Source organism: Tenacibaculum sp. 190524A05c (assembly GCF_964036595.1).
GTDB classification, from domain to species: Bacteria; Bacteroidota; Bacteroidia; order Flavobacteriales; family Flavobacteriaceae; genus Polaribacter; species Polaribacter platacis.
The window spans coordinates 1,651,956-1,709,626 of sequence record NZ_OZ038523.1; the positions used below are offsets into that span (position 1 = coordinate 1,651,956).

Annotated in this window: 60 protein-coding genes and 2 tRNA genes (2 of these 62 cut by a window edge); 36 read left to right on the plus strand and 26 right to left on the minus strand. The window is 30.5% G+C overall.

The genetic code is table 11. The features are described from left to right. From ABNT61_RS07040 to ABNT61_RS07165, 26 genes are all read right to left on the minus strand, one after another. Positions 1-935, minus strand: the 5' portion of a protein-coding gene (locus tag ABNT61_RS07040) for a glycosyltransferase (RefSeq protein WP_348745376.1). It extends 229 nt beyond the left edge of the window; 935 of the gene's 1,164 nt are visible here — the first part of the coding sequence; its start codon is at positions 933-935; its stop codon lies off the left edge, out of view. 4 nt (positions 936-939) lie between these two features. Then, complete coding sequence (locus ABNT61_RS07045; protein ID WP_348745377.1) at positions 940-2,697, minus strand: asparagine synthase-related protein; 1,758 nt, start codon at positions 2,695-2,697, stop codon at positions 940-942. An 8-nt stretch (positions 2,698-2,705) separates the two neighbouring features. Beyond that, entirely contained in the window at positions 2,706-3,878 is a 1,173-nt protein-coding gene (locus ABNT61_RS07050) for a glycosyltransferase family 2 protein (RefSeq protein WP_348745378.1), read from the minus strand. Position 3,879: 1 nt separating this feature from the next. Further along, positions 3,880-5,391, minus strand: a complete 1,512-nt coding sequence (locus tag ABNT61_RS07055) for a lipopolysaccharide biosynthesis protein (RefSeq protein ID WP_348745379.1) — start codon at positions 5,389-5,391, stop codon at positions 3,880-3,882. Positions 5,392-5,415: 24 nt separating this feature from the next. Then, entirely contained in the window at positions 5,416-6,105 is a 690-nt protein-coding gene (locus ABNT61_RS07060; RefSeq protein ID WP_348745380.1) for a formyltransferase family protein, read from the minus strand. 3 nt (positions 6,106-6,108) lie between these two features. Further along, complete coding sequence (locus ABNT61_RS07065; RefSeq protein ID WP_348745381.1) at positions 6,109-6,783, minus strand: hypothetical protein; 675 nt, start codon at positions 6,781-6,783, stop codon at positions 6,109-6,111. An 8-nt stretch (positions 6,784-6,791) separates the two neighbouring features. Beyond that, positions 6,792-7,859, minus strand: a complete 1,068-nt coding sequence (locus ABNT61_RS07070; RefSeq protein WP_348745382.1) for a DegT/DnrJ/EryC1/StrS aminotransferase family protein — start codon at positions 7,857-7,859, stop codon at positions 6,792-6,794. Next, positions 7,856-8,947 (minus strand): DegT/DnrJ/EryC1/StrS family aminotransferase, encoded by a 1,092-nt coding sequence (locus ABNT61_RS07075; RefSeq protein WP_348745383.1) that lies wholly within the window; start codon positions 8,945-8,947, stop codon positions 7,856-7,858. Before ABNT61_RS07075 ends, ABNT61_RS07070 begins: the two co-directional genes overlap by 4 nt. Positions 8,948-8,952: 5 nt before the next feature. After that, complete coding sequence (locus tag ABNT61_RS07080) at positions 8,953-9,969, minus strand: polysaccharide biosynthesis protein (protein WP_348745384.1); 1,017 nt, start codon at positions 9,967-9,969, stop codon at positions 8,953-8,955. A 3-nt stretch (positions 9,970-9,972) separates the two neighbouring features. Beyond that, positions 9,973-11,184, minus strand: coding sequence for a UDP-N-acetyl-D-mannosamine dehydrogenase (gene wecC / locus ABNT61_RS07085; RefSeq protein ID WP_348745385.1), 1,212 nt, complete (start codon positions 11,182-11,184; stop codon positions 9,973-9,975). Positions 11,185-11,188: 4 nt separating this feature from the next. Continuing rightward, positions 11,189-12,316 (minus strand): non-hydrolyzing UDP-N-acetylglucosamine 2-epimerase, encoded by a 1,128-nt coding sequence (gene wecB, locus ABNT61_RS07090; protein WP_348745386.1) that lies wholly within the window; start codon positions 12,314-12,316, stop codon positions 11,189-11,191. 22 nt (positions 12,317-12,338) lie between these two features. Continuing rightward, positions 12,339-13,616, minus strand: coding sequence for a nucleotide sugar dehydrogenase (locus tag ABNT61_RS07095; RefSeq protein ID WP_348745387.1), 1,278 nt, complete (start codon positions 13,614-13,616; stop codon positions 12,339-12,341). A 3-nt stretch (positions 13,617-13,619) separates the two neighbouring features. Beyond that, complete coding sequence (locus ABNT61_RS07100) at positions 13,620-14,609, minus strand: SDR family oxidoreductase (protein WP_348745388.1); 990 nt, start codon at positions 14,607-14,609, stop codon at positions 13,620-13,622. Between the two features lie 18 nt (positions 14,610-14,627). After that, on the minus strand, positions 14,628-15,950 hold the full coding sequence (locus ABNT61_RS07105) for a UDP-glucose/GDP-mannose dehydrogenase family protein (RefSeq protein WP_348745389.1): 1,323 nt from the start codon (positions 15,948-15,950) through the stop codon (positions 14,628-14,630). Positions 15,951-15,953: 3 nt separating this feature from the next. Continuing rightward, entirely contained in the window at positions 15,954-16,385 is a 432-nt protein-coding gene (locus ABNT61_RS07110) for an adenylyltransferase/cytidyltransferase family protein (RefSeq protein ID WP_348745390.1), read from the minus strand. 96 nt (positions 16,386-16,481) lie between these two features. Further along, on the minus strand, positions 16,482-17,519 hold the full coding sequence (gene wecB, locus ABNT61_RS07115) for a non-hydrolyzing UDP-N-acetylglucosamine 2-epimerase (RefSeq protein WP_348745391.1): 1,038 nt from the start codon (positions 17,517-17,519) through the stop codon (positions 16,482-16,484). 5 nt (positions 17,520-17,524) lie between these two features. Continuing rightward, on the minus strand, positions 17,525-18,493 hold the full coding sequence (locus tag ABNT61_RS07120) for a Gfo/Idh/MocA family oxidoreductase (protein WP_348745392.1): 969 nt from the start codon (positions 18,491-18,493) through the stop codon (positions 17,525-17,527). A 132-nt stretch (positions 18,494-18,625) separates the two neighbouring features. After that, positions 18,626-18,703 (minus strand) — tRNA-Val (locus ABNT61_RS07125). A gap of 55 nt (positions 18,704-18,758) precedes the next feature. Then, a tRNA-Val gene (locus ABNT61_RS07130) sits at positions 18,759-18,833 on the minus strand. A 70-nt stretch (positions 18,834-18,903) separates the two neighbouring features. Then, the gene (locus tag ABNT61_RS07135) at positions 18,904-20,115 is read right to left on the minus strand and encodes a folylpolyglutamate synthase/dihydrofolate synthase family protein (RefSeq protein ID WP_348745393.1); all 1,212 of its coding nucleotides are present in this window, start codon (positions 20,113-20,115) and stop codon (positions 18,904-18,906) included. Between the two features lie 4 nt (positions 20,116-20,119). Further along, positions 20,120-20,953 (minus strand): energy transducer TonB, encoded by an 834-nt coding sequence (locus ABNT61_RS07140; protein ID WP_348745394.1) that lies wholly within the window; start codon positions 20,951-20,953, stop codon positions 20,120-20,122. A gap of 9 nt (positions 20,954-20,962) precedes the next feature. Then, positions 20,963-21,355 carry a biopolymer transporter ExbD gene (locus ABNT61_RS07145; protein WP_348724129.1) on the minus strand — a complete coding sequence of 131 codons (393 nt, stop codon included), beginning with the start codon at positions 21,353-21,355 and terminating at the stop codon, positions 20,963-20,965. Next, a complete protein-coding gene (locus tag ABNT61_RS07150) occupies positions 21,355-22,044 on the minus strand; it encodes a MotA/TolQ/ExbB proton channel family protein (RefSeq protein ID WP_348745395.1) in 690 nt (229 codons plus the stop codon). The genes ABNT61_RS07145 and ABNT61_RS07150 overlap by 1 nt, the downstream gene beginning before the upstream one ends. 112 nt (positions 22,045-22,156) lie before the next feature. After that, complete coding sequence (gene nhaB / locus ABNT61_RS07155) at positions 22,157-23,629, minus strand: sodium/proton antiporter NhaB (protein WP_348745396.1); 1,473 nt, start codon at positions 23,627-23,629, stop codon at positions 22,157-22,159. A 16-nt stretch (positions 23,630-23,645) separates the two neighbouring features. After that, a complete protein-coding gene (locus ABNT61_RS07160; RefSeq protein ID WP_348724125.1) occupies positions 23,646-24,872 on the minus strand; it encodes a Glu/Leu/Phe/Val dehydrogenase dimerization domain-containing protein in 1,227 nt (408 codons plus the stop codon). Between the two features lie 294 nt (positions 24,873-25,166). After that, complete coding sequence (locus ABNT61_RS07165; protein ID WP_348745397.1) at positions 25,167-26,231, minus strand: anhydro-N-acetylmuramic acid kinase; 1,065 nt, start codon at positions 26,229-26,231, stop codon at positions 25,167-25,169. A 94-nt stretch (positions 26,232-26,325) separates the two neighbouring features. Between ABNT61_RS07165 and ABNT61_RS07170 the strand changes: the two genes are divergently transcribed. The 36 genes from ABNT61_RS07170 to ABNT61_RS07345 all read left to right on the plus strand — a co-directional run. Further along, positions 26,326-27,468 carry an acyl-CoA dehydrogenase gene (locus ABNT61_RS07170; RefSeq protein WP_348712988.1) on the plus strand — a complete coding sequence of 381 codons (1,143 nt, stop codon included), beginning with the start codon at positions 26,326-26,328 and terminating at the stop codon, positions 27,466-27,468. Between the two features lie 228 nt (positions 27,469-27,696). Next, complete coding sequence (locus ABNT61_RS07175) at positions 27,697-28,218, plus strand: hypothetical protein (RefSeq protein ID WP_348745398.1); 522 nt, start codon at positions 27,697-27,699, stop codon at positions 28,216-28,218. Beyond that, positions 28,215-28,646 carry a T6SS immunity protein Tdi1 domain-containing protein gene (locus tag ABNT61_RS07180; protein ID WP_348745399.1) on the plus strand — a complete coding sequence of 144 codons (432 nt, stop codon included), beginning with the start codon at positions 28,215-28,217 and terminating at the stop codon, positions 28,644-28,646. Before ABNT61_RS07175 ends, ABNT61_RS07180 begins: the two co-directional genes overlap by 4 nt. A gap of 376 nt (positions 28,647-29,022) precedes the next feature. Next, complete coding sequence (locus ABNT61_RS07185; RefSeq protein WP_348745400.1) at positions 29,023-29,661, plus strand: hypothetical protein; 639 nt, start codon at positions 29,023-29,025, stop codon at positions 29,659-29,661. A 154-nt stretch (positions 29,662-29,815) separates the two neighbouring features. Continuing rightward, positions 29,816-30,475 (plus strand): hypothetical protein, encoded by a 660-nt coding sequence (locus tag ABNT61_RS07190; protein ID WP_348745401.1) that lies wholly within the window; start codon positions 29,816-29,818, stop codon positions 30,473-30,475. A gap of 142 nt (positions 30,476-30,617) precedes the next feature. Further along, on the plus strand, positions 30,618-31,094 hold the full coding sequence (locus tag ABNT61_RS07195) for a hypothetical protein (RefSeq protein WP_348724113.1): 477 nt from the start codon (positions 30,618-30,620) through the stop codon (positions 31,092-31,094). Positions 31,095-31,222: 128 nt separating this feature from the next. Next, positions 31,223-31,666: a GNAT family N-acetyltransferase gene (locus tag ABNT61_RS07200; protein ID WP_348745402.1), complete on the plus strand. Its 444-nt coding sequence runs from the start codon at positions 31,223-31,225 to the stop codon at positions 31,664-31,666. A gap of 94 nt (positions 31,667-31,760) precedes the next feature. After that, the gene (locus ABNT61_RS07205) at positions 31,761-32,507 is read left to right on the plus strand and encodes a hypothetical protein (RefSeq protein ID WP_348745403.1); all 747 of its coding nucleotides are present in this window, start codon (positions 31,761-31,763) and stop codon (positions 32,505-32,507) included. Positions 32,508-32,613: 106 nt separating this feature from the next. Next, positions 32,614-33,105: a hypothetical protein gene (locus tag ABNT61_RS07210; protein ID WP_348745404.1), complete on the plus strand. Its 492-nt coding sequence runs from the start codon at positions 32,614-32,616 to the stop codon at positions 33,103-33,105. A 370-nt stretch (positions 33,106-33,475) separates the two neighbouring features. Further along, positions 33,476-34,111 (plus strand): hypothetical protein, encoded by a 636-nt coding sequence (locus ABNT61_RS07215; RefSeq protein ID WP_348745405.1) that lies wholly within the window; start codon positions 33,476-33,478, stop codon positions 34,109-34,111. Positions 34,112-34,265: 154 nt separating this feature from the next. Continuing rightward, complete coding sequence (locus ABNT61_RS07220; RefSeq protein ID WP_348745406.1) at positions 34,266-34,715, plus strand: hypothetical protein; 450 nt, start codon at positions 34,266-34,268, stop codon at positions 34,713-34,715. A 150-nt stretch (positions 34,716-34,865) separates the two neighbouring features. Further along, positions 34,866-35,411 carry a hypothetical protein gene (locus ABNT61_RS07225; protein ID WP_348745407.1) on the plus strand — a complete coding sequence of 182 codons (546 nt, stop codon included), beginning with the start codon at positions 34,866-34,868 and terminating at the stop codon, positions 35,409-35,411. A 428-nt stretch (positions 35,412-35,839) separates the two neighbouring features. Further along, a complete protein-coding gene (locus tag ABNT61_RS07230) occupies positions 35,840-36,085 on the plus strand; it encodes a hypothetical protein (protein ID WP_348745408.1) in 246 nt (81 codons plus the stop codon). Positions 36,086-36,164: 79 nt separating this feature from the next. Further along, complete coding sequence (locus tag ABNT61_RS07235) at positions 36,165-36,803, plus strand: hypothetical protein (RefSeq protein ID WP_348745409.1); 639 nt, start codon at positions 36,165-36,167, stop codon at positions 36,801-36,803. A 45-nt stretch (positions 36,804-36,848) separates the two neighbouring features. Further along, complete coding sequence (locus tag ABNT61_RS07240) at positions 36,849-37,967, plus strand: serine hydrolase domain-containing protein (RefSeq protein WP_348745410.1); 1,119 nt, start codon at positions 36,849-36,851, stop codon at positions 37,965-37,967. A 10-nt stretch (positions 37,968-37,977) separates the two neighbouring features. Further along, positions 37,978-38,469 carry a hypothetical protein gene (locus tag ABNT61_RS07245; protein ID WP_348745411.1) on the plus strand — a complete coding sequence of 164 codons (492 nt, stop codon included), beginning with the start codon at positions 37,978-37,980 and terminating at the stop codon, positions 38,467-38,469. Positions 38,470-38,476: 7 nt separating this feature from the next. Then, complete coding sequence (locus tag ABNT61_RS07250) at positions 38,477-38,860, plus strand: hypothetical protein (protein ID WP_348745412.1); 384 nt, start codon at positions 38,477-38,479, stop codon at positions 38,858-38,860. A gap of 74 nt (positions 38,861-38,934) precedes the next feature. After that, on the plus strand, positions 38,935-39,501 hold the full coding sequence (locus ABNT61_RS07255; protein WP_348745413.1) for a Crp/Fnr family transcriptional regulator: 567 nt from the start codon (positions 38,935-38,937) through the stop codon (positions 39,499-39,501). Between the two features lie 63 nt (positions 39,502-39,564). After that, entirely contained in the window at positions 39,565-40,017 is a 453-nt protein-coding gene (locus ABNT61_RS07260) for a DoxX family protein (protein WP_348745414.1), read from the plus strand. 208 nt (positions 40,018-40,225) lie between these two features. Beyond that, positions 40,226-43,495, plus strand: coding sequence for a VPS10 domain-containing protein (locus tag ABNT61_RS07265; RefSeq protein ID WP_348745415.1), 3,270 nt, complete (start codon positions 40,226-40,228; stop codon positions 43,493-43,495). A gap of 67 nt (positions 43,496-43,562) precedes the next feature. Beyond that, positions 43,563-43,895 (plus strand): hypothetical protein, encoded by a 333-nt coding sequence (locus ABNT61_RS07270; RefSeq protein WP_348745416.1) that lies wholly within the window; start codon positions 43,563-43,565, stop codon positions 43,893-43,895. Positions 43,896-43,921: 26 nt separating this feature from the next. Further along, complete coding sequence (locus tag ABNT61_RS07275; RefSeq protein WP_348745417.1) at positions 43,922-44,635, plus strand: hypothetical protein; 714 nt, start codon at positions 43,922-43,924, stop codon at positions 44,633-44,635. A gap of 32 nt (positions 44,636-44,667) precedes the next feature. Further along, a complete protein-coding gene (locus ABNT61_RS07280; protein ID WP_348745418.1) occupies positions 44,668-45,120 on the plus strand; it encodes an ExbD/TolR family protein in 453 nt (150 codons plus the stop codon). A gap of 64 nt (positions 45,121-45,184) precedes the next feature. After that, the gene (locus tag ABNT61_RS07285; protein ID WP_348745419.1) at positions 45,185-45,475 is read left to right on the plus strand and encodes a hypothetical protein; all 291 of its coding nucleotides are present in this window, start codon (positions 45,185-45,187) and stop codon (positions 45,473-45,475) included. A 655-nt stretch (positions 45,476-46,130) separates the two neighbouring features. After that, complete coding sequence (locus tag ABNT61_RS07290) at positions 46,131-47,075, plus strand: SDR family oxidoreductase (RefSeq protein WP_348745420.1); 945 nt, start codon at positions 46,131-46,133, stop codon at positions 47,073-47,075. A gap of 9 nt (positions 47,076-47,084) precedes the next feature. Further along, positions 47,085-47,996: a helix-turn-helix transcriptional regulator gene (locus ABNT61_RS07295; RefSeq protein WP_348745421.1), complete on the plus strand. Its 912-nt coding sequence runs from the start codon at positions 47,085-47,087 to the stop codon at positions 47,994-47,996. Positions 47,997-47,998: 2 nt separating this feature from the next. After that, a complete protein-coding gene (locus ABNT61_RS07300) occupies positions 47,999-48,508 on the plus strand; it encodes a hypothetical protein (RefSeq protein WP_348745422.1) in 510 nt (169 codons plus the stop codon). A gap of 163 nt (positions 48,509-48,671) precedes the next feature. Continuing rightward, positions 48,672-49,547, plus strand: a complete 876-nt coding sequence (locus tag ABNT61_RS07305) for a type II CAAX endopeptidase family protein (protein ID WP_348745423.1) — start codon at positions 48,672-48,674, stop codon at positions 49,545-49,547. 46 nt (positions 49,548-49,593) lie between these two features. Beyond that, complete coding sequence (locus ABNT61_RS07310; RefSeq protein ID WP_348745424.1) at positions 49,594-50,628, plus strand: carboxylesterase family protein; 1,035 nt, start codon at positions 49,594-49,596, stop codon at positions 50,626-50,628. A gap of 95 nt (positions 50,629-50,723) precedes the next feature. Beyond that, entirely contained in the window at positions 50,724-51,299 is a 576-nt protein-coding gene (locus ABNT61_RS07315) for a Crp/Fnr family transcriptional regulator (RefSeq protein WP_348745425.1), read from the plus strand. A 556-nt stretch (positions 51,300-51,855) separates the two neighbouring features. Next, on the plus strand, positions 51,856-52,281 hold the full coding sequence (locus ABNT61_RS07320; RefSeq protein WP_348745426.1) for a DUF2147 domain-containing protein: 426 nt from the start codon (positions 51,856-51,858) through the stop codon (positions 52,279-52,281). A gap of 59 nt (positions 52,282-52,340) precedes the next feature. Further along, on the plus strand, positions 52,341-55,532 hold the full coding sequence (locus ABNT61_RS07325) for a VPS10 domain-containing protein (RefSeq protein WP_348745427.1): 3,192 nt from the start codon (positions 52,341-52,343) through the stop codon (positions 55,530-55,532). Positions 55,533-55,548: 16 nt separating this feature from the next. Beyond that, a complete protein-coding gene (locus tag ABNT61_RS07330) occupies positions 55,549-56,121 on the plus strand; it encodes a hypothetical protein (RefSeq protein WP_348745428.1) in 573 nt (190 codons plus the stop codon). A gap of 76 nt (positions 56,122-56,197) precedes the next feature. Continuing rightward, the gene (locus tag ABNT61_RS07335) at positions 56,198-56,650 is read left to right on the plus strand and encodes a hypothetical protein (protein WP_348745429.1); all 453 of its coding nucleotides are present in this window, start codon (positions 56,198-56,200) and stop codon (positions 56,648-56,650) included. Positions 56,651-56,707: 57 nt separating this feature from the next. Beyond that, positions 56,708-57,553, plus strand: coding sequence for an AraC family transcriptional regulator (locus ABNT61_RS07340; protein ID WP_348745430.1), 846 nt, complete (start codon positions 56,708-56,710; stop codon positions 57,551-57,553). A gap of 100 nt (positions 57,554-57,653) precedes the next feature. Continuing rightward, positions 57,654-57,671, plus strand: partial view of a nuclear transport factor 2 family protein gene (locus tag ABNT61_RS07345; RefSeq protein ID WP_348745431.1) — the 5' end (the start) only. Its footprint extends 318 nt past the window's final position; 18 of the gene's 336 nt are visible here — the first part of the coding sequence; its start codon is at positions 57,654-57,656; its stop codon lies off the right edge, out of view.

Sequence of the window (57,671 nt, forward strand, 5' to 3'; positions counted from 1 at the left end):
CATGAAGACGCTACAGCTTCTAAAAAAGCCAGTCCTAATGTCTCCGGGTTACTCGGCATAACAAATACATCACTACTCTCTAAATAGGATTCTATATACTCTCTATCCTTAAACCCATGAAAAACGACTTCTCTTTTCAGATTAAAATCGTCTACTAATGCAACTAAATTATCAAATTCGGGTCCGTCACCAATAACATCAAAAGTAAATCTTAATCCTTCCTGTTTCGCCTTAAGTAAAGTTTTAATAACCCAATCGATATTTTTCAATGATAATAATCTACAAACCGTAACCAACTTAATTGGTGTTGGCTTTTTTGTTTCTGATTTTTTAAAAAAATTATCATTAACAGGATGTGGTAGAAATTTGACATCCAAATCAGATTTAAATCTTTTATAGTTTGTTGGACTATGTGTTATTATTTTACTGGCATTCTTAAATATATTCTTTAAAAACCAAAGTTTATGAATATTATCAGGAAATACACCTCTTAGATTTATAATATAAGGCTTTCCTGTTTTTTTACTAATAATGCTAGCTACTATTAAATCAGGGAAAATATTCTGGGCTAATATTAAATCTGAATTCTTTAGATTCTCTATTCTTTCTTTATTGAGATAAAATCTGATTTTTAATAAGTTTAAGGGCAAAATGAAATAATTAACCCAAAAATTACTTGTTGGTAAAAAGAACCAAGAATAAATGATAGTTTTAAACCCATCTAAATCAATCTCTCCTTTTACTGCATATTCTTTATATTTTTTCCATTTATCACTTATTCTTGAAGTAAGTATACCAGAAAATGGAACAGATTTATAAATTAAAAAATCAACATCGTAATTACTTTTCAAATATTTCTGAATTCGTAGAATGATATCATTTTCTCTCTTTAATCCTTTCAATGGTAATATGGAAGCAACATTTAGTATTTTCATATAATTACTTTTTTGAAAAGAAATACCCTAATTGAATTAATAATCGTTTTTGTCTAGTAGAAAAATTAGGATTATTAATAATTTCTATCTTTTCATCGTAAACAAATAGTTCTCCTATATTCTCTAGAAGCTTATTTGAATACTTCTGTTCTAAATCTTTTGTATAATCTAAACTAATTAGATTATTCCAATTACTCCAAGATCCTTTGTTTCTTTCTTTTCTGAGAAGCATTCTTATTATTTTAAAATATGCTTTTCGAAAAAACGATATGGGTTTATTTATAACATAAGGTAAAGAAGGAAGGTAATCGTCGTTATGAAATATCCACTTTGTTGGCTTATATAAATCCTTCATAGCAGCATAAAATAGTTTTTTATTTAGTTTATATTGCTGAGGGCATTTTGCTGCAATTTTGACAATTTTAGAATCTGTAAATGGTTCAAAACTTCTAAATAATCTTCTATTACCCCATATATTTGGAACATCATTATGCATAGTAATTGGATAAATATTAAACCATTCAACGAATGATTCTTTTCTGATACTTGCAACCTCGTCTGCTCGCTTTTTTCTTCTTTGGTTGGCTATCTCAATGTACTTGGGTTTTATGGAAGATAAAATCCCAGCACTTTCTTTCTTTATAGTTGTGTCCGCCTTTTTATCTTTTAAGGGAAGAAAACTTAACAGCTGATTTCGTTTCTTCTTCTTTATATGGTGACCTTTTAGCAAAGTGTCTGATAAAAACCCTCCTAAAATAACATCATAATTTTCAAAATTACATGTCTTATGAAAACCATAAGTATGTACATGCGCAAAATCTCCATTAGCACCAATTAAATCTACACAATTCGGCATCATTTCCCAGTAATGAGTCTTTTCTCTTAAATGAATTTTCAAATTAGCATTTACACTCTTGGCTACCTTTGCAGCTATTTCTGTTTCAATGTTATGACTATCAGTAAACAAATATGAATCTATTGGATATTCCTTTGGTATTGAGGATGCAATTACTCTAGAATCTTCCCCTCCACTTAAAAACGAGGCTAACTTAGGCTTGGCTTCTAAAATTTTACTTATGTACCTTTGAAAGCTATTTTTTAATTCTTTTGACAACTGTCCTAAATCGTCTTCTTTATTTTCTTTTGGAATCCAATAAGTGTCCTTCTCATTAAAATTAGAATTTAGTACATATAGAGTTGCTGAATTAAGCTGATAAACATCCTTCAAAACTGTGAACGGAAAAGTAACTACTTCATGTGTTATGAATTCTGCCATTGATGAAAGATCTAAAGGAAATTCTCCAACACTATCAAACATTTCTATATGAGTAGAAACAACTGTAGTATCATTTTTATCAAAATGGTATACAGGTATAAAAGAAAGCATATCTGTTACTACCCTTAATTCACTCGTTTTTTTGTTAAAAAGGATGATAACGAACGGTCCACTTAGATCTTCATCCCATTCCATTTGTTTTTCTTTAATCCATCTTTTGTAGATTAGTTTGGATCCTTCATTATTGTTTTTAATAGTAATAAAGGAATTAACAGAATAATTCAATATAGGACCTCCAATCACTCCTAAAACATGATCTTCATTCTCATAAACATCAAAACCATTATAATGATTTTTGACCATACATAAAGTAGCTTTTTCAGAACTGAATGTATATACCTCTTTATAATCAGAGTTAATTTTTAGTAAAACTCTCTCTACATTATCTTTTTGAATCTTTTTGTTTATAAAAAGAAAGTCACTCATATAATTTTTTACTTTAAGAACTTTGGTTTTCTCTTTTCTAAATAATTCTCTAAATAATCAACAGCTAATTCAATATTTTCTAAATCAAAAACTCTTATTGTTTTTTGAGCAAAAATTAATTTCATAAATCTATTCTTAACTTTAGATAAAAAGTCATTAATCTTCATCGCATAGATTTTCCAACTAACTTTTACTTTTAGACTAGAGTATTCTTTATCAAGGGATTTTCTTTCGGCATAATTATAAACCTCTTCGAATTGATGCGGGTTTGCCTTTAGAATCGTGGCTAGTAAATTTATTTTATTCAGGTTAGCTTTTATTATTCCAGAGCAGCCCATTTCTTCCAAAGCTTTTATGCTGGATTCTGCCCAAATAGTTTCTCCAGAATATACATCAGGAATTATTTCAGACCAGGTATATTCACCTCTTCCTCTAAAATGAGGAGCGTCTTTCAGTTTAGTATTTCTTGCTTTATCTGTTCTATGGGTTTGATCCGACTCACTACTACTTCCAGCTACAGTCAAAGGATAATCAATTTTCATAACATTTTGAGCAACACAACTAACTGATATAGAAGCAAAAATATCTGGTGTTAACCCTCCAAAATAATATCCCAATTTGTCTTTTACTTTATCAAAACATTGCTTTCTTACAATTCCATGATATACTCTAGGTAAATCATGTTTAAGATAATATACTCCTCCTTTTTGTAAAAAATCTGTCAACTCTGATTTTACATTAACTTTTTTAATTTTACTATTAAAAGGGTAAATTGTAAAAGAACTCGATTTATCTTTTTTAGGCCAATTATAGTTAACTAGATACGTACCAATTAAAGCATCTAAATTTTGTTTTAACGCCCACTCTGATATTTTTACTATATCTTTTGTAACACAATCATCATCCCCGATATAACAAATATATTCACCAGTTGCATAATCCATACCGTAATCAAAATTATGAACTGTTGACATTTCCGAATCGTTGTAATAATACTTAACCCTAGAGTCTCTTAATTCTTGGATACTATATTCTAAACTATTGTCTAAACTATTGTCATGCAAAACTATCTCTAATCTATCATCTGGAATACTCAAAATACTTTTAACACAAGATAAAGCATATTTTTGCCTATTCCTTGTAGGTATTACAATAGATATTATTGGTTTTTGATCGATCATGTTATTTTTTATTCTTTAGGCCTTTAAAAATATATTTAATTCTTGTGATGTCTCTAATTTGGGCTGGTGTTAGCACTAATATTGAGGTAACAAATACAATACAAAAAACAAATCCTATCCAAATAAGAAATAGGAATCTATTTTCACTTGTAAACGGTATTTTATGTAGAAAAAATGTTAATGCTACAATTAAAACAATAGGATTTAAATACATTCGAAAATAGTACTTAACACTGTTATGAATTACCAAATACATTTTTGATAATATTAATATATAAAAAATGGAAATAACTATTTGAACACCAGAAAACAAATAAGCCGCTCCATTCATTCCAAACGTTTGAGTTGTTAAAATATAGCCTGGAATTGTAATTATTAGACTTATAATTCCTATGATGTTATTTAACTTGGTATAACCATTGGCTAATGCTAAATTATAGGGAAGTATCTGTAAAGCTAACGAAGAATATCCTATAACTAAAACAGCAACTACAAAGCTTGATTTTCCCGCCAATTCCATATCTCCTGTCCAAATCCAAATTAACTCTTTCCCAAAAAGCATAACTACAGACATTATACAAATAATTATAATCGTAGTGATGAGGTTAATTTTATTAAATAACTGAGTTGCTTCTTTATTTTTTTTTGTTGAATATAAACTCGTCAATCTAGGCAATATCGCAACAGATATGGGATTAACTAAAACTCCAATTACTCGAGCAAGGGAATATGCAATTGTATAATATCCTAAATATTCTAAGCTTAAAAACTTACTTATCGCAAACTTATCCATTTGTGTATTTACACTAGCAACAATTGCTATTAATAATACACCTGATGCAAACTTCCATATTTCCTTTAAAATATCTTTCTCTACTTTAGGCTTAAAGAAAAAACCTTCTTTATTGGAGATCATTTTAATCAAAGCTCTTCTGATTATTGCAACAAAAATAATGGACGAAAGTAATTGCCATACGAAAAACACTTTTACTTGTGGATAAAAATATATCGGTAAAACAACTAATGCATTTCTTACTACTCCCCACAAAACTTGGTAAACATTCGCTTTTACCTGTCTTTCTAACCCTAAAACGCCTCCTTTATAGAATCTAAAAAGTAATTGTAGTCCTATTTCAGCGATTGCCACTCGAATTGAAAATAACAATACTTCCCTACTAATTCCTTCTGAGTTAATCCAGTAGTCAATAATATAATCTGACAAAAAAAAACCAACAACAGAACAGCATATAAAAATTGTCAAATAAAGACTTTCTAAAGTTTTAAATACTCTTAATTTATAATCATCTGTTCTATCTTTTCTTGCAAATTCTCTGGATAAAGTACTCGTTAACCCTGCGTCAACAACCCCCATTATACCTGCAATTATTAAAGTAAAACTAATTAAAGAATAATTTTCAAATCCTAAATATTGTATATATAATGGAATGAAAATAAAATTAGAAAAAACTCCCCAAAAACGACCTAAAAAGTTAGCTATTATGTTTTTTTTCATCTTCGTCAACACTAAGCTTTCCGACTAGCTTTGATTATCTTTTTTGGCTTTCTCGAAACTAACCTCCTTAAAAAATAACTTATTCCCTTTTGCATCTACCAGACATGCATTAGGATAAGGATCTGTAAGGCTTCTAATAAAATTATAAAGCTCTTCAAGTTCCATTGATTTTATTTGCTCAAACGATAATACACTTTCTTCTGGTTTTCTTCTTTTAAAATAAGTTCCTTCTTCTAACTTAGGGAGTACTGGTTCAATCTCATCATAGTTCTCAATAAAGTTATTCAACAATTTTATGGAGCTATTCTCTAGATTTTCAAAGACATTTGCCATAGAATCTCCCTCTAGACTTAAATCTTCTTTGCACCAAATATGTCCTCCATCTAATTTATCGCTAGAAAGAGTCATTAATGTAACTTTACTTTCTTTTATTCCCTGAATTATCTGATGCTGTAAAGGCGATCCTCCTCTAAACAGAGGTAAATCCGAAGGATGAATCCCTACACATAAATATTTTTCAGTAACCTCTCTTGGAATTATCCAACTCCATCCAATAAAAAGGATAAAATCTATATCTTCTTTAAAAGAATGTTTTTCATTATCATATTCCTCTTTAGAATGAATTATTTTGTAAGAATCTATTTTTGGATGTTTCGATACAGTATTTATTATATTGATTGCCCAATTTCTGTAACCACAAAAAATAACATTCATAGCTTACTTCTTTACATATTTAACTCTTTCAATATAAAGCCTCCCTTTTTCATCTTCAATATATCCATTCGGATATGGTGCTTCTAAACATCGGAAAAAATTATATAATTCCTCTGTATTCATACTCTGAAGGTCATTTTTTGTTAATCGACTATCTAAAGGCTTCCTTTTCTCTCTAACTATATCTTCAGAAGGCCATTTTTTCCACTCAATATTATTAGGGTAATCATTAACAAACATATTAAACAAGACTATACTCGTTGAAGTCATTTGATATAATATATCGTCCATATTCCCCGACAAATCTAGCACTACTTCATGGGAGTACAAACAATTATGTGTATGTGCTCTTTCTGATTCATTATCAAAAGTAAAACTAAAAACTCTATGTTTAGAAAATGTTAAACCATCAATTATTTGATTTTGTATTGGCGTTCCATAAGAATATCTATCTAATTCAGCGCAATGCACACCTATCGATTCAATTTTCGATGTTACTTCATCTCCTAACTCATCACTCCAACCACAAGAAATTAATAAGTCATAATCCTCTATATTTAGACTTAATAATTCTTCATGTGTTTTACATAGAACTAATTCTTCTAATTTTGGATTTTTCTTTAATGGGTTGTACACATCTAATGCCCATTCTCTATAGGCTAGAAATATTGCTTTCATATTTGTAGTTATAATTCTATGTTTGTCCACCAACCTGAAGGTATAGCAATGAATTTATTCATAAATTCATTAACTCCCTTTAAGTTAGATTTATTTTTAAAAACTGAATAAATGTTATTATTGATATGCACACTTGTTGCATAGAATCCTTTGTTTCTAAAGGATTTAATTTGTTCTCTTTTATTATTAGCCAAAACACCATATACCCAATAATTAGGGTTTGTGTCTTTATTAACTTTTAAAGGAACACAATTCTCTATATCGTTAACTATGGAGTCCCATTTAGATGCATTTTCTCTTTGTTTCGCAATTAATTTATCAACATCATCCATCTGCTTGTAACCAATAAATGAATTCACTTCATTCATTAATGCTCCGTATCCCTCCAAACTAATATCGCATTCAGGATTTATCTCATTTAATTCGTCTCTGAATTTTGTTCTGTCGATCCCATAATCTCTAATTCTTTTTGCTTTTTCGTATAACTTTGGATCATTAAAAGTTAATGCAGCACCATCGATGGTATTAGGTAGTCGTACTGTTTGAAAAGAGAAAACCGTAATATCTGTTCCTAAATTACCGACTTTTTTTCCATTAAAAACGGAACCAAAGGCTTCTATACTATCGTCAACAACCGGGATTCCATATTCTTTTCCTAGATCATTTAAATCATTAATATTTCCTAAGTACCCGCAATAATGATTATGGAATATAGCTTTAGTTCGAGTGGTTATTTTTTTCCTCACGTCTTCAACAGACATACTTCCTGTAGTAGGATCAATATCAGCCCAGATAACTTTCGCCCCTTTAGAAACAAATGGTTGATTCGAAGCTAAACAACTAACAGGTGAAGCAATAACTTCGTCTTCAGGTTTTATATCTAACGCTGAAAGAGCAACCAACAAAGCTTGATTATATGTACTGATTGACAGCACATATTCATTCCCTGTAAATTTTTTTAATTCGTCTTCGAACTTCCTACCGTATTTTCCATAAGAAAGTTTCCCTGAATAAAGTATACTCTGTATTTCTTCAGAAATATTTTCAGGCATGTATGGTTTAAATATTGGTATCATAACCAACCCTTCTTTATAATGTCAACTATATGTTTTCTATCTTTTTCTTCGACCCACCATCCACATGGAATATGAACCCATTCTTCTTCAAATTTATCTACATTTGGAAGTTTTACTTTAGATTCAGAAAATATAGAATGTGTGTCATTTCTTTTATGAAGTTCTGAAGCCATAATACCATTATCTGATAAATGCTTTATAAATTTTTCTCTTTCTTGAACTTTCATCGTATATAACCAATAAGATGGCTGCGAACCAGGATAATACTCCATTAACTCGATACCTTCAATATTTTTCAATTCTTGATCAAAATATTTTCCATTAGCTATATATTTATCAATAACACCTTCTATCTGCTCCAATTGGCATAAGCCAACTGCCGCATTTACATTATTCATGTGATATTTATATCCTTGAACTTTTATATCGTTCTCTAATCTACTAATACCTTTTTTTATTCCAAACCATCTTATAAGTTTAGCTCTTTCGAACTCCTCATCGTTTTTAATACATATCATTCCTCCATCAACTGTAGTCATATGCTTAATAGCCTGAAATGAGAAAGTAGTATACTTAAAATGATTTCCTAATTTTTGCCCATTATATGTGGCTCCAAGTGCATGAGCCGAATCCTGAATTACAGAGACGTTATACTTTTTTTCAATCTCTAAAAATCTTTCTACATTCACTGGTGTTCCTGCATAGTCAACCACCATTATTGCCTTGGTTTTATTCGTAATTTTTGCTTCAACACTATCAGGACATAAATTACCTGTTTTTAAATCTATATCAGCCCAGACAATTTTCGCTCCTGTTTGAGAAATTACCGTGTTCGTTGGCTCAGCTGTAATGGCTGTTGAAATCACTTCATCTCCAGGCTCCACACCTGCTAGTATTAGCGCAATATGTAAAGCTGAACTTCCACTATTTACAGATAAATTATTTTTACTACCGTTAAATTTTCCAAATTCTTTCTCAAATTCATCTACATAGGATCCCTGAGCAATGTAACCAGAATATAATACTTCACCTAGCTTTTCTAACAGTTGTTCTTTAGGCGGTAAGATAGTTTTAATTAAAGGTATCATGTCTTCTATATATCTTTAAGCTCATTTTTCACATAATCTAGAGTCAATAATAATTCTTTCATTTGCTCTACATTTAATCTTTCTGTATTATCTGAATTATATTCAACATCCTTTAATTTAGGACCATCTGTTGTGCGATATTTAGTATAGTTCAAATCTCTAAGGTCAGCAGGAACTCTATAAAAATCTCCCATATCATCAGCTTTCGACATTTCTTCCTTCGCACAAAGTGTTTCATACATTTTTTCACCATGTCGAGCTCCAATAATTTTGATTTCATTTTCACTTTCAAACAATTCTTTTAATGCTTTTGCCAATACTTCAATTGTTGCAGCAGGAGATTTTTGAACGAAAATATCACCAGGATTTGCATTTTTAAATGCAAACAATACTAAATCTACTGAATCCTCTAAAGACATCATAAATCTAGTCATATCGGGGTTTGTAATTGTTAGAGGCTTACCTTCTTTTATTTGCTTAATAAATAACGGAATTATAGATCCTCTTGAGCACATAACATTACCATATCTTGTAGCACATATAATTCCTCCATTGCCTTTAACTCTAGAATCTCTAGATTTAGAAATGGCTAATTTTTCCATAAGAGCTTTAGACATCCCCATAGTATTAATAGGGTAAACTGCTTTGTCTGTACTTAAAACCACCACCTTCTTAACATTATTAGCTGCAGCGGCTTCTAAAACATTTTCTGCTCCTAAAATATTTGTTTTTACGGCTTCTAATGGATAAAACTCACAAGAAGGGACCTGTTTAAGAGCTGCTGCATGGAATACATAATCTACTCCAATCATTGCTCTATTAATAGTATCAAAGTCTCTTATATCACCAATTATAAAATTCAATCTATCATTCTTATAATTAATCCTTAGTTCTTCTTGCTTCTTTTCGTCTCTACTAAATATTCTAATTTCTTTTAAATCAGATTTTAAGAACTTATTTAAAACTGCATTTCCAAAAGAACCTGTTCCTCCTGTTATTAATAATACCTTATCTTTAAACATAATTTATTTTATTACACCACAAAAATCTAAAACTAATTTATCTGAAGACAACTCAATCTTCTTGAACTCTTCATGAGCCACTAAAAACACAATAATATCGGCATTTTCAGCTGCCTCATTAACTCCTGTTAATTTAAAAACATTATGCTTTTCAATATTTGGCTCAACAATAAAATAATCTCCATTACTATCATTTTGTAAAACCTTATTTACTATATATTTCGCTGGAGACTCTCTTAAATCATCAATATTTGGTTTAAAAGCTAGTCCCATTAAAGCCACTTTAGGCTTGCGTCTATTTTCTAATTCAAACTTTAACTTTGCATTTTGAATTTTTTCTGCACACCAAAAGGATTTGTAGTTATTCACATTTCTTGCTGTTCCAATAATTTGTGATTCCATAGGATAATCAGAAACTATAAAATAAGGATCGACTGCAATACAATGTCCTCCTACCCCAGAACCTGGCTGTAATATATTAACTCTTGGATGTTTGTTAGCGAGATTAATAAGCTCCCAAACATTTATATCTGCCTTATCACAAATCAGGGATAATTCATTTGCAAATGCTATTTGTACATCACGAGATGAATTCTCTACAAGTTTACACATTTCAGCAGTTCGTGAATTCGTTCTATGTAATTCTCCGTTGACAAACCTTTTATAAAAAGCAAGTGCTTTATTTGTTGATTCATCATCTATTCCTCCTATGACTCTATCATTATGAACAAGCTCATACATTACATTACCTGGAAGAACGCGTTCTGGACAATATGCCATATAAATCTTATCTTTCAACTCAGGGCGAGCTTCATATATAAGATCTCGCATTTTCTCAGTTGTTCCGATTGGAGAAGTCGATTCTATGATATATAAATCTCCTTCTTTTAACAACGGTAATATTCCTCTTGTTGCTGATTCAACAAAAGAAATATCTGGTTCATTTTTACCTTTGAAAGGTGTTGGAACAACAATAATGTAAGTATCTGAAGCTACTGGATTTGTTCCAGCTCTTAAAAATCCATTCTCAACTGCTTTAGCAACTGCTTGATCTAATTCTGGTTCAACTATATGAATTTCACCTTTATTAACTGTTTCTACTACTTTCGGGTTGATATCAACACCAAAAACCTCAACTTTATTTTGTGCAATTAATGCAGCTGTAGGTAATCCAATATACCCAAGCCCAATCATTACAACTTCTGGATTTTTCATTTTACTATACTTCTTTTATAAATTGAACAATTTTTTCACAAGCATTACCATCTCCATAAGGATTATGTAATTCACTCATAACATTATAAATTGTTGAATCATCAATTAATTTTTGAGCTTCTGTAATTATCTTATCTTTTTGTGTTCCAACTAGAATTACAGTTCCTGCATCAACAGCCTCTGGTCTTTCCGTTGTGTCACGCATAACAAGCACCGGTTTCCCTAAACTAGGAGCCTCCTCTTGTACACCCCCACTATCTGTAATAATTAAATAAGATTGACTCATTAACCAAACAAAGGCAGGGTATGATAATGGATCAATTAATTTAATATTATCAATATTATTTAGAAGTTCATAAACTGGTTTCTGTACATTAGGATTTAAGTGCACAGGATATATTATTTGAACATCGTCATTTTTATTCGCCAAATCCTTAAGAGCTGAACAAATATTAATAAATCCGTCACCATGATTTTCTCTTCTATGACCAGTTACTAAAATGATTCTCTTATTAAAGTCTACAATTTCTCTTAATTTTTCAGTCTCACTATCAGAGTAATCAGAAGAGTTAACTTTATCTGAACTAAAATGTAAAGCATCAATAACAGTATTACCTGTTATCAAAATACTTTTTTTATCGATATTTTCATTTAATAAATTCTTCTCTGAGACTTTAGTAGGAGCAAAATGAAAATCACAAATACTTCCTGCAACGCTTCTATTAACTTCCTCAGGAAAAGGAGATCTTTTATTAAAAGTTCTTAATCCAGCTTCTACATGACAAACTTTTGCTCCAGAATAAAATGCGGCAATACTTGAAGCCATTGTAGTTGTAGTATCTCCATGCACATAAACATAATCAGGTTTAAACTCTTCTAATATTGGTTTTAAACCAGTTATAATATCTGCTGTCAGTGAATATAAATTTTGATTTGGCTTCATAAGATCCATATCAAAATCTGGAGTTATTTCAAAAAATTCAAGAACTTGATCTAACATCTCACGGTGTTGAGCAGTAATACAAACCTTCGTTTCAAATTTTTGAGTATCCTTTAAGAACTCTTTTACCAAAGGGGCCATTTTTATAGCCTCTGGTCTAGTCCCAAAAATTATCAGATTTTTAATTTTCATTGATCTATTTTTTACTGGGTTCTTAAAGTGACTTATCACTATTTACCAAAATATTTTTTACATCGTAGATCACTAACTTTTCATTACCTATTGAGGAGTAATCGATACTTTTAAATTCTTCATGAGCTACGGCAAGTACTACGGCATCATATTTACCAGATGGTAATGTTTGAGTTGATGTAAGTCCATATTCTTCTTTTACTTCTTCTTCATTAGCCCAAGGATCATAAATTGTGACATTAGTTCCATATTCTTTCAAAGATTGAATTACATCAACTACTTTAGTATTTCTAACATCTGGACAGTTTTCCTTAAATGTAATTCCTAAAACTAAGACATTAGCTCCTTTTATATGAACATCTTTTTTGATCATTAACTTTATAACTTCAGAACTAACATAGTCTCCCATACTATCATTCAATCTTCTACCTGCAAGAATAATTTCTGGATGGTAACCGTACTCTTGTGCTTTTTGAGCCAAGTAATAAGGATCTACACCTATACAATGACCTCCAACTAAACCAGGTTTAAAAGGAAGAAAGTTCCATTTAGTTCCCGCTGCTGCTAAAACATCATGTGTATTAATATCCATAAGATTAAAAATCTTTGCCAACTCATTTACAAAGGCTATATTAATATCTCTTTGAGAATTCTCTATAACTTTTGCCGCTTCTGCAACCTTTATTGTTGGAGCCAAATGCGTTCCAGCTGTGATTACAGAATTATATAAATCATCTACTTTTTTTCCTATTTCAGGAGTAGAACCAGAAGTAACTTTTAGAATTTTTTCAACCGTATGTTTCTTATCTCCTGGATTTATTCTTTCAGGAGAGTATCCTGCATAAAAATCTGTATTAAACTTTAGGCCAGAAACTTTCTCTAAAACTGGAATACATTCCTCCTCAGTTGCTCCAGGATATACGGTTGACTCATATATAACAATATTATTTTCACTTAAAACCTTCCCTACTGTTTCACTCGCTTTTATTAAAGGAATTAAAACTGGTCTATTGTTTTTATCAACTGGAGTAGGGACTGTAATTACATAATAATCACAATTTCGAATATCCTCTATAGATGTGGAACAAAACAATCCGTTTTCGTCATTAGGTTCTTTAACTAAAACTGATTGAAGAACTTCATTTTCAACTTCAAGAGTCGAATCAGTACCTGACATTAATTCTGCAACTCTCTCTTCATTTATATCAAAACCTACGGTTGGATATTTAGTTGCAAATAATCTGGCTAAAGGTAATCCAACATATCCTAATCCAATAATAGCTATTTTCGGTTGATTCATATTTTATAAATTTTCCCAATACCATTTAACAGATTCTTTTAATCCTTCCTGCAAAGAGTATTTAGGGTTATATTTAAGTTTTTGTTTTGCTTTTTTTATACTTGCTAGTGAATGAGGGATATCTCCAACTCTAGTTGGTCCATGATTCACTTTAATATTTTGAATATTCTTATCGAATTCTGATAGAAACTCCTTTAAATACTTAACCAAATCTAGCAAAGTATTTCTTTCTCCAAATGCTACATTATATACAGTATTAATAGCATCAGAATCTTTTGAGGATAATGCTAATAAATTTGCTTGAACTACATTATCTATATAAGTAAAATCTCTAGAATAATTACCATCCCCGTTAATAGTCGGAGACTCACCTTTCATTAATAAACTTACAAATTTAGGAATAACCGCAGCATAGGCTCCTTTAGGGTCTTGCCTTCTTCCAAACACATTAAAATATCGTAATCCGATAGTTTCCAATCCATATGTTTTAGAAAAAACATCTGCATATAACTCATTAACATATTTTGTTATCGCATAAGGTGACAATGGCTTTCCAATATTATCCTCCACTTTAGGTAAAGATTCTGAATCACCGTAAGTCGATGAACTTGCAGCGTAAACAAATCTTTTCACACCAGCATCTCTGGAAGCAACTAACATGTTCAAGAAACCTCCAACATTTACGTCATTTGAAGTTATAGGATCTTTGATAGATCTTGGGACAGAACCTAAAGCTGCTTGATGTAATACATAGTCAACATCTTCAACTGCTTTTTGACAGTCCTCTATATTCCTAATATCTCCTTCTATAAAATGAAAATTAGTGTTATCAAAAAGATGTTCTATATTTCTTCTCTTACCTGTAGCAAAATTGTCCAAGCAAATTACTTTGCTACCTAAACCTAAAAGCTTATCACAAAGGTTAGAACCTATAAAACCAGCACCCCCAGTTACAAGAATTTTTTTATTATTAAGTGTATTTTGTAATTCCATTTGTTCTTTGGCAGAAGTTTATTTCCCTATTCTTTGATAAGTTATTCCTTTTTCTTCCAGGTTGTAAGCTATATATTGATTTCTACCATCAAATATAACAGGCTCTTTTAATAACTTTTTTATTTCATCAAAATCTGGAGATCTAAATTCTTTCCATTCAGTCAGTAGAATCAAAGCATCCGAATCCTTCAAAATCTCGTATTTTGATTCACCATAATTAACATTTCTAACATTTTTTAAATAATGTGATTTCGCTTCATCCATGGCTTTAGGATCATATGCTTTAACTATCGCTCCTCTATCCACTAATTCATTAATTGTATATAAAGAAGGGGCTTCTCTCATATCATCAGTCCCAGGTTTAAAAGCTAACCCCCAAAGTGCAAAAGTTTTTCCTGTTAAGTTTTCACCATACATATTTACAATCTTATCTACAATTGCTAATTTCTGACGACTATTTACCTCATCAACAGAATTAATAAGTTGTGCATTATAGTTATTCTCCGAAGCGATTTTCTGTAATGCTTTTAAATCTTTTGGAAAACAAGAACCTCCATAACCCACTCCAGGATAAATAAAACTATAGCCTATTCTGCTATCTGAACCAATTCCAATACGGACATTATTAACATCTGCCCCTACTTTTTCACAAATATTAGCAATTTCATTCATGAATGATATTTTCGTCGCTAACATAGCATTTGCTGCGTACTTAGTCATCTCCGCCGATCTTACATCCATTGTAATAAATCTGTCATGAGTTCTAAAAAAGGGGCTGTAAATCTCTTTCATTTTTTTAAAAGCATTATCGCTTTGAGCGCCAATAACAACTCGATCAGGCTTCATAAAATCATTAATAGCATCTCCTTCTTTTAAAAACTCAGGATTAGAAACGACTTCTACTTTTAAATTCTCTCCTCTTTTATTCAATTCCTGTTGGATTGTTTCTTTTACCTTATCAGCAGTACCAACCGGAACTGTTGACTTATCTACAACAATTAAATCTTTCGTCATTTTCCCTCCAATTTCTTTAGCCACGGAAAGTACATATTGCAGATCTGCAGATCCATCTTCATCCATAGGAGTACCAACTGCTATAAAAACAACTTCAGCGTTTTTAATAGCTTCTTCTAAATTTGTAGTAAAAAAAAGGGTTTGATTATCAACATTTTTAAGAACCATTTTTTCTAATCCCGGCTCATAAATTGGAATAATCCCTTCGTGAAGTTTATTTATTTTCTCTTGATTAATATCTACACAAGTAACTCTATTTCCCATTTCAGAAAAACAGGCTCCTGATACTAGTCCAACATAACCTGTACCAATGACAGCTATATTCATAAGTTAATTATCCTTAGTTTTTAAACTTTCTTTCTCATGAACCTCTTTTCTAAGGCCACTACTAGAAAATCTATGCTCTCTTTTGTTAAAATATAGTTTTATACCTTTCTTTTCACAGTAATCTCTTCCTGTAAACATTTTATTCGCATACTCATCTCCTATTATCCTAACATCAATATGAAAGGATCTTAGAACATCCTCTAAGTCTTGTTCAGTAGCATAAGGAACAATTTCATCAACATATCTACATCCTTTTAACTGAATATACCTTTCTACAACAGATTGAACTGGTCTATTTTTTTCAGGTCTATCAAGAGTTGGGTCCGTTTGCAAACCGCATATGAGATAATCACATTGCCTTTTGGCCTCTTCTAACATCTTGATATGACCTGCATGAAGTAAATCAAATGCGCTAAAAGTTATACCTACTTTCATATTCTTTTCTCTTTTAATGAACAAATATATTAAGTTATTCTATAAACTAAAGTTTTTTTATACTTTATTAGTTTTATTTTATAGTAATATAAGAAATTAATAACTTAATATTCTAGAAACAATTTTTTCAGAAGCAGTGCCATCACCATAAAGTTCTTCATTCCAGTTCTCACCAACAGTAACCAATTCTTTATCTAAAGTTGAAAGGTCATTAAAAAGAAGAATATTATTCCCCCCTATCAGTGTTTCTACCCACTCTGTTTCAGTCCTTAACGTAATACATTTTTTATTTAACCAATACGCCTCTTTCTGCATACCTCCACTATCTGTAATTAATCCCTCAGAATGAACTAGATATGATAAATTATCTATATAAGATTGAGGAGAAATAAATTCAATGTTTGTGAATTTTTCAATATTCAAATCAAAAACACTCATATTATTCTTTGTTCTTGGATGAATAGGAAAAACAACCTTTTTATTCAGACTATTTAGTGAATCTAGAACATACCTCAACCTAGAATCATCATCCGTATTATAAGGCCTATGGAGAGTAGCATAATAATAGCTTTCTTCTTTAAAAGGTTTTAGAAGTTCATTTTCTTCAACATAAACCACGAGATCTTTCATGATATCACCTACCTCATAAACACCTTCAACCAATCCTTCTTTCTCTAAATTAGCAGACGCTATTTTTGAAGGAGTAAACAAACAACTCGAAACATGATCGGTAAGTACTCTATTTATCTCTTCGGGCATTTTTTTATTAAAGCTCCTTAATCCTGCTTCAATATGAAAAACTGGAATATGCAATTTAGAAGCTACCAACGCACCTGCCAAAGTAGAATTTGTATCACCATAAACCACAACACCGTTTGGTTTCTCTTCTAAAAGAATTTTCTCAATTTGAACCATCATTTTAGCTGTTTGGGCACCATGATTATCGCTTCCCACATTAAGCATATAGTCTGGCTTCCTCATACCAAGCTGCTTAAAAAATATAGCACTCATATTTTCATCATAATGCTGCCCCGTATGGATAGTTTTTAAATCTAACCTATCCACACAAGCCTTTTCAAAAGGAAAATGTTTTATAAATTGTGGTCTTGCTCCTATTATTGCAATAATTTTCATCAAGATTATCTATTAAAAGGATGAGCTTCTAAATCTTTTTTGGCAAATGGATGAAATTCCCCTTTCAATCCAGCAGGCTTTGAATTCCTGATTTCATGCACAATCTCTATCGCTTGCCTTGCATCTTCAAGCCCATAGCCATTACCTTCCAAAATACTTTCATACACCTTTGTGTGCAAGTCTGTAAAACCGCCAGAAAACTCTAACTCTTCCCCTTCTATTTTTATCGACCTATAAGTTCTTTGACCACTTTTCTTAATTTCTTCAGGTAACGCATTTTGATTTATAGATAAAAACCATCGTACTCGAGCTCTTTTAAACTCCAAATAACCAGCAGCTCTATCATGAGTATGAACATGAACAACATTAGCTTTAACCTCGCCAAAAACCCAAGACAACATGTCATAAAAATGAACACCTATGTTCGTAGCTATACCTCCCGATTTTGATTCGTCACCTTTCCACGACGTGTAATACCAATTACCTCTTGAAGTAAGATACGTTAAATCTATATCAAAAATTTTATCTACTGGCGCATTATCAACCTTTTCTTTAAGCTTAATTATACTTGGATGCATTCTTAATTGCAACACATTCCAAATCTTTTTACCCGACTCTTTTTCCATTTTTTGCAGAGCATCTATATTCCAAGGATTCAAAACCAAAGGTTTTTCACAAATTGCATCTGCTCCTCTTCTTAAAGCCATTCGGATATGTGAATCATGCAAGTAGTTAGGAGTACAAATACTCATAAAATCTAGGACTTGTCCTCTCTCGTATTTAAGTTTTTCTAAATGCCTATCAAATCGTTCAATTTCAACAAAAAAATCTGCATTCGGAAAATAACTATCCATTACCCCAACACTATCAAACTTATCAAGCGCAGCAATTAATTCATTCCCAGTATCTTTGATTGCCTTTAAATGTCTTGGAGCGATATATCCCGCTAAACCAATTAACGCAAACTTCTTCATTGAGTTATATAAATTTAATTTCAAAAGATCAAGTAATATTGACGATACTTGCACCTACAACAAACCTACAAAAACTAATACAAACAATATAATGTAGTAAAACAAAAAAGCCTTCAGAAAATCTGAAGGCTTTGGTGGGCGCGAAGGGATTCGAACCCCTGACCCCTTGGGTGTAAACCAAGTGCTCTGAACCAACTGAGCTACGCGCCCGAAATTTTTGTCAGGATTCGGTAAACCTGTATGCAATTTAGCTTTTGAGTTTTTGTGGGCGCGAAGGGATTCGAACCCCTGACCCCTTGGGTGTAAACCAAGTGCTCTGAACCAACTGAGCTACGCGCCCTCGTTTGCTATTGCGGATGCAAATATAACACAGTTTTGAATTCCGACAATGTTTTTTTTACTTTTTTTTCTTATAAAATTTCAGCCACCGTAAATGTGCTACCTCCCACAAACACTAAATCTCCAGAAGAAGAAACCTTAACAGCCTCATCATAAGCACACAACACACTTTCATACTCATTTCCTAACAATTCAAACTTTTTTGATTCTTTTTTTAAAATTTCCGCAGAAAGTCCTCTAGGCAAGTCTGGTTTTGAGAAATAATAAGTCGCTTCTTTTGGAAGTAAAGGTAAAATCTCTTCTAATTTTTTATCTGAAACAACACCTAGTACTATATGTAAATTGTCATATTTTTCTTTTTTCAGCTGCTTCATCACATAAGTTAACCCTTCTTTATTATGTGCTGTATCACAAATCACCTTTGGAGAATTGTTCAGAATTTCCCACCTCCCTCTTAGTTTCGTATTTCTTTTAACATTAAGTAAACCTTTTTTAATTACATCTGAGGCAACTTTAAAGCCTTTCAAATTCTGAACTGCGCAAATTGCAGTTTTTACATTATGGCGTTGATAACTCCCTAATAGATCAGTCTCATATACCTCTCCAACTACATCAGAAGCAAAAGTAATTTTAGAATCAAGTTCATTAGCCTTTTTAATAAACACATGCTCTATCTCTAATTGCTTTTCTCCAATAACTACGGGAACTTTAGATTTAATGATACCCGCTTTCTCACCAGCAATTTTCTCTAATGTATTTCCTAAGATCTGAACGTGATCCAATCCTATATTGGTTATTACCGACACTTCCGGAGTAATAATATTTGTAGAATCTAACCTTCCTCCTAAGCCAACTTCTATAACCGTAATATCAACCTTTTCTTTTGCAAAATAATCGAAGGCCATACCTACAGTCATTTCGAAAAATGATAATTGATGCTCTTCGAAAAAAACTTTATGACTATTAACAAACTCCAAAACATTCGCCTCAGGAATCTCTTCTCCGTTTATTTTAATCCTTTCTGTAAAACTCTTTAAATGTGGAGAAGTATACAACCCGACTTTATATCCAGCTTCTTGTAAAATAGACGCTATCATATGACTTGTAGAACCTTTACCATTTGTTCCACCTACATGTATAGATTTAAAATTATCTTCTGGATTCTTTAAATAATCGGCAAGTTGTATTGTATTAGATAGGTCTTCTTTATAGGCGCTTTTACCTTGATTCTGATACACAGGAAATTGGTTAAACATCCAATTGACTGCTTCTTGATAAGTCATAAATTTATTTAGATAAAGAAAATTTATAAATAATTGTTCCTCTTTGTTTTTCAGGAGCTTTACCGTCAGCATTCCATTTTGTTCTTAATGCGGCCTGCTTAGCAGGTTCCATTAAACAGGGTGAAGTATTCGTAGTTCCTCGTGCCCCTGGAATAGCCTTTACAACGTTTCCGTTTTTATCAACCTCAATACTCACAACAACAGTACCTTCTTCTTGACAATCTGGTTGTTCTATTGGTTTAGATAAAGCTTTTCTTCCAGAAAGATTATAATTTCCTCCGTAACCACCTCCTGTATTTCCATAATACTTATTGGAATTAGGATCACCTTTTTTATCTCCTTTTACACCAGGATCAGCATCATCTCCTTCTCCCTTAGCTGTTTCTCCATCCGCAGAATCTCCTTTCAATAAACTATTTAAAGCATCCGTTGCCGCTTTTGATGGTTTTGGCTTTGGTTTTTCTTTAGGTTTTGTTTCCTCTTTTTTTTCTTCAACAACCTCCTCTTTCTTGTCTTCTTTTTTTTCGACTACAGGAACATCTTTAGCTGAATCATCAGTTAACACTTCTTCTTGAACTTCCTCCTTAGGAGCTTCTTCCACTTCCTCAACTACTTCTTCCTGTTCCTCTTTAACCTCTTCTGTCTTAGGCTGAGTTGCTTTAACTTTTTCTACCGGAGGACCACTTCCAACATTTGAATCTCCATAATTGATCGAGACACCATATTCTATTGGAGGATCCATATATTTCATTCCAAAACCATACATAACGAGTAACAACAGTAATAAAATAACTGCTGTTATAATTGCTGATTTTCTTTTATGTATAGTATCAAACATTTGCATAGCCTATCTACCTTTTACTGCTAGTATCATTTTCAACTTATTCCTATTCGCAATATCAATAACTCTCATTACGTTTTTATACGGGACATTCTGATCTCCCCTGATAACAACAGTTTTTTCTTTATTCGTACCTACCTTCAACAACAATTCTTGTTCCAAATTTGTTGACGAAACTTTAGATTTATCAATAAAAAAATCTGAATCCTTAGTAATTGTTACTGCAACTGACGTATTATTCTCTGTTTTCCCGCCTGCTTTTGGCAATAAAACATCGATAGCACTTACTGTAACCAATGTAGATGTCAACATGAAAAATATCAATAACAGAAAAACTATATCTGTCATTGACGACATGTTGAAATTTGGATCTACTTTATTTCTTCCTCTTAAATTCATTATACAGGTTCATTTAATAAATCTAAAAACTCAACAGACTTTGCTTCCATCTGATATACAACCTTATCTGTTCTAACCACTAAATGGTTGTATGCGATATAAGCAACAATCCCAACAATTAATCCAGCAACAGTTGTTGTCATTGCGGTGTATAATCCATCAGATAACATTTTGATATCAATCTGTCCACCTGAGTTTGCTATTTCGTGAATGGCAACAATCATTCCTATTACCGTTCCTAAAAACCCAATCATTGGAGCCGCACCTGCAATTGTAGCCACAACAGATACGTTTTTTTCAAGCTTATAAATTTCAAGTTTTCCTGCGTTTTCTATAGCGGTATTTATGTCATCTAAAGGTTTTCCTATTCTGGAAATTCCTTTCCCGATTAATCTAGATGTTGGAGTATCTGTATTTGTACACAATGCTTTGGCCGCATCAATATTTCCATTCAGTACGAAATCACGAATTTGATTCATAAAATCTTTATCAACCTGTGAAGCTGCTTTAATTGCAAAGAATCGTTCAAAATAGATATATAAAACAACTCCTAACAACACAAATAAAAGTGCTATTATGATTTGACCTCCAAGACCTCCGTCTTTTATTAATTGAATGATTGATAATGTTTTTTCTTGTGTAGCTTCTTCTAAAACTTCTTCAGCGACTTCTTGAATAAATAAAAGCATAAAACAGATTTAATGTTTTTCGTAAAACGTTTTCTTTTGATTAAAAGTATAAAAAATAAATCCTGAATTCTAAAAAACTCAGGATTTTAATTAATATTTATGAGTTGTATTCCTACAACATAATTTTAACTAATATATAACCTAAACCACCTAATACAATAGTATAAGGTAAAGCCATTTTTACCATTTTTCCGTATGATAAATTAATTAACGGAGCTAATGATGATGTTAGTAAAAATAAGAATGCGGCTTGTCCGTTTGGCGTTGCAACACTTGGTAAATTTGTACCTGTATTAATTGCAACTGCTAACTTTTCAAAATGCTCTCTTGTAATTACACCATTTTTAAATGCACTCTCTACTTCTCCTACATAAACTGTAGCAACAAATACATTATCACTAATTGCAGATAAGAATCCATTTGCGATGTAAAATAAACCAGGCTGAGAAGCTGGATCTTGCTGTAAAGCCCAGTCGATAATTGGCTTAAATAAATGTTGATCATGAATCATTGCAACAATTATAAAGAACACTACAAGTAAACCTGTAAATGGTAATGCTTCTTCAAATGCATGACCTAATTTGTGCTCATCAATAATTCCCATGAAAGCAGTTTGAACAATAATTAATGCTAATCCGATAAATCCTACTGGAGCAACATGTAATGCTAATCCTAAGATTAACAAAATTGCAGAAACACCCTGAACGTAAAGCCCGTACTTTTCTTTATCTGTACGTTTCTTATCTTCCTCAATCGTATAACTTTCAATAATTTCAGCAGCTGCTTTAGGCAACTTTGCTCCAAAACCGAACCAACCTGTTGTTTCTAGGACAACCGTAGTTAATAATCCTGCAGCCAAAACTGGAATTGTAATTGGTGCCATTTTTAAGAAAAACTCCACAAAGTCCCATCCTAATCTCTCTCCGATTAGTAAGTTTTGAGGCTCACCAACCAATGTACATACTCCACCTAAAGCAGTACCAACAACTCCGTGCATAATTAAACTTCTTAAGAAGCTACGGAATTGCTCTAATGTTTCACCACCTAACTCCTCTCTATCCAAAATTCCATCATCATCATAATCTGCAGAAGCCTGTGAGTTAATTTTATGGTACACTCCATAAAAACCAACAGCTACACTAATTAAAACTGCAGTTACTGTTAATGCATCCAAGAATGCAGATAAAACTGCCGCTAAGAATACAAAAAGTAATGAAAGAATAAGTTTTGATTTTATTTTAGTGAATACTTTACTGAAAATATACATCAGTAATGGTTTCATAAAATAAATTCCCGCTACCATAAATACAAGTAACAAAACCACCTCTAAGTTTTGATCTACTTCATGATATGCGTTTTTTGGTGTTGTTAACCCAAGAGCAAGTGCTTCAATGGCTAACAATCCACCAGATTGTAATGGATAACATTTTAGTGCCATGGCAAGTGTAAAAATAAACTCACCAATAAACAACCAAGCAGTGATGGTTTTTCCTAATGCAAAAAAGGAAAATACATTAAAGATTAAGAAACCTATCATGGTCATTTTAAACCATTTGGGGCTATTTCCTAAAAAATGTTTAAACATAATTAATTTGATTTTTTTAAGTTAATTCTTTGAGAGCAATCTCAAATGCTGTCTCACTTATGCTCGTTTTAGACGTGTTTTTTGCATAAGCGATTTCAAGAGCTTTACGAATAGTATTTGAAGTATCTTCGAAAATTGCTTCATCATCCATAGAAACTCTTTTTTCCATGAAATAAGCAAAAACTCTTGCCATTCCACAGTTAGATATAAAATCTGGGATTAAACTCACCTTCTTATCAGTTTCCTCCATAATAGGACCAAAGAAAATCTCCTTATCTGCAAATGGCACATTTGCTCCACAAGAAATTACTTCTAATCCTGTATTTATCATTTGATTTATTTGCTTTTCTGTTATTAAACGAGAGGCAGCACAAGGAGCAAAAATTTCACAAGGTAAATTCCAAACTCTTGCATTCATCTCTTCAAATGGAATCATATGTTCAGAAACTAAAGTATTACCATCTTTATTTAAGAAAAGCTCTTTTATTTCTTCAAAAGTGAATCCTTCTTCATTGATAACTCCTCCTACTCTATCAATAATTCCTACTACTTTCGCTCCCATTTGAGCTAAGTAATATGCAGCCGCAGATCCAACATTACCGAATCCTTGAACAACAGCTCTCTTTCCTACTACATCACCTCCATAAATAGAATAATAATGTTTAACTGCTTCTGCTACTCCGTAACCTGTAATCATATCGGCTACAGTATATTTTCTTTGAACTGATGGTGAATAGTTTTCATTCTCTAACACCTTAATTACACCATGACGTAATTGTCCGATTCTATTAATTTTATCAGCTTCTGTTGGTTTAAAATGACCATTAAAAACTCCTTCTTGCGGATGCCATACTCCACTTTCTTCAGTAATTGGGATTACCTCATGAATTTCGTCTACATTTAAGTCTCCACCTGTTCCGTAGTAATTTTTCAATAAAGGAGCTACTGCATTATACCATCTTCTTAATACTCCTTCTTTTCTTGGATCGTGCGGATCGAAATTAATTCCTGATTTTGCACCTCCAATTGCAGGACCAGATACTGTAAACTTCACTTCCATTGTTTTTGCAAGCGACATTACTTCGTACTTGTCTAATCCTTTACGCATTCTAGTTCCACCTCCGGCAGCTCCGCCACGTAATGAATTGATTACTGTCCATCCTTCAGCCTCTGTTTCAGAGTCTTTCCAATTAAAAACTATTTCTGGTTGTTTTTCTTCGTATTTTTTTAATAATTCTTTCATGATTTAAAATAAGTTTTGGTTTGTTTAAAAGTTAGGTTGTGTGTTTCGTTATTTTAAAATCATGTAAGCTAAAGTTGAGTCATTTCTGTTTTTTTTAAATTTTTATCTTATCTGGCAAACTTACCAAAAAAAATATCGTTAAGTATTACAAATATGTATACAAAATTCATTAAACAATTTGAATTATTGTTTCCAATTAATCCGGTGCTAATTTAACAAGGAAACTTTTTAAACCCAAAAAGTTTCCCGAGTTTTTATTCCTTTTAACATTTTTTTATTATTTCAAAATAATTTCTACGTTTTAGGAATAAAACACTTCCCTGAGGAATGATCTTTTATCGCACCAGTTACGGAACTCAAACAATTGATTTCATTGTTATCCTTCAATACACCAAGAAACGCAAATATTAAGGCTTCCTTGAACTCTATGATGTCCGTATCAGCCATTTTAATTTTATTATTTGAACATCGTTCAATCTCCTTCATCAAAAAGCTATTATACGTTCCTCCTCCAGTGGATAAAACCTTTTCAGATGTATCAAAAATCTTACCAATTTGCTCCGCCGCATGTGTTACAAATGTTCTTAAAATTGTTGGAACATCTGTTTCCAAATTGTTAATTATCGGGAAGACAATTTGTTGCACCCATTCTAACCCCAAAGATTTAGGTGGATTTTTTTTATAAAACGCTAAAGAATTTAATTCCTTTAATAATTCCTCATTAATTTTTCCAGTAGCAGCTATTTTTCCTCCTTCATCATATTCTAAACCAATTTTCTTGGTGTAATGATTCATCACAATATTTACAGGACAAATATCAAAGGCAATCCTTTTTCCATTTTTCTTGAAAGACACATTTGCAAAACCTCCAAGATTCAAACAAAAGTCATATTCGGAAAACAGCAATTCATCACCAATTGGCACTAACGGAGCTCCTTGTCCTTTTAATTCAACATCTTGAGTTCTAAAATCGCAAATAACCTTACAATTTGTAACATCCGCTAACTTTTGTCCATCTCCAATTTGTAGCGTAATTCCTTTATCTGGTTGATGAAAAACCGTATGTCCATGCGAAGCAATAAAATCAACATTACTAATATTATGCTCTTTTATGAATTCATTCGTCATTTCTCCTAAGAGTTCGCCATACTCAATATGTATGCGATTCAACTGCTCTTTTGACTTGTGAATTGCATGTTGCAACGTTCCCTTCCAATACGCTGTATATGATCTTGTTGCACCCTTAAGAATTTGAAAATCTTTATAGTTTTTTTGATTAAATTTCACATAAACTAAATCTAATCCATCTAGTGAAGTTCCGGACATTAATCCGATCACATATTTATACTCATTCTGCATAATGTAAAATTATAAAAGCTTTTGAAAAAATAATATTAAAGGAGTATCTTTGGAAACATTTTTTAAGAATAATTTATAACTACAACGATATAGAATGGATTTTAATCTTACAGAAGAGCATTTAATGATACGTGACGCTGCTCGCGACTTTGCACAAAATGAATTATTACCAGGTGTTATTGAAAGAGATGATAAACAAGAATTCCCAGATGAATTAGTTCGTAAAATGGGAGAACTTGGATTTATGGGTGTAATGGTAGATCCAAAGTACGGAGGAAGCGGAATGGACACTATTTCTTACGTATTAATTATGGAAGAGCTTTCTAAAATAGACGCTTCTGCTTCTGTAATGGTATCTGTAAACAACTCTTTAGTATGTTACGGTTTAGAAGCGTACGGAACTGAAGAGCAAAAACAAAAATATTTAACAAAGTTAGCTACTGGTGAATCTATTGGTGCTTTTTGTTTAAGTGAACCAGAAGCTGGATCTGATGCAACCTCACAAGCAACTACTGCAGAAGATAAAGGAGACCACTACTTATTAAACGGAACTAAAAACTGGATTACAAACGGTGGGCGTTCTGATGTGTATTTAGTAATTGCACAAACAGATAGAGAAAAAGGACACAGAGGAATTAACGCTTTTATCGTTGAAAAAGGAATGGAAGGATTCCATATTGGACCAAAAGAGGACAAATTAGGAATTCGTGGTTCTGATACGCACACTTTACAATTTAACGATGTAAAAGTCCCTAAAGAGAATAGAATTGGTGAAGATGGATTTGGATTTAAATTCGCTATGAAAACTTTATCAGGAGGACGTATTGGTATTGCTGCTCAAGCCTTAGGTATTGCTTCAGGAGCTTACGAATTAGCATTAAAATATTCTAAAGAGCGTAAAGCTTTTGGAACTGAAATTTGCAATCACCAAGCAATCGCATTTAAATTAGCTGATATGTATACTGATATTACAGCTGCTCGTCATTTAGTAATGCAAGCTGCTTGTGATAAAGATGCTGGTAACAACTACGATCGTTCTGGAGCTATGGCAAAATTATATGCTTCTAAAGTAGCAATGGAACACACTGTTGAAGCTGTACAGATTCACGGTGGAAATGGTTTCGTTAAAGAATACCATGTTGAGCGTTTAATGCGTGATGCAAAAATTACTCAGATTTATGAGGGAACTTCTGAAATTCAAAAAATTGTAATTTCTAGAAGTTTAATTAAAGAATAGTTTACAACTAGATATATATTATAAAAAGCTCATCAATATTGATGGGCTTTTTTTGTTATTGCCATCTTTGTATTAAATATGTAAATCTTTCGAATAAAAATTATATAAAATGAATAGCTCTGCTTGAAATTCAATCTGATTAATTATCTTTCCAAAAACAATGAAAAGGGATTTGACTTCTTACATCGAAAAATCTATTCACAAATAAATTGACAAACTAAAAGATAAATGACAAACCGGAATTTAACTGCACTGATTTTAAGAATCGCTGGAATTTATTTATTCACTAAAATTTTTGACCATTTTGGCTCTTATTTCTTATCCGTTTATGGAACTGTGATGATGACTCGACTTGAAGAATCCTTAAGTGAACCAATTGATAAATTCTATTTCAATGGAACATTTTTGACAATTATTAATATCGTAATTTCTGTATTTCTTTTCATAAAAGCTGAATGGATCTCTAAAAAACTTGTAAAGTCAGAAAGTGAAATCAAAACCGAACTGAATCCAAAATCACTCACAAAAGTGATTCTATTGACAGTAGGAGTTATTTGGTTATCGCAAATAATTTATTTTCTTCCCGACTTTATAGAATATTGCATAAGCTTAATTTCAAAGATTAATGGAAATGAAGAAACAGAATTACCTGATTTTGCTTTAATCAGATATATTCTAAAATTAATCATGACCTTAATAATACTCTTCCGTATTGGAAAAATATCTAATTGGATAATAAAGAAAATATGATTACTGATATAAACAAAGCTTGGAATTGGAAAGGATTTAATGCTAATGAAGTGATTCTTACGAATGATTTTGGTAATGTGATTTTCAAAACTGACAACAACGAATATTGGAGAATATGTCCAGAAGAAATTAGTTGTGAAAAGATTGCACAGTCGGAATTAGAATTTGATCGACTTTTGACTGACACTGAATTTATAGAAGATTGGCAAATGTTAGCTCTTATTAAAATCGCGAAATCTGAGATCGGAGAATTAGAAGTGGGACAAAAATACTGTTTGAAAATACCAGCAGTTCTTGGCGGAGAATATGAAAAATCCAATATTGGAAAAATAAGTTTTATTGAACTAATTTTATTTAGTGGAGACTTAGGTTTTAAAATAAAAGATTTAAAAGACGGACAAAAGATAGAACTTAAAACTAGAGACTAATTTGTTTTTCCTTGCTTCTCGTGAAATTCCGTCTTATTAATTATCTTTCAGAAACTATGGGAAAAACTAAAGGGTATTACGAATAAAAATCAAAAATAAATTATGTGATTGTGTATAATAAAATCACCTAAGTAAAATTTTATCTCGAAATGAAACTAGCCTTTTCAACTGTAAAAAATATACAAATAAACTTTTACGGTTACTTATATTAGGATTTATAATAACCCTTATATTATCCGCTTGGAAAGCTGAAATAATATACATCGGATTCTATATATTCATTTGGGGAATTATTCCATCTGCGTTTATTCTTATAATTGACTCTTTTGTAAATAAATATAATCTCTTTAAGAAATAACTCTTTACAATCACACAAATGAAATACCTCAATTTAATTTTAGTATTAATATTTTACTCTTGCTCAAGTAAACAAAATAAGATTGATATTAATGGGCTAATAGTAGATCCAACAATTACGAATGAAGTTGAAAAACATATATCTCAACCACTAGAGTGGAAAGATTCAGGAGACTTTATGCAAGTCTATGGGAATAGTTTAAGCATAGAAGGTTATGAAAATGATAGCCTTGTAATTTCAAGTACTGACTTCTCCAAAAAATTACCTTTTAGATCATTCTATTTGTGGGATAAGGATACACTAGGAATTAATGGAGCATATGGACTTTTTGGAGGTACTGGATTTTATATTAAAATTGCTAATAAAAAAGCTAAATTATTTCATATGTTGAGTTCCGATGATTTTCCTACTTATGCATATAAAGAAAAAGATAGTTTGATCATGAGATTAGAAGTTCCTTGTACTGACACGAAAATTGTGCTTTCAGAATTACCTGATTCAACAAAAAATCGCATTATCTATGGATTTGTAGAATTTAAAAGTGATAGTTTCTATTCGGTCTCAGATGTTTTTATTAAAGGCGAAAAACCACAAAGAAAAAAAATTAGAAACAATATGAAAATTTACTTTAAAAGTGGATTATTGAAAATTAACTAATAAAATGAAATAAGCTAAGGAAGTGCAGTATTAGATCGAACTGAATGCTTATTAAGAAAATTCAATCTTATTAATTATCTTACCGAAACATGGAAAACGACTTACATTTTTTTGCTAGAAAAAATTATACACAAATACATTGGATTTAATGCGAATGAAACATATTAACTCTATTTTATTATTTCTGATTTTAACAAGTTGTTCAACTTCAAAAAAACTGACTAAAGTAAATTCTCAACCTACAAAATTTGTCTTCAAGAAATCTATGTTTTTCTCGATAAACGGAGCTATTGAATTCAAACCAAAAGCGGATTCTTTAATGAATAGAGAAACTAAGAAATTACAAATATCTGAATTCCTTACTCAGACACCAGAAACAGAAATTCATATTAAAATAGAAAATGATTCTATTTGGCGTCATATCGAACAATACGGGAAAATGATTGGGGATTATTTGATGGTTGAAAAAAGTAATGGAATTTTAAACTATTATGACAAATCAAAAACTGTGAATTACAAAAAGTATGATTTATTTGCTAAAAATCACAAATATGAGATACTTGAAAACAGAAAAGACAGAAAAAAAATAAATGGATATGATTGTTACAAACTAACTTTGATTAAACAAGATATCAAGAACGATTTAGTAAATACGATTTACGAAATGTATGTTACTAACCTAATTGAATTACCTATTCATTCTGTTGTAAATATAACCAAACTCGTTCCTAACACTTTTCCTATGGAAATTATAATTTCAGAAAAGAATCTATCTGGAATATCTGAAAAATATGAATTATTAAGAACAAAATAAAATAGTACTAAACCCAACAAAATGTATAATTAATTGCGACTGTCCCGAAGCTTCGAGACCTCATCGGAAAAGAACCGAAGTTCTTTGTCAATAGACAAAGTAAACACAAAAAACATGATAAAAAATTATGAAAAAGATTAGAATGATACTAGTAAGTTTATTTTTCTATTCCAGTATTATTGCTCAAAACCCTGAGAACATTTCGGATAAAATTAATCACTTATATAATTATATTCCTTCAAGTTTAAAAACTAAAAGCTTTGTTTCTGACTTCGAGAAAAAACATCAAATAAAGATCAATAAAATAAATAGTTTATTGGCTTTTGGAGTATACTATGATGAATTAAAACTTAATGATAATGATGTCCATACATTAGAGAAGCACATACATAAGTTGGCTATCGGGCTATACAATGATGGAGTTCAACTACTTTTAAAAGGAGTTTCCGCACACGGTGGAACTTATTTCTCTTCTGAAATCATTAAAGGAAAAAAGATTGATGTTTTAGTATTTCGTTATGGAAATATGATCAAAAATTATAAAGTAATTTCCATAATTTTTGAAAAATTCAACCAAAAAATGAAAGAGAAAATTATGAATAGTGTTTCCCAACATTAGTTAAAAAATATTGCTCAATGAGTTTTCTCTGTACAAACAACTTATCGAACGAATTTCCGATACAATATTTATTAACTTTATGCTTAAACAAAGATTAAGATTCTATAAAAAATTAGTCGTAATAAAAAATGCATCAAAAAATAGACACAATAGATAAAAGTGAATATCAACAAGTAGTAGATCTTTGGGAATCTTCAGTAAGAGCGACTCACAACTTTTTAAAGGAAGAGGATATCCAATATTTTAAACCTCTAATTTTAAATACATACTTAGATGCAGTTGAATTAAGATGCATAAGAAACAATGAGAAGAAAATAATTGGCTTTCTTGGTGTAGCTGAACAAAATTTAGAAATGCTTTTTATTGATCCAGAATATCGAGGAAAAAAAATTGGAAAAAACTTGTTGAATTATTCAATTACCAATTTAAATGTTACCAAAGTTGATGTTAATGAGCAAAATGAACAGGCCGTAGGATTTTACAAGTATTGCGGATTTGAAGTAATTGATCGTTCTGAATTGGACTCCACAGGAAAACCTTATCCAATATTACACATGGAATTGAAAAAATAAAACTAGTGGTATTAGTTATCTTTAAGTAACAAAGAAAAAGAACTTTATTACTTTTCCAAATAAACGAAAGTAAGCACAGAATAAATTACTAATAATGAAAAGGGAAATATTTTTTATTTTAATTTTATTTACACTTAATATATCTGGACAAACTAAAGAAACTGAAAATTTAATCAATCAAATTGCAAATGACTTAGTTCCTGATGATTTTGATTATTATTATATAAATCCTGTTAGTTTAAAAGAACAAATAAACGATTCACTCCAATATTTTCATCTATTAAAACTGAAATTGGTTGACAAAGAATTCCCCATCGATTTAGCCTATACACCCTATCACGAAACAACAAATTGGAAAGAATACAATTTAAAAAATGTAAAATTTCCGTCTGATGAATATCATAATAAATCCTCTCCACCTAATTCATTAGAAGTGAAATTTATACGCTATAATATTCCAGAAAAAACTTATGATAGTTTAGTTGCCATTAAAACACCTCATACCTTACTAGTCAAAAAAAAATGGTACTGGAATAAAAATAAGATCTGGACAAATAATAACTTTAGAACTGAACTAAACAAGGCTTGGGAAAAAGACAAAAAAATAAATATTGAAGAAAAAGTATATTTTAATTTTTCGAAACCACTTTTTTCTAAAGACAAAAAATACGCTAGAGTTTCTGTTAAAGTGATTAAACGCTGTAATGGATATGGTTTCACGGCCATTTATGCAATGATTAAAGGAAAATGGAAAAATTTAATTGAATACAATGAAACTAAAATAAATTCCTTTTCTACACACAGAAAATGTGAAGAGATAATGATAACAATAAGAAATTAATCTTATCTATGGTATTTCTACGCCAAAATGAAGGAACTTCCTTCCTTTTATTACGAAAAAAAATCACATCAATAAATTGTAGTTTATTCAGAAAAGACTATATAAAATGACAAAAAATGCGTTTATAAAATCCGTTACAAATTTGCTTATAAATCATACCAGAGTTTTAGTATTATTACGAATTCCAAATTCAGGAAACAATAGACATTATTTCTTTATTGAAAACTTAAATGATTTAACAGACCTCATAAATGAGTGCAATACAAGTGACTCAATAACAGTATTTAAATCAGTCAAAGAGTTTAAAAGTGGATTAATTACTAAAGACTTTATCAAAGGAATAGTAAAATCTAAAAACCAAGACAAATTTAATCCTGAATTACTGATTGTAAATAGTAACTATGTAGAATATAAAACAAATAAAAATACTGAATGGGATGTTGCGGAAAATTCAAAAGAACTTGAAGAGATTTTGAGAGATAATCTAGGAACTAAAACAACTATAATATCAGAACCAGATTTCTCCGATGAATCAAATACATTTCATTTATATGTTCCAAATAAATTAGGATTAAGTAAACCTGGAGGATCGTATTAAAACAAACTAACTCTAACACGACGAATAATTAGTTTAGTTTGTCACTAAACTTAGGAACCTTGGAGAAAATTCAATCTTATTAATTATCTTCCCATAGCATAGGAAAAGAACACTTCCTCTAACCCAATTGATAAAACAACAGTTTGCTAACAAGCCCGAAAATGAATCTCTTTAGAAAAAATAGAAATAAAAACTGGTTAATAAAGTTATTCAAAATAACCGATAATAAAACTGCGCAATTGTTTGATATGCAAAAGTGTTCAAAGAAAAAATGACTTTCAACTAAAATTAATTTTTATAGAAAATTGAAACCTATAACCTTTAAACAACAGCTTCACAAATACGCTCGGTATCATTAAATAAATCTGCTATGAAAATAAACTTATCATCAATTACAACATCAAAAGAATATTTCCAATATGTATGTAATTTAATTGGAGAACACTATAAATCAAGGGGATTTAAATATTCATCATCTAGACCAAAAATTTCTTATACAAGTGAAGATATTAAATTAGAAATTTCATTTTGGTCAAGTAGATCAAATGAATTTGGTGAATATATTAATCTAGAAATTATTCCTCGTTTTTTCTCGATTAAACTTAAAAATGTAAAAAAAGGATATTTATTTAGTAATACTTCGATATTATTAAAAAAATACAGCGATGATAAATCAAGAATAAGAGTTATTCACATATATGGAGAAACAATTGAACAGAAGGATGAATATTCGCGAGAATCAGTAATTAAAGAGAATAATCATTGTAATATAAACTATTTTACAGAAACAAAATTTAACAAAATCATAGATTTCATAGACAGTAAAATTATTTATTGGATTGAGAGAATAAAATCAGAAGAAGGAATTTTAGAATTGACTGAAAATATTCCTGATTCAGTATCATATTACCTAAAAGAGAGTCCTAACTTTATAAATTATTGTGAAATTAACTTTCCAGACATTAACATTAAACAAAGATTAGGAATAGCAAAAGATAATCAATAAGTTAGCCAACAAATTCCGAAATTTAATAAGCTAACAGACTTCTTTATTAAGTATAATCTTTTTAATTATCTTTCGGTAACATCTAAAAATAACTAAACAACCTTTTCCGAAAAAAATCATAAACAAATAGACAAGCATAAATTAAAAACAAGCTATGGGAATTTTTGACATTTTTAAGAAAAAACCAAAATTTATTGATGGTTTATTTGGAGAATTAAACTATACAACCTTCCAAAATTCTTCTAAAAATTTTTACGACGGACAAGTAATTTTTCAGGAAACACTTATAGGAATTAATATTGATGCTGATGAAAATGGGCCTACTAAAGAACAAAAAGAATTCTTCGAAAAGTTGAATAAAGAGTATAATGAAATCAAAGAAAACATAATCTTACCATTTTTAAGAAATGAACTGGAAGATAATCTTGAAGATGCGGGACTAAATAACTTTGATGATCAATTTGAATTTGACGGAATTTCAATTGGACGGATTAATAATGAAAAAACAAATTGGTCAATTTCTTTTGAATCAAAACCAATGAGACACTATGTTTCGATTGACTTTGAAGGAATGACTCCTAAACACATGACAATTGACGGTTAAAACAAACTAACTCTAACAAGGTGGATAATTAATTTAGGTTGTCACTAAAATAAACTTCCTATCGTTTCAAACTCTTTTTTAAATGAAACTGTAACCTTTAGTTCGTTAATCCAGTCAAACTGAAAATTACTAACACTAAATTGCTACACGATGAAATTTTCAGATTCACTTAAATATTTTGGAATACTAATTATTGCAACGTTTCTAACCTTTTTCTTTCATGAAATGAGTCATTGGATTGCCTATGAATTATTAGGATATGAAGCTGGTTTCACACTAAACGGTGCATCTGTTAAAGACTCTGCAATTAAACTTTCTAAACTTCATCGAATGATTACTAGTGCAGCTGGACCATTATTTACAATCATTCAAGCAATTATAGTTTACTTGATTTTGAAAAAGAATAAAAACATCTTCCTCTACCCTTTTCTATTTCTTCCTTTTATTATGAGATTAGGAGCAGCTTGGGCCAATCGATTTCAACCCAACGATGAAGGAAGAATTAGTTTAGATTTAGGCTTAAATCTTTATTTTATTTCATTTATTGTAGTTTTACTCTTATTCTTTTTAGTAGCAAAAATTTCTAAGAAGAATAAAATATCTATTCTTTTTAATAGTATAACATTTATAATTTCTATTCTACTTCTTTTCGCGCTTGTGTTTATTGATTCAAAGTATAAAATACGATTTGTATAAAACTAAATCGTGAAATCCCAAGAAGAGTTATTCTTCCAAACTTTTGAGTAACTTTACAGTAAAAGTTGGGAAATAACACATTGCTGTAATGAATAAACTTAAGTTCTGTATTTCATTAAGAGAAAAGGATTATCAAAAAACGAAATAGTTAAAGAATTAATAAAACATGGATTCGAAGAATCTGAACTGGATTATTATTTAAAAAAGTCTAACGAAATTTATTTAAATCAGTTATTAAATAACAAGCCTACTGTTGTTAAGAAAAAAGCTAGCCGAACATTTAAATCATTTATCTTAATCGCAAGTTTAGTCCTACTCATTAGTATGCTTATGGGGTATGCTACAATTGGACTAATAGGTCTCTTTCTCTTTTGGAGTTTAATAAAATTTAGTTCATCTCGTTAAAAAATCACTTTAATAACACCTAATTGAAAAAGTCAATATATTATCATCCAAAAAGATCTGCGATTCTAATTCTTCTTCTTTTTATTAGTGGAATGCTAATCGGGAAATTCACTCAAAGATTCCGATTCTCTGAGTATAGATGGATCTATCAATTTGGTAGTCTTTTGAACATTTTAGTTACAACTGGTTCTCTTTTATGGTCATTAATTCACCCTTTAATGATTTGGTCTGAAAATAAAAAGATTGGAAAAAGCATTTATTATGGATGATAATTGGAATGGGTCCTTTTCTTTATTTAGTAATTGCTTTAAACTTTTGAGTAACTTTACGGTAAACAAATCACTACATATGAAAAAGTTCAGACTAACATATTATTTATTCCTTATTTCCTTAACTTTATTTTGTTCTTGTGAAACAAATATTTTTGGAGAATCAGAATATCATAAATTCTCTAACCTAGACTATCAATATATTCCTGAAGTATATAAACAAACAGATAAAATAATTGAGTTTATAAATCAAAACAACGAAACTGTACAACTTAAAAACTTCTCTTACAGAATAGTTAAAGAATCTTACGGTGGACTTCTTTCTGAAGGAGAAAGTTTTTATTATGATAAATTATGGATTCAGTTAATTCTTGTTGATGCCTATTCTAATTGTCAGAATCTCGATATCAGTATTTCCAAATCTGAAAAAGGTGATCTCTTCCATAGAGTTACTATACCCAAATTTACAGGCACTTCCTGTGGCGGAACTGTTTTTCAATTTAGATCTCCTGAAACTACAGAATATTCTAAAGTGGATATGACTATTAATAACCAAGTTTACAATGATGTATTAGTACTAGAATCTTCAGGAAACATAAACAATTATTTTAGTATGTACAAAAACTCTACAATACATAAAATTTATTATGATTTGAAATATGGTGTAATTGGATTCGATGATACAACGAATAACTTAGAGTTTAGAATTAAAAACTAAAGCCTTAAAAAACATAACGAATTATTCGAAACAAACTAATTAAAATTGAAATACATAATAACATATCTATTTGTTGTACTACTCTTTCCATTGCTTTCTTTTGGTCAGACTCATAAAATTGATTCGATAATAGAATCAAAGCTTACTTATACTTCTGAAAAACCAGTTCACAACATTTTAATTCAAATTCAAAATACTAGAGGTACAAAAAGTTTTCATAAAGGAATAAATCATAAAGGAAAGGATTCAATTTTAGTTTCAGGGCAAGAACAATTCAAAGCTGCAAGTAGCACAAAACTTTTTGTCGCTACAATTATTCTTCAGCTTATGGAAGAAGGAAAATTGAATTTAAATGACAAAGCATCTAAATTTTTAAAAAATATAGCTTTTCTCAATTTTGAAAATTTTCACCTTTACAATAAACAGAAATTTTCTAGCCAAATAACTATTGAGCAATTACTATCGCATCGTTCAGGATTGGCAGATATTTTTAACGATAAAGAAGAAGATTTTTTTGGCATATTACTACAGAATCCCAAAAAGACCTACTCACCAAAATCCATTGTAGAACTTTACTTTAAATTCAAATTAAATCAATCAGCTCATTTTAAGCCCAATGAAGGATGGCACTATTCTGATATGAATTATCTTTTACTAGGATTAATTATTGAACAAATTGAGCAAAATTCTTTGGCAGAAAGTATTCGATCTCGAATATTAGAGCCTCTTGAAATGAATGAAACCTATTTTGAATTTTATGAAAAGCCAACCTCAAAAAACAACTTGATTCATCAATATGTAGGCAATTTAAATTTCTCAGAAATAAATACTTCTTTTGATTGGTCTGGTGGTGGATTGGTTTCTTCTAATAAAGACTTAATCACTTTTATAACATCACTCTTCGACTTAAAATTAATTAGCAAGAATAGTTTACAGAAAATGACTGATGTTCAATATACAAAAGAACATGAATACAGATATGGCTTAGGAATGTATGAATCAAAATACAATGGAAAAACTTACTATGGTCACTATGGGTTTTATGGAACTTATGTTGGGTATTGTCCAGAAACTAAAACCGCAATTTCATATTCTATAAATCAAGCTTTAGCCGATTTCAACAGACATACTTTTGTTAGTGGAATTCTTAAACTTATAGAATAAGTAGAACAGTATGAAAATTAAAAATTTCAATCATATAATTTCTGCAACAGACTTTGATATAATTCATGAGGAAAGAACTCTAATTTATCAAGTTTTAGCTCAATCCTCAGAGGTAATTATTGAACATAATGAAACTATTACTAGGATTAAGTTTTTAACTACAAAAGGAAATGAAATTCAGGAAGATGATTTTTTATTAATTCCTGAAACCAATGTTTTATTCTATCGAGCTATTATTGAATGGTGCGCTTTTGATTTAAAGAGAAAAATAATTATAAGAAGAGAAAATGCTACGCAATTACCATTTATTGAAAGAATCGGTAATACTGTGATCATCCATGATGAACTATACGCGGAATCAACGGATTTAAAAGCCAATCTAATTGATAAAGTCCCAATTGATCCTCCCACAGAATCTGTTGAATATGAAGATCGCATTGAATTTGACAGTCCTGTATTTGGTAAACAGACATTAAAACTATCTCCTAATAACAATACTTAGAAACAAAATGAACATAAAAAATACATTTATAATTGTCTTAATTCTAACTCTATTTTCTTGCTCAAAATTAACGAAAGAAAATTCTAAATTTATTTATTCCAAAGGAGAACATAGTATAGAATTAAAGATCCTAAATGGAAACAATCATTTGACTTTTGATACTCCATTAAGAGCTGATTTTGAATGGAAAAACATCAATCCAAAAACTGGTTCTATTTATGGAGCAGGAATAAGAATACTTGGAACTGAAAATGGAGTTACTAAAACTGAAATAAATATTCCAAGTAAATATTTTCAATTGGATACTTTAAATATAAAGTTACTTTTCGAAATCAAAGGAGAGAAAACCACTACTGAATTTAATATTCCAATTAAATACAAACAGGAATAACTCGGTTAAAATTAATTCCAGATTTATTTAAAAAAGATATTTCACTAATTTTAACTTCTAAGAAACAATCTCAAATGGAAGAAATCAGAAAGTTTATAGAACACATTACTCCATTGAGCACTTGTGATTGGGAGTTTTTCTCTTCTAAATTGCAAAGAATAGAGCTTAAAAAAAATACTCCTTTATTAAAGTTCGGTGAAATTGAACGTCATATGTATTTTATCTCGAAAGGAATTGTGAGATATTATATTCCACTAGAAGAAACTGATTTAACTTTTGGTTTTTTATTCGAAAATGAATTTGTTACTGGGTATGATTCATTTTTAACTCAAACTCCTTCTGAATATCAAATTGAAACCTTAACCAATAGTGTCTTTTGGAAAATATCGCTTCAAGATTTAGAGACTGTATATCAAAAAACCAACAGTGGAAATATCATCGGACGAAAAATGGCCGAGAAGATGTTTTTAATTAAATCGAAAAGAGAACTTGCACTTTTAAGCAAAACTGCCGAAGAACGTTATCTTGATTTATTCAAAGATCGTCCAAAACTTATTAAAGAAATTCCATTAAAATATATCGCATCCTACATTGGTGTTACTCCACAAGCATTAAGCAGAATAAGAAAGCGAATTACTTAACTTGGGTTCATTGTTTTAAATCATATGTTTTATGAATTTTACCTCTTAGTAATTCAGCAACATATGAAACCACTAATTATTTTATTATTCAGTTTTACAATTTCCATTGTAGCCATTAAAGTATTCAAAAAAGAATATAATATTGCGTTATCTGCAAGAATTGCGATGGCAATAATGCTTACATTCACAGCTATCGGACATTTTATGTTCACCAAAGGAATGGCTATGATGATTCCTAAATTTCTTCCGTTTAAAGAAAGTATTGTTTATTTCACGGGAATATTTGAAATCTTACTAGCAATTGGACTTTTAATTCCACGATTTACATATGTATCAGGTTGGGCATTGCTCATTTTTCTTGTATTAATGTTGCCTGCGAATATTTATGGAGCCATACATAATGTCAACTTTCAAAAAGGAACTTTTGATGGTAATGGACTTTCCTACCTATGGTTTAGAGTTCCATTACAAGTTGTATTCATTATTTGGACGTACTTCTCTTCCATCCGTTTCTAATCTCTAAGTAATACTTATAACCGATAATTATCCTCGATATGTTATCGGTTATTTTTATTCCTTTCCAATCCCTTTTCCTCTACTCCTTTTTACATTTTGAATAAAGTTCCTAGATTTAATAAACCAACTATTTTCTTTACCTTCATAGGCCTGAAAACCATTGTAAATTTATTTTAACTTCCTTTAATGGAGAACTCAAAAAAACAAAATGATTAAAACATTTAAACTACACAAGATTACAAAGGTAATTAGCCTCACTTTTGTATTTCTAACTTTGATCTCTACTGGTTATGCACAAAAAAACAAAAAATCAGAGAGCAAGAAAAAACAGGACAAAAGTTCTATTTATAATGGCTTAAAATTTAGAAGTATTGGTCCTGCTTTAATGTCTGGTAGAATTGCAGACATTGTAATTCACCCAGATAACGAAAACGTATGGTATGTAGCTGTTGGTTCTGGTGGAGTTTGGAAAACTGAAAACGCTGGAACAACTTGGAACTCTATTTTTGATGGTCAAGTAAGTTATTCTATCGGTTGTCTTACTCTTGATCCTCAAAACCCAGAAATTGTTTGGGTTGGAACTGGAGAAAACAACGGTGGAAGACATATTGGATATGGTGATGGAATTTATAAAAGCGAAGATGGAGGAAAGTCATGGAAAAACATGGGACTCAAAAAATCTGAACACTTATCAAAAATTATTATCCACCCAAAGAACTCAAACATAATGTGGGTTGCTTCTCAAGGACCACTTTGGAGTAAAGGTGGTGAACGTGGAGTTTACAAATCTTTAGATGGTGGAAAAACTTGGAATCGTACTCTTGGAGATGCTGAATGGGTAGGTGCTACAGATTTACTTATCGATCCTAGAAATCCAGATGTATTATATGCTGCAACTTGGCAACGTCAACGTACAGTTGCGGGTTATTTAGGTGGTGGACCTGGAACTGCAATTCATAAATCAATTGATGGTGGTACAACTTGGACAAAATTAAGTAAAGGTTTACCTGGAAGTAATATGGGGAAAATTGGTTTAGCTATTTCTCCTCAACAACCTGACGTGATTTATGCTGCTATTGAGTTAGACAGAAGAACAGGTGGAGTATATAAAAGTGAAAACAAAGGTGGATCATGGAAAAAAATGAGTGATGCTGTTTCTGGTGGTACTGGTCCGCATTACTACCAAGAATTATATGCTTCTCCTCATAAATTTGATCATTTATATTTAGCAAACAACTACATGTTAGAATCTTTTGATGGTGGAAAAACTTTCACGCAAATGAATGAATCAGAAAAACATGTTGACAATCACGCAGTAGCTTTTAAAAAAGATGATCCTAATTATATTTTAGTTGGATGTGATGGTGGTTTATATGAGAGTTTTGACCGAACTAAAAATTGGAAATTCATTGATAATTTACCAATTACTCAATTCTATAAAATTGCAGTTGATGATGCTGAACCATTCTATTATGTGTATGGTGGAACTCAAGATAACAGTACTCAAGGAGCTCCTTCAAGAACAGATAATGTTCATGGAATTCGTAACTCAGATTGGTTTATTGTATTAGGTGGAGATGGTCATCAGCCAGCTACAGAACCAGGAAACCCTAATATTATGTATGCACAATGGCAACAAGGAAACTTGAATCGTCATGATAGATTAACTGGTGAAAACGTATACATTAAACCTCAACCTGAATTAGGAGAAAAATCAGAACGTTACAATTGGGATGCACCAATTTTAGTTAGTCCTCATAATCCAAAACGAATTTATCATGCTTCTCAACGTGTTTGGAAATCAGACGATCGAGGAGATTCTTGGCAAGTTATTTCTCCTGATTTAACGAATAATATTGAGCGTATTCAAACTCCTTTTTATGGTACAAAACAAAAATGGGATAATGCTTGGGATATTTATGCAATGTCAAGTTATAGTACAATCACTTCATTATCGGAATCACCGCAACAAGAAGGATTAATTTATGCTGGAACTGATGATGGAATTATTCAGGTAACAGAAAACGGAGGAAACTCTTGGAGAAAAGTAGATTTCTCTAAAATTAAAGGATTACCAGAAACTGCTTTTGTAAATGATATTAAAGCTGACGCATTTGATGCAAATGTTGTTTATGCTGTTTTTGACAATCATAAATTTGGTGATTATCAACCATATTTATTCAAAAGTTCAGATAAAGGAAGAACTTGGAAAAGTATTGCAAACAATCTTCCTGATCGCACTTTAGTATGGAGAATTGTTCAAGATCATGTAAATCGTAATTTAATGTTCTTAGGAACTGAATACGGAGTATATTTTACTATTGATAGTGGTGCAAACTGGATGAAATTAAAATCAGGATTACCAAATATTTCTGTTCGTGATTTAGCAATTCAAAAGAGAGAAAACGATTTAATTGCTGGAACTTTCGGTAGAGGGATTTTCATTTTAGACGATTATTCATCTTTACGAACTATTAATCCAGATCAAGAAGCTCAATTATTTCAACCAAGAGATGGTAAATGGTATATGGAACGTAATACCTTAGGAAGAGGGAGAAAAGCTTCTCAAGGAGATAATTTCTTCGTTGCAGATAATCCTCCTTTTGGTGTAGAATTCACCTATTATGTTAAGAATAACTACAAATCAAGAGCAGCTCAACGTGCAGCAGCAGAAAAAAAGGCTTCAAAAAATAAAGGAATTGTAGGAGTTCCAGAATGGTCTGTATTAGAAGAGGAGAAAAAAGAGTTGAAACCAAAATTATGGTTATTCATTTACGATAATGGAAATAACATCGTAAAAAGAATCAGTGTTAAAAATGCTAAAGGAACAGGTAGAGTAAGTTGGGATCTTTCAACTGATCCTATGTATACCATTTCAGCCAACAACTACAAAAGAGGTGGACGTGGATATATGGTAAAACCTGGAAGTTACACTGCGCAACTTTTCAAACAGATTGATGGTAAATATTCAAGTATGGGAGAAAAAGTTACGTTTAATGTTAAGTCTACCACTAAAGGTGCGTTGAATGGAAATACTCCAGAAAAAGTTGTAGAACATTGGAAAACAATGTCTGACTTATCTACAAAAGTTAGCGATTTAGGAACCTCTGTTGGAGACACTAAAAACAACATCAACGTAATGCTTAAAGCTTACGATAGAGCGCAAAAAACAGATGAGAATCTTCATGCTGAGTTATTGAAATTACGTAATCAAATTTTAGATTTAGAACAACAATTTGGAGGAAGTAAAGTTCGTAGTGAAGTTGGTGAAAAGAATGAATATCCGACTATCTGGGATTATATGTGGCCTGCAAGTGCAAGATCTTCTTACGGACCTACAAAAGCTCATTTGAAATATATGAGTAATGCCCAAAAATTATATAATAAAATGTCTACAGATCTAAAGTTAATTAAAAGTGCTTTAACTCCTCTGGAAAGTCAATTAGAACGAATTGGTGCTCCAAAAGTGAAAAAATAATTTATATAACAGATATAAAGCCCAAACTATTTAATTTAGTTTGGGCTTTTTTTATAAAATCATAATAATGGAATTCCAAGAATGCAACTTGAATATAAGGTATGACTTGCCTAAAGAGATTTGGGATATAGTTCCTTTAGTTTACGAAAAAATGGATGGTTGGATCGGATATGGTAAAGATGGTTACGGAGAAGATGGATTACCTTATTGGTTTAGTTTTGATGAGAATGAAAAGTCAATTTTCGCATCAATTGAACCGAGTGGACTTCATCTTATGGCTAACATGGAATTAGATGAATGGGTTGAATGGAAAACTGAATTCAAAAAATGTGCTACAGAAATTCTTGGTTTTAAAGTTGGAGAGTTTGAAAACGGTGAAGTCAGCACTGAAACAGAATGAATTAAACAAAATAATTCAAAAAACTAATGAAACTTAAACTAGACAGTAAGGAAGTAACAAAGCTTATAAACAACATAATTCGTCCTGTTTTAATTGAAAACGGTTTTAAAAATTATACTGGTCGAAAATATTGGAGGTATAGCTTAGAAAAAATTGATGTGATAAGTTTTCAATCATTTAACTCCTATAATGCAGAAGTCTTAGGCTGCACTACATATTCATTTGCTGTTAATCTAGCATCTTTTTTAAACTATATTCCTTCCGATACTCCATTTAAAGAAAAAAATGGACTCAAAAGACCGGATGAATCTCAAGGGTATTTTCGAAGAAGTATTAAAAAATCAATTGAGCAAAAGGAATTTCCGAGAGAAAACATTTGGTTAATTGATGAAAAAGGAAAATATTTAATTGATGCAATTAATGATTGTAAGAACCAAATTGAAAATACAGCTTTCACTTGGTTTAGTAAATTTGAAGTAAAGCAGGAAGTACTAAGAATTCTAAAAGAGGACCATAATGATATGAATGAAACTTGGGGATTTGGAAATATTGACAGTCCAAATCGAAATAAACTTATTGCTTACACAGCTGCCTCTTTAGGTGAAACAAAACTTACTATTGAAAAATTCGAAAAACTTAAACAGTATTATAAAAAGGAATATGATCAATTTAAATACAAATATTATCTCGATAAAATAAAGGAAATTAATAATGAAATTTCTAGATTAAAATTAATTTAAAAATTAAAATTTAAAACTACATCTCTTTACACATGAAAAACTATATTTTACTTTTTCTATTGATAAATACTCTTTTGTGTTCTTGTCAGAATCCTTTGAAACCAGATACTAAGTTTTTACCGCAGTTACCTCAAAAAGAAAATTCTAATCAACAGTACGATGTAAGCAAAGCACTTAAAATTTATGTAAATAAAAATAGTAAGCTTTCCGTGAATGAAAAACAACAAAGTTTTGAAGAGTTGAAAAAAAGTGTCAGAAAGTATGTTACCGAAAATAAATCGGAATCAGTAATTACGATTTCAAATCACCCAGCTGCTGACTATGAAACTTATGTTACGATTCAAAACATACTTAGAGAAGAAATTAATTCTCTAAGAACAAAATATGTTCAGGAAAAGTATGAGATTCCATTAGATAAATTAACTCCCGAGCAACTAGAAGAAGTTAAGTTGATGTACCCAATCAACATTATAGATTTAGAATAATCATACTTTCAATAAATAACAACTTAGTAAACAAATAATTTCAACTTATTTCTATAATTAAATCATGAAAAAAAGTATAAGAATCATTTTCGTATTAGTGTTCATCGTAATTCTTAGTAATTGTAACGAGGCTAAAAAGGAATTACAAATTTTAACAAACATTGAGGATGCTCGTAAATTTGTATCGGAATCCTTCAATGAAAAAGAAGAGACATTACTAATATCTGATAAACTTAATGATGGTTTAGGATTAAACATGGCTATTATTGGTGATGGAATATTAAAAAAAGGATACATGCCTGATGGATTTATACAAAAAGAAGGATATAGAATTTATAAATACAAAAAGGAATAAATACACATAAAATGTGGGATTTCGATATTATAGAAATCAACGAACAATACGCAACTTAAAGCTTAATAACTAAATGATTACAATCTCCAAAGACTTTAATAAAAATCTAATATTTCTAATTTTAGGTAAAAGTCTATTAGTTTATGCTATAACTCTTTTGAGTTTCTATGAATTGATCTTTTTTGAACTACAGAACGGTTTTCTAAATTTAGTAGTCAATATTTTAATTCCATTCATTCTTTTAAAAATTATCAATAAAAAGAATCTGCAATTTTCACTGATTTATTTCATTGTAACTGGTTTTATTATTTCTTTTCTCTCAAGTTTTTTTCGTGTTTTTTTATTCAACAAGTTTGCAACATCTTTTATTTATTACATTTTAAATCAAGAAAGTTCTAAGCGGATAATTGATACAATGACAATGAGTGAAAGATTCTACGAAGTAATAAAATTTAGTGTTGTTGGAACTTTATTTTTTGTAGTAATTGGTATAATTATAAAACTTATTAAACAAAAATAAACGATACGTTTTGCGTAAATGAATATGAATACAAAACCAAAAAGTATCTAACTTACGAAAATCTGTATAAGAAAATACCTCAACCTCTATCCGACCTTTGTCTCGTTCTTTTAATCATTAAAAAATTAGACAAACATGAAAACGAATCAATTTGGTAAAAAAGGTTGGACTCCCGATAGAATTGGTAACTTAAAAGGTAAAACTTTTGTTATTACTGGAACAACAAGTGGTACTGGTTTTGAAGCTTCTAAAATATTATTATCCAAAGGTGGGAAAGTAGTAATGCTGAATCGCAATGCTAAAAAATCTATCCATACAATTTCCGCTTTAAAACGGGAGTTAGGAGACACCATAGATGTAACTGCCATTCAAATGGATTTATCGGAACAAGCATCTGTAAAACAAGCAGCAGAAATTGTAAATAAATCTATTTCCAGAATAGATGCCTTAATTTGTAATGCCGCAATAGCTCAGGTTCCTGAAAGAAAACTTACAAATGATGGTTGGGAAAGTCAAATGGGGGTAAATTATTATGGGCATTTCACTTTGCAAGCCTTATTGTTTCCGTTGATTGAAAAATCAAAAGGTCGAATTGTTACTGTGGGTAGTATGGGTTACAATATGGGAATTAAAACCATTAAGTTTAATGATTTAGATTGGGATAACGATTATACTCCAAACAACGCCTACAGTCAAAGTAAACTAGCTCAAATAATGTCTATTTATGAATTACAAAATCGATTAGAAAAAGCTGGTAATACAAATGTAAAAGCATATGCTTGTCACCCTGGAGCTTCTAGAACTTCTTTAATAAAAACTAGTGGAAGTTTATTCATGAGATTCATGTTCTTTGTAATGAAACCATTAACGCAATCCGCAGAAAGAGGAGCTTATCCTCAATTAATGTGTGCAATCGAAGAAAATTTAAATCAAAAAGAATTTTACGGTCCAACTGGAAGAAGTAATTGGGTTGGTCCTGTTGGTCCACATAAAATCGAACCACATGCAAAAGATGAAGTTGTATCAAAAAAACTTTGGGATTTATCTGAAATAGAAACTGGAGTAAAATGGAATTTTTAAATTAGTAGTATGCAACATTTTAAAACATTGTCCTCTTATTTTAATTATTTGGGTTTACCTCGTCCAGAACATCCAATGTTCAGCGTATTTAATTCAAAAGGAGAAGATTATTTACCTTGCCCGAGAGAAAGTTCTCCTCCAATTACTAATGATTGCTATACTATAAGTTTTAAAAAATTTATTGAAGGTGATTTAAACTATGGACGAACAAAATATGATTTCACAAACGGTGTACTTTTCTTTATTGCTCCAAGGCAAGTTTTACAATGGGATAGCAGTGCTGTTTTTGAACAAAAGGGATTTTCATTAAACTTTCATGAGGATTTTTTAAAGGGAACTGAGTTGGCTCAAAGAATTAAGAAATATGGATTCTTTTCATATTCAACTAATGAAGCTCTTCATCTCTCTCCAAGAGAAGAAAAACAATTGGAATCTATTATAGATAATATAGAAATTGAATATCAAAATAATCAAGATGCCTTTAGCAAAGAAATAATTATTTCTCAATTAGATACTTTATTAAAATATGCCAATCGTTTTTACGAACGTCAATTTATAAACAGGAAAGAACTTTCTAATGATTTACTAGAACAATTCAAAATTTATCTATCAGACTATTTTGAATCAGGACAATTGGAAGAGAATGGAATTCCGAGCATAGAGCAAATTGCGAATCAAATGTCGGTTTCAAAGCGGTATTTAAGTGATACTTTAAAAAAAGAAACTGGAAAAACGACTACCGAACATTTACAATTACATTTAATTGATGTTGCCAAAAATAATTTGTTGCAACCCAACAAAACCATATCTCAAGTTGCCTACGAATTAGGTTTTGAATATCCTCCATATTTTTCACGATTGTTTAAAAAGAAGGAAGGTATCAGCCCGAAAGAATATAGAAAAAAATATAAACTGAATTAAAAATGGATATTTTAAAACTAGCCACAGAATGGGCAAAAGCCGAAGTTTTCTCAACTAAGTTTTTTATATATTTCGCAATACTTTTTCTTATTGCAAGTATTGGTTTTTGGCAATTAGGTAAATCTGAAATTGCAAGAGCTTATATCATTCCTACTTTAGTTGCTGGTATCCTACTGTTAACTATTGGGCTTGGTCTATTTTTTACAAACAAAGCTCGAATTACAAACTTCGAAACGGCTTACAAAGAAGATGCTTCATTATTCATAAATTCTGAAATCAAAAGAGCTGAAGCTACTTTAAAAGAATACAACACTGTTGTTTTTAAAGCTATTCCAATTATAATAATAATTTGTGCTTTATTAATTATTTTCATGAATACTCCAACATGGAGAGCAATTAGTATAACAACTATTACCATGTTGATTGTAATTCTTCTCATTGATGGAACTGCACATTCACGAATTGACACGTATTATAAACAGTTGACAAAATTGAGTCAAGAACAGAAGTAATTATAACGAAAAGTTTGTCATAAAGTTGGTAGTTTGAATTTCCTTCAGGCTACCATTATCTATTTTAGATATTCACTTTTCAGCTTAATTTTAGATCAAAACTGTAACCTTAAAATCTACTTAATCGTCATACAATTCATATAAACTTAATTAAAAAATTAGCTTGAAAAAATTTCTTTATTTTCCAATTACCAAAATAATTTTAGGTATTGCAATTTGTCTTGGAGTACTTATCGGTGTGCAAAATTTTATAACGAAGCCTATAATTTATAGCTTAATTGATAGTAAAACAATTGGAGATACAATTGTAAATTATATTTCTGTGGCTGTACTACTGTCAACTTATTATTACTTATTTAAGTTTTATGAAAAAAGAGAAATAACGGAACTTTCTAAAAGAAGTATTTTGAAAGAATTAATAGGAGGATTCTTTCTCGGTTTTGCTATTTTATCTTTAGTCATTCTAATTTTATACCTATTAGGATATTATCAAATTCTAAGCTTTTCTGGATTTTCATATTTTCTCGCTCCATTATCATTTTTGGTAATTGCCGCATTACTTGAGGAAGTTTTATTTAGAATAATTTTATATAGAATTTTAGAGAACTGGTTAGGTACAATTCTTGCTTTAGGAATTATATCATTTATGTTTGAAATTCCTCATGTATTAAATCCTAATGTAACTTTTCTTTCAGTAGTTTTAGGTTTACTTTTTGGGTTTGCCCATGGAATAATGTATACATATTCAAAAAAAATCTGGTTGCCATTTGCTTTTCATTTAGGATGGAATTTTGCTCAACCTTTTTACAATTCTAATTTATCTGGAATTGATGATTTCAGTCCTGTTTTTGTTGCAAAATTTAATGGCCCAGAATTACTTACAGGTAGTATTTATGGCATTGAAGACTCAATTTTATCTATTCTTTTTTTACTAATTATTTGTGTTATTTTTCTTTATTTATCTATTAGAAATAATAAGATCATCCAATTAAAATCTAATAAAAACACCAACTACAACACTGACTGTCAAATTAATTAACAATTAAACCTTTCCTATTTGAAAAGGTCTAAAAAGCAAAACTCAAATGATGAACACAAAATTACTAGTTTACTTTTTAGCTTTAATTTCTTTGATTTCATGTAGCAAAGATGATGCGACAACAATCCCAACTGATTCCCCAGATCCGTTAGTAGAATTAGAATTTACAAATTCACCTATTAGTCTTCAAGGAGCAAATGCTTCCTTTTCTTCCGATATTGCTTATGACATCTACGATAATACTAAGTTTGATATTTTTTTACCAAATAGTGACACCTCAACAGGATTAGTCATATTTATTCATGGTGGTGGTTTTACAGGAAGTGATAAAACTTTTATTTACAACGAAACTTATGAAAATGAAATCGTTCGATTATTAAATAACAATATTGCCGTTGCTACTATTAACTATAGACTTATTGTAAACGGAGATACCGAAGGTGTCATTAAAAGTTTAAACGATTCGAAAAGAGCATTACAATACATTCGATACATTCATAAAGAATTAAATATTGATAAAGATAAAATCGTACTTTTTGGTTCATCCGCTGGAGCTTCAACAGCATTCTGGTTAGCTGCAAATGATGATTTCGCTGAACCTAATAATCCGGACGAAGTTCTGCAAGAAAGTACACGAGTTAAAGGTATTGCATTAAATGCAACTCAATCAAGTTTAGATATAGAGAAAAGGTGGTTAGGAGACGTATTTGTGGAATTCGGTTCTTCTTTAGATGATATCGTGAATACGTTCGGAGAATCAACAATCTTAAATTTTTACGGAATCAGTTCTATGGAAGAATATGATACTCCGGAAATTGAATTATATCGACAAAAAGTAGATATGTTATCCTTATTATCTTCTGATGATCCAGAAATTTGGGTGACAAATACTGGCGGACATAATGAAGAACCTACAACTACAAGTAGCTTTAACCATCATCCTTTTCATGCAAGAGAAATAAAAAAGTTTGCAGATGCAGTAGGAGTAGCAAATGTAACTACCTATGGTAATCCGATTTTATTTAGTAATGCTAACGATGAAGATTTTGTAGACTTTTTAATTCGAAAAATTAACGAGTAATTGCATTTGTATAATGGTTCCTTCGTGTTCTTAGTGGAAAGAATTATTAATGATAAATACAAAGTTTATTTATCTTTAAAATTCAACATGAGAAAATGAAGGAACTTTTTACTTACATAAATAACATCTCTCCGATTTCAGAAAATACTTTTCAAGAACTCGCACAACTTTTCAAACCCATTCAATTGAAAAAAAATGAGTTTTTTGTTAGAGATGGTGAATACGCCCAACATATAGGATTTTTAAAAAAAGGAATTGTGAGAGCTTTTTTCTTGAATCAAGAAGGAAAAGAATATACCAAACAATTCTTCATGGATTCTTCAATCATTGGAGCCTACACTTCTTTACTCACTAAAAAACCAAATAAAATTGCGCAACAAGCTTTAACAGACTGTGAAATTCTTATTGCTAATTTCAATGAAATAGAAGAACGCTACAGTAAGTTTCATGATTTAGAACGCTTAGGCAGAAAAATTGCCGAATATTATTTTTTAGAAAAAGAACAAAAAGAACTTGAAATGGCATTGTTAGATGCTGATAAAAGATATTTAATCTTAAGAGAGAAATTCCCAACTATAGAAACTATTATTCCTCAATATCATATTGCTTCATATTTAGGTATATCTCCTACACAATTAAGCAGAATTAGAAGAAAATTAAGTTCTTCATAATTTTATTTACAAATGTAAATGCAAGGATTTAAGAATGTGTGAAAATTTGTAAAAAACAAAATTCACACATAATGAATCGTATTTTACACTTTATTTCAATTGCTATTTTTTCCATTTTTCTTGGAAGTCAAATCACGGAAGGAATACTTTTAGTTCCCTATTGGAAATCTTTAACTACCTCCGCATTTTACCAATACTATTCTGACTTCGGACCAGGTATAGGTAGGTTCTATACTATACTCACAATTATTTCTGTACTTATAACCCTAAGTGTTTGTTGCTTTTGTGCAATTAAAAAATCTTCAGCTTTAAAATATGCTATACTCTCTACATTCTTTTCATTATTAGTCATCCTTCTTTTTTATGTGTATTTCAAAGAAATAAATCAACAGTTTTATCAAAGCGCATTTAATGAAAAACAATTACAGGTAGAACTAAACAATTGGTCGAACTGGCATTGGCTACGTGTATTTTTTGAAATTCTTTCTTTAGTATTCTTAATACTCACGTTCAAAACTCTAAATCACAAAACTGAAATAAATTAATCTTAAATCCTATGAAAATTATATTCACTTCATTCTTTCTATTGCTATCACTATATGTAAACGGACAATCCATTATTGGACAATGGGAAACCTATGATGATAAAACAAAAGAGAAAAAAGCAACGATTGAAATTTATGAAAGTAACAATCAGTACTTCGCTAAAATAATTGAGAGTTATGTTAGTGATAAAGACGCCATATGTTTCACTTGTAAAGGAAAACAGAAGAACAAACCTATTATTGGATTGGTAATTATTGAAAACTTAATACAAGATAAAAATGAATTTAAAGGTGGAACTATATTAGATCCAGAAAATGGAAAAACCTACAAATGTTATCTTAAATTAATGAGCATAAATAAGCTCAAAGTACGAGGATATTTAGGTGTATCTATTTTTGGAAGAACACAATATTGGACTAGGAAGAAATCAAAGTAACTGGATAATAATAAAATCCAAAGTTTAAGTATCTTTATAGTCTAACATCAACCAAACTAATGATCAGCTTCTTATTCTCTCAACGCAAGGTAAGCCAACAAAATTCTTATCTAAAAACACTAAAAATAGTTGTAATCTGTATCTTTTTATTTCCTGTAACTCATCAGGCTCAAAAAAGAAAAAAGAAAAACAACAAACCTGAAATTCAACTTACCGATTCTTTATTCCACGGATTAAAATGGAGAAATATTGGTCCTTTTAGAGGAGGACGAAGTGTTGCTTCTTCTGGAGTTATTGGACAGCCACTCACCTATTATATGGGTTCTACTGGTGGTGGAGTTTATAAAACAACAGATGCTGGAATTACTTGGAAAAATATTTCTGATAAATTCTTTAAAACAGGATCGGTTGGAGCAATTGCAGTTTCAGAAAGTGATACTAATATTGTACTTGTTGGAATGGGAGAACACGCTGCTCGTGGTGTTATGACATCTATGGGTAATGGAGTTTATAAATCCATGGATGCAGGAAAAACTTGGACTCATTTAGGACTAGAAAAAACCAGACATATTTCTGATGTAATTATTCATCCTAAGAATTCAGATATCATATATGTCGCTGCTCAAGGTGCTCAATATGCACCAACAGAAGAAAGAGGTATTTATAAAACAATTGATGGAGGAAAAACTTGGGAAAGAATTTTATATACAAATACTACAACAGGTGCGTCTTCTTTATCTATGGATATGACAAATCCAAGAATTTTATATGCGTCGATGTGGGAACACAGAAGATATCCTTGGATTATAGAATCTGGAGGAAAACATTCTGCTCTTTATAAATCAATTGATGCCGGTGAAACTTGGACCAAACTAGCTACTGGATTACCAAAAGAATTTGGAAAATCAGGAATTTCTGTTTCTCGAGCAAACCCAGAAAGAGTTTTTGCTGTTATCGAGGCGGAAGGAAAAAAAGGTGGAGTGTATCGATCAGATGATGGAGGAAAAAAATGGAGACAAGTAAATGGTAATCGCATTAATATTGCGAGATCTTGGTATTACATGGAAATCTTTGCTGATCCACAAAATGAAAATGTTGTCTATGTTTTAAATGCTCCAGTAATGAAATCTATTGACGGCGGAAAAACATTTTCAAATATTCCTGTTCCTCATGGAGACAATCATCATTTATGGATTAATCCTTATGATAATTCAAACCTCATCAATTCAAATGATGGTGGTGCAAATATTTCTTTCAACGGAGGAAAAAGTTGGAGTACACAGCAAAATCAATCTACAGCTCAATTCTATAGAGTAATTACAGATAATTTAGTTCCGTATAATGTATATGGTGGACAACAAGATAATTCTGCAATTGCCATTGCAAGTAGAACCAATGATGCTGGAATTGATTGGAAGGATTGGTATTCTGTTGCTGGTGGAGAAAGTGCATTTATTGCTTTTGATCCAGATAATCCTGAAACTGTTTATGGAGGAACGTATCAAGGAAATATTAGCAAATGGACAAAATCTTCTAGAGAACAAAAAGCCATTAAAGAATATCCAGAACTAGGATTAAGTATTGCTCCTAAAGATTCAAAATATAGATACAATTGGAATGCGCCAATTATTTCATCTCCACATAATAGAAAAACAATATACCATGGAGGAAATGTTGTTTTTAAAACTACTGATGGTGGAATCAATTGGACAACTGTGAGTCCGGATTTAACTAAAAATGAAAAAGACAAACACGGTCCAGGTGGTGGACCGTATACGAATGAAGCAGCTGGTGGAGAAAATTATAATACATTAACTGCTTTAGTTGAATCTCAACATGAAGAAGGTGTTTTATATGCTGGAAGTGATGACGGCCTTTTACATATTACAAGAAATGGAGGAGCCAATTGGGAAAATATTACTCCTAAAGAAATTAAGGACGGAATTATAAATAGCATTGATATCTCTGAACATAATCCCGCGGTTGCTTACGTAGTGGTAATGAGATACAAATCTTTAGATTTAAATTCTTATGTTTTTAAAACTAACAACTACGGAAAAACTTGGACTAAAATTGTAAATGGATTAGATGATCCGAATGGTTTTGTAAGAGTTGTTCGTGCTGATAAAAAGCGAAAAGGATTATTATATGCAGGAACCGAAACTGGTTTATATATTTCAAATGATGATGGAAAAAATTGGCAACGTCTACATTTGAATTTACCAATCGTTGCAATTAACGATCTTACCATTCAAGATAATGATTTAGTAGCAGCAACATCTGGTAGAGGGTTTTGGATTTTAGACGATTTAGGTGTATTACAAAATATGACGAAAGAAAAAAAATCAGTTGAAATTTTTAAACCAAAAGATAGTTACAGAATATTCGGAGGAGTTTCAAAAGCTGTTGGACAAGGACAGAATCCGAAAAGTGGAGTTACTTTCGATTATTATTTAAATCAAAATGCTGATACTTTAGATTTAAAGTTAGAAGTTTTACAAGACTCGAAAGTTATAAGAACATACACTAATAAAAAACCAAAAGGATTTAAATCTTGGCCAGGAGGACCATCGAAACCTCAAATATTACCTTCTAAAAAAGGATATAATAGATTTACTTGGGATTTTAATAGAGAAGCAATTCCAGCGATCGATAAAGTTTTTGTTTTTGGAGGACTTTCAGGTTCTAGTGTTGCTCCAGGAAACTATATCTTAAGATTGACTTTAGATGGAACAACTGTAGAAACTCAAGCTAAAATTTTACCAAATCCAGCCATCAAATCAACTCCCAAAGATTTTACAGAACAGCAAAATATGTTAGTGCAAATTGAAACTACTTTAAAGGACATGCATACATCTGTAAATCAAATGAGATCGGCGAAGTCACAATTAAATTCGTATAATAAATTATTGAAAGGAAATGATACTGCTAAAGAGCTTCTAAAAAAAGGAGATGAATTGAAAAAACGAATTAACACTTGGGAAGAAAATTTAATTCAAGAAAAACAAAAAACCTTTCAGGATGTGATTAATTTCAATAATAAATTGAATTCACAACTTATTCAACTTTCAAGTTATATTGATCAAGCAGATCCTAAAGTTACTCGTGGAGCTAAAGAACGATTTCAAGATTTAATGCAAGATTGGCAAGTATATAAAAATGAAAGAGATGCTATTATCAATACAGAAATGAAAGCATATAATGAGTTATACAAATCTTTAAATATTCCTGCTTTAATTTTAGACAAATAAGAAGCGATATTTAACTATGACTAAATCTAAGTATCAATCGCAGGTAAAAAGAGGAAAACTAGGATGTATCATAATTCCAACGATAGTCATTGGTGCAATAGTTTCTTTTTACATCATAATTGGAATTATGGTTGGTCACGGAGTGTCCGAAGCAGCAAAAAATATTGCTACAGTTCTTCGAGAAAAGAAAGATGAAAATTTAAAATTCTTAGAAGGAACTTACGAATTTGTTTGTGAGCATAATACTAATGTAATTGAGAATCATTATATCAAATTAAAAAACGATACAGGTACTTATTTCGGAACTAGTGATGATTTTGATGATGCTCGAGAAGGATATTTTGTTGGTTTTTTCAGGGCAAAAATGGATTCGCTCAAAATAAGCAGAACTAATATATCGTTTAGTTTATATGTAAACGATTCTATGTTTTTTGACAAACCTATTACTCCATTTAGCGTAAAAAATAATTATAGTAATTGGACAAATGGCATTGAATATAAGTGGCGTAAATATGAAGGTAAAATTAATGGAGATACTATTGAAATTGTAACTGATGGATTTGATAAAAGAAAATTTATCAAAAAATAAATACAAAACCTAAATTGTTATAGAAACAAATAAAATTTACTCTCGAATTGAAGACACAACTTTTTCTTTACTTGATATGGCAAGAAAATCTTGTTGGAACAAAATATCAACTCATACCGAATATATTCTAACTGAAATAAAAGACCCTTCACTTAATTTTAAAGAAGAAAACATATCACGTCTTAGAGAAAATCGTTTAAAACAACCTATGTCTTTAAAAAGAGTTAGTGAAACATTAGTTGAATTTTATAATGACATTTATGATATAAATTTATTTATTTACAAAAGTAAAAAACAACAAACCATAGTTGAAATTAGATACTATTTAAAAGCCTTACTAGATTCTGATTTTAGAAAAACTGTAGAAAAAAATAAACCAATGTTACATTGTAAAGTAGCTGTACCAATTTATGCACATGAGAGCTCAAGAAAGTTTGATGTTAATTGGGAATTGGGTGGAATAAGACATCAACTCAATTTATTTTTTTATAGGTTAAAGTATAAATGGAAATATCGTTTACTCGAATAAAACAAAATATATTTTAACTAATTTAAACTATTAAATAAATTCAATTTAAAAACTTATATGCCTCGCACGATTTTCGAAAATATGGTAATTCAAAAGTTTGTAGATAAAACTTCAATTGGGTTTTGTCAATATACTGCAATTCGCTTTTTTGAAATTCTGTTTATTGAAAAAGGAAATGGCAAACTAAATATTAACGGTCATAATATTACTTACGGAGATAATCAAATATTTGTTTTTATTCCAAACGATAAATACAACTTTGAAATTGAAACTCCTACTACAGTTACGGCAATTAAATTTTTAAATAATTTCTTTACTAACTTTTCTAGCGATGACGATGTTGTTCAACAAAAAGAATGGTTTAAAAAAATTGAAACTATTCTATATAGCACCAATAGAGTCAATAATATTAAATTGAGTTCTGAAACAGAACGTAATAGCTTATTAGCGTTATTCACAGTTATTTTTAATGAGTTTACTAATAATGAACTTAAAAATGAGTTGATTTTAAAGGCTACTCTTCAATCTATACTTCATATTATTTCTCGCAATGTAAATCACGAAGTATTGCAATCTGAATCCTCAAAAATTCAACAAATCATAAACTATATTCATTATAATATTCATAATGCTGCATTAATTTCAAATCAAGCTATTGCTTCAGAATTTAATATTTCTAAAAATTACATCGGCCAGTTTTTTAAAAAACAAATGGGAATGTCAATTAAAAAATACATTCTCAATCATAAATTAAAATTAGCTGAAACTCGTTTAAAATATACAGATTACACTCTTTCTGAAATTGCCTTAGAACTTGGTTTTACTGATAGTAGCCACCTCGACAAAACCTTTATTTCTTACAAAGGAGTAACAGCTAGCAATTACAAACTACAGTTAAAATAAGTAAAACTTCGTTTTTTACTAAATCATCATATTTTCTTACCAAACCTTCGCTTCAACCTTGAGGTAGTTTTGCATAGTAAAGTTTATCAAACATTTTATTATGAAAAATCCACAAGAG

Excerpts from the sequence above, each read along its gene's own strand:
- ABNT61_RS07045 (WP_348745377.1), bottom strand. The coding sequence starts at position 2,697 with ATGAGTGACTTTCTTTTTATAAACAAAAAGATTCAAAAAGATAATGTA.
- ABNT61_RS07050 (WP_348745378.1), bottom strand. The coding sequence starts at position 3,878 with ATGATCGATCAAAAACCAATAATATCTATTGTAATACCTACAAGGAAT.
- ABNT61_RS07055 (WP_348745379.1), bottom strand. The coding sequence starts at position 5,391 with ATGAAAAAAAACATAATAGCTAACTTTTTAGGTCGTTTTTGGGGAGTT.
- ABNT61_RS07060 (WP_348745380.1), bottom strand. The coding sequence starts at position 6,105 with ATGAATGTTATTTTTTGTGGTTACAGAAATTGGGCAATCAATATAATA.
- ABNT61_RS07065 (WP_348745381.1), bottom strand. The coding sequence starts at position 6,783 with ATGAAAGCAATATTTCTAGCCTATAGAGAATGGGCATTAGATGTGTAC.
- ABNT61_RS07070 (WP_348745382.1), bottom strand. The coding sequence starts at position 7,859 with ATGATACCAATATTTAAACCATACATGCCTGAAAATATTTCTGAAGAA.
- ABNT61_RS07075 (WP_348745383.1), bottom strand. The coding sequence starts at position 8,947 with ATGATACCTTTAATTAAAACTATCTTACCGCCTAAAGAACAACTGTTA.
- ABNT61_RS07080 (WP_348745384.1), bottom strand. The coding sequence starts at position 9,969 with ATGTTTAAAGATAAGGTATTATTAATAACAGGAGGAACAGGTTCTTTT.
- wecC (WP_348745385.1), bottom strand. The coding sequence starts at position 11,184 with ATGAAAAATCCAGAAGTTGTAATGATTGGGCTTGGGTATATTGGATTA.
- wecB (WP_348745386.1), bottom strand. The coding sequence starts at position 12,316 with ATGAAAATTAAAAATCTGATAATTTTTGGGACTAGACCAGAGGCTATA.
- ABNT61_RS07095 (WP_348745387.1), bottom strand. The coding sequence starts at position 13,616 with ATGAATCAACCGAAAATAGCTATTATTGGATTAGGATATGTTGGATTA.
- ABNT61_RS07100 (WP_348745388.1), bottom strand. The coding sequence starts at position 14,609 with ATGGAATTACAAAATACACTTAATAATAAAAAAATTCTTGTAACTGGG.
- ABNT61_RS07105 (WP_348745389.1), bottom strand. The coding sequence starts at position 15,950 with ATGAATATAGCTGTCATTGGTACAGGTTATGTTGGACTAGTATCAGGA.
- ABNT61_RS07110 (WP_348745390.1), bottom strand. The coding sequence starts at position 16,385 with ATGAAAGTAGGTATAACTTTTAGCGCATTTGATTTACTTCATGCAGGT.
- wecB (WP_348745391.1), bottom strand. The coding sequence starts at position 17,519 with ATGAAAATTATTGCAATAATAGGAGCAAGACCACAATTTATAAAACAT.
- ABNT61_RS07120 (WP_348745392.1), bottom strand. The coding sequence starts at position 18,493 with ATGAAGAAGTTTGCGTTAATTGGTTTAGCGGGATATATCGCTCCAAGA.
- ABNT61_RS07135 (WP_348745393.1), bottom strand. The coding sequence starts at position 20,115 with ATGACTTATCAAGAAGCAGTCAATTGGATGTTTAACCAATTTCCTGTG.
- ABNT61_RS07140 (WP_348745394.1), bottom strand. The coding sequence starts at position 20,953 with ATGTTTGATACTATACATAAAAGAAAATCAGCAATTATAACAGCAGTT.
- ABNT61_RS07145 (WP_348724129.1), bottom strand. The coding sequence starts at position 21,355 with ATGAATTTAAGAGGAAGAAATAAAGTAGATCCAAATTTCAACATGTCG.
- ABNT61_RS07150 (WP_348745395.1), bottom strand. The coding sequence starts at position 22,044 with ATGCTTTTATTTATTCAAGAAGTCGCTGAAGAAGTTTTAGAAGAAGCT.
- nhaB (WP_348745396.1), bottom strand. The coding sequence starts at position 23,629 with ATGTTTAAACATTTTTTAGGAAATAGCCCCAAATGGTTTAAAATGACC.
- ABNT61_RS07160 (WP_348724125.1), bottom strand. The coding sequence starts at position 24,872 with ATGAAAGAATTATTAAAAAAATACGAAGAAAAACAACCAGAAATAGTT.
- ABNT61_RS07165 (WP_348745397.1), bottom strand. The coding sequence starts at position 26,231 with ATGCAGAATGAGTATAAATATGTGATCGGATTAATGTCCGGAACTTCA.
- ABNT61_RS07170 (WP_348712988.1), top strand. The coding sequence starts at position 26,326 with ATGGATTTTAATCTTACAGAAGAGCATTTAATGATACGTGACGCTGCT.
- ABNT61_RS07175 (WP_348745398.1), top strand. The coding sequence starts at position 27,697 with ATGACAAACCGGAATTTAACTGCACTGATTTTAAGAATCGCTGGAATT.
- ABNT61_RS07180 (WP_348745399.1), top strand. The coding sequence starts at position 28,215 with ATGATTACTGATATAAACAAAGCTTGGAATTGGAAAGGATTTAATGCT.
- ABNT61_RS07185 (WP_348745400.1), top strand. The coding sequence starts at position 29,023 with ATGAAATACCTCAATTTAATTTTAGTATTAATATTTTACTCTTGCTCA.
- ABNT61_RS07190 (WP_348745401.1), top strand. The coding sequence starts at position 29,816 with ATGAAACATATTAACTCTATTTTATTATTTCTGATTTTAACAAGTTGT.
- ABNT61_RS07195 (WP_348724113.1), top strand. The coding sequence starts at position 30,618 with ATGATACTAGTAAGTTTATTTTTCTATTCCAGTATTATTGCTCAAAAC.
- ABNT61_RS07200 (WP_348745402.1), top strand. The coding sequence starts at position 31,223 with ATGCATCAAAAAATAGACACAATAGATAAAAGTGAATATCAACAAGTA.
- ABNT61_RS07205 (WP_348745403.1), top strand. The coding sequence starts at position 31,761 with ATGAAAAGGGAAATATTTTTTATTTTAATTTTATTTACACTTAATATA.
- ABNT61_RS07210 (WP_348745404.1), top strand. The coding sequence starts at position 32,614 with ATGACAAAAAATGCGTTTATAAAATCCGTTACAAATTTGCTTATAAAT.
- ABNT61_RS07215 (WP_348745405.1), top strand. The coding sequence starts at position 33,476 with ATGAAAATAAACTTATCATCAATTACAACATCAAAAGAATATTTCCAA.
- ABNT61_RS07220 (WP_348745406.1), top strand. The coding sequence starts at position 34,266 with ATGGGAATTTTTGACATTTTTAAGAAAAAACCAAAATTTATTGATGGT.
- ABNT61_RS07225 (WP_348745407.1), top strand. The coding sequence starts at position 34,866 with ATGAAATTTTCAGATTCACTTAAATATTTTGGAATACTAATTATTGCA.
- ABNT61_RS07235 (WP_348745409.1), top strand. The coding sequence starts at position 36,165 with ATGAAAAAGTTCAGACTAACATATTATTTATTCCTTATTTCCTTAACT.
- ABNT61_RS07245 (WP_348745411.1), top strand. The coding sequence starts at position 37,978 with ATGAAAATTAAAAATTTCAATCATATAATTTCTGCAACAGACTTTGAT.
- ABNT61_RS07250 (WP_348745412.1), top strand. The coding sequence starts at position 38,477 with ATGAACATAAAAAATACATTTATAATTGTCTTAATTCTAACTCTATTT.
- ABNT61_RS07255 (WP_348745413.1), top strand. The coding sequence starts at position 38,935 with ATGGAAGAAATCAGAAAGTTTATAGAACACATTACTCCATTGAGCACT.
- ABNT61_RS07260 (WP_348745414.1), top strand. The coding sequence starts at position 39,565 with ATGAAACCACTAATTATTTTATTATTCAGTTTTACAATTTCCATTGTA.
- ABNT61_RS07265 (WP_348745415.1), top strand. The coding sequence starts at position 40,226 with ATGATTAAAACATTTAAACTACACAAGATTACAAAGGTAATTAGCCTC.
- ABNT61_RS07270 (WP_348745416.1), top strand. The coding sequence starts at position 43,563 with ATGGAATTCCAAGAATGCAACTTGAATATAAGGTATGACTTGCCTAAA.
- ABNT61_RS07275 (WP_348745417.1), top strand. The coding sequence starts at position 43,922 with ATGAAACTTAAACTAGACAGTAAGGAAGTAACAAAGCTTATAAACAAC.
- ABNT61_RS07280 (WP_348745418.1), top strand. The coding sequence starts at position 44,668 with ATGAAAAACTATATTTTACTTTTTCTATTGATAAATACTCTTTTGTGT.
- ABNT61_RS07285 (WP_348745419.1), top strand. The coding sequence starts at position 45,185 with ATGAAAAAAAGTATAAGAATCATTTTCGTATTAGTGTTCATCGTAATT.
- ABNT61_RS07290 (WP_348745420.1), top strand. The coding sequence starts at position 46,131 with ATGAAAACGAATCAATTTGGTAAAAAAGGTTGGACTCCCGATAGAATT.
- ABNT61_RS07295 (WP_348745421.1), top strand. The coding sequence starts at position 47,085 with ATGCAACATTTTAAAACATTGTCCTCTTATTTTAATTATTTGGGTTTA.
- ABNT61_RS07300 (WP_348745422.1), top strand. The coding sequence starts at position 47,999 with ATGGATATTTTAAAACTAGCCACAGAATGGGCAAAAGCCGAAGTTTTC.
- ABNT61_RS07310 (WP_348745424.1), top strand. The coding sequence starts at position 49,594 with ATGATGAACACAAAATTACTAGTTTACTTTTTAGCTTTAATTTCTTTG.
- ABNT61_RS07315 (WP_348745425.1), top strand. The coding sequence starts at position 50,724 with ATGAAGGAACTTTTTACTTACATAAATAACATCTCTCCGATTTCAGAA.
- ABNT61_RS07320 (WP_348745426.1), top strand. The coding sequence starts at position 51,856 with ATGAAAATTATATTCACTTCATTCTTTCTATTGCTATCACTATATGTA.
- ABNT61_RS07325 (WP_348745427.1), top strand. The coding sequence starts at position 52,341 with ATGATCAGCTTCTTATTCTCTCAACGCAAGGTAAGCCAACAAAATTCT.
- ABNT61_RS07330 (WP_348745428.1), top strand. The coding sequence starts at position 55,549 with ATGACTAAATCTAAGTATCAATCGCAGGTAAAAAGAGGAAAACTAGGA.
- ABNT61_RS07335 (WP_348745429.1), top strand. The coding sequence starts at position 56,198 with ATGGCAAGAAAATCTTGTTGGAACAAAATATCAACTCATACCGAATAT.
- ABNT61_RS07340 (WP_348745430.1), top strand. The coding sequence starts at position 56,708 with ATGCCTCGCACGATTTTCGAAAATATGGTAATTCAAAAGTTTGTAGAT.